Here is a 57,671-nt window from a genome sequence, read left to right on the forward strand (position 1 = left end):
ACTTCAGCCGATGGTAACCCAATCTATTAGAACTGAAAGCCTCTCCCTTAAGCCACTCTCTATCAAAAATATATACCGGTATAATTTCATTAAAATTTTCAGCGGCTTTCCTCATCGGTTCGTGATCTTCAAACCTCAAATCATTTCTGAATAGTACAATGGCTCTGCGCATATTAATTCATTTTATTCAGCCTACATTTTTGGCTACAATATTTTACGGTGTCCCAATTCTTCTCCCATTTTTTACGCCATGAAAATGGTCTCTTACAAACAGGACAAGTTTTAAGAGGCAATTCTGATTTTTTCATAAAACGAAGTCTCCTAAAAAACGCCGCACCCCAACAAGGGTGCAGCGCTTTTCTAACCACCTATTCAAACAAAAAGATTTAATTTATTTTACAACTTGTAATTTGCTTGTAGCTTGCTTATTACCTACAGTGATATTAACCATGTAAATTCCAGACTGAAGTTTGCTCACATCAAGTGTTTGCAAGCTTTGGCCAGCGCTGAGTTTTCCAAGACTTTGTGAGAAAACTACTTTACCGGTTATATCTAAAACGTCGATCGTTACATTTTCGCTTTGAGCCATGTCCAATGCTATCGAAAATTTATCTATTGCCGGATTTGGAAATATTTCAAGTGAATTTAGTGATGGGATTTCGTCCACACTCAGCGTTGTTGGAACCAAGACTGCATCTATAACATGTACAACCCCATTTATGGTAACAATATCTGCGACGGTAACAGTTGCACCGTTGATCATTACCGTAGATCCATCTATTGTAACAGTGACATCCTCACCAAATAAGGTAGGAACCATGGCGCCAGTTGAAAGATTAGATGACAAAGCAATTGACCCAACAGCGTGGTATAACAACACGTCGGTAAGTAATCCTTGTGGATCTGCCAATAATGCGCTTAAAGTAGCAGGGTCAACAGCAGCAAAGGCAGCATCTGTCGGGGCCAAGAGCGTAAAAGTACCCGCGCCTGACAATGTTCCATCAAGACCAGCTAAATCTATCGCTGTTTCAAGCGTTGTGTGGTCTGGGCTGTTTACAACAACATCATAAATCGTAGTGGTTTGCGGAACAAGTACCGCATCAATTACATGAACAATTCCGTTGTCGGCTATAATATCTGCCACAGTAACCATCGCACCATTTACCATCACATTCCCACCAGAAATGGTAACAGTGACATCCTGACCATTTGCTGTTGCCACCATCAGGCCATCTGATAAAGCCGACGACGGTGCTGCACCGGCAACCACGTGGTAGAGGAGCACATCGGTCAATACCCCGAATGGGTCTGTTAGTAATGCTTCCACCAATCCGTCCGGTAGGTTAGCAAAGGCTGCATCGGTAGGTGCAAAAAGGGTGTATTCATCTGTACCGTCAAGCACTGATGTAAGTTCTGCAGCGCCAAGTGCTGCTTCAAGTGTATTGTGGTCTGGACTATCCGCCACAATATCTGCAATTGTCTGCGCATTTACACCTAAACTTAGTGTAGTAGCTGCTAAAACTGAAAGTAGAAACTTTTTCATAATTTCCTATTCTTGGGTTAAGATTTTTGAATCAGAAAGGGAACATGATAAAACCTATTTTGTTTAATGTTTTGTCTTTTTTATTAAACATTTTGAATTGATTTACCTCTGTGTATTGAAGTACGTAGTTGATTATAATATTAATACGAATTTGTTAAAAAAAGCCAAGCGTTAGATTGAGACACTAATACTTCTAATGACGGGCATATAGAAAACAATAAATAAATGAGGCTTTAACCTATATTTTTTAGGCAGTTTGGAGATGAAATCATGCATTATTCATACGTTGCTACAATTATTAACCTATGCCGTACATCACTTCCACCCCTTCGTTTTGGCCGCACTTTCTTTTCGGCATTAAATAGGTGTCTTTATAAGTCTAGAAATGCGTAGATCTGGCAGATAAAAAATTAGATAGAGTCTGTCAATACACTCAAGTGGCTGGATCATGAAGTTCAATAGCAAGGCGCACGCAGCATTGAACACTTAGCGAAGCGGTCTCCTATGTTTGTATTCAATCAAAATATGCCTTTGCTTAGATTGATTTAGGTGAGGTATATTTGACGACAATAAAGTGAAAAAGGATGAGAGCGAAGAAGCGGCCAAACAGCTCTTGAAGTATGTTCTTTGTGAGATAATGCCTCATCCTTTTTTATCTCTTAGAGTTTGAACAGAATGTAAGGAATAATGCATGTCGTTATATCCAGAATATCCAATTAGGAGAAAAGACGTAAGGGGGATTTTTCACTTTAGAATTATTTATTATTCATCCATTAATCATTTCTAAAAGAAAACAGTACTTAGACAAGTAGTAGGTATAGACGTGGCTCAAGATGAGTTAGTTACTACCTCACAACCGCAGGGCGTAATCAAGAAGTTCCGCTGGGGCGGGATGCGATGTGCTGAGCGGTGGTTATCAAGCGTAGCCGAGATGAGTCTAAGTGACTGTCATGCCGAAATGGCTTGATCTTCGATTTTCAAGACAAGGCTTCAGACCAAGCCAACGGCATGGTGCTACGCCGGTATAGGACTTTATGGACAGATACTAGATAAACGGCTGTTGACTTAAGAGCAAAGCACGAACAGATGAATGTTTTGAATTAACTGAAATCACTTACAATAAATGATTAATCATCCAACAAAAGGCTTTTGGATTTTGCTGGCAAAATACGTGTAGAAGATTTATAGGTGATGGAAGAATCAATTAAAGAAGCTCGCGAAAAAATAGATAAAGATATATGGAAATCGTCTTTTGTATACAAACCTAAGTAATGCTCTTTTCAAGAGGAGTCGAAAATAATGAAAGAAATAGCGGCTTATAAAATGTTTGTGCCTTGCTCTTAATTCAAAGCCTTTTTATAAGTATCCAAAGCTCTTTCCCGTGCAGCTTTATGCTCAACCATCGGCTCAGGATACTTATTTGTATCAAGTTCAGGAATCCATTCTTTTATAAACTTATTATCCGGATCGAATTTTTTTGTTTGAAGGTAGGGATTGAAAATTCGGAAATAGGGCGCCGCATCTACTCCGCTTCCTGCCGCCCACTGCCAGCCGCCATTGTTTGATGCTAAATCGAAATCAAGTAATTTTTGTGCAAAGTAAGCCTCACCCCAGCGCCAGTCGATAAGGAGATGCTTGGTGAGAAAACTCGCCGTAACCATTCGCAGCCTGTTGTGCATAAAGCCGGTTGCATTGAGCTGTCGCATTCCGGCATCAACAATTGGGTAACCGGTCATTCCATCGCACCATTTCTTAAAATCTGTTTCGGCATCGCGCCAGGGAATACGATCGTACTTTTCTTTAAATGCATTTTCCACTCTGTCTGGGAAATGCCAGATTATTATCTGATAAAAATTCCGCCAAATCAATTCATTGAGCCAGGTTTTATTGTGCTTCTGCGCTATCCGCGAAAGCGCACGAATGCTTACCGTACCAAAACGCAAGTGGAGACTTAAATGAGATGTCGCATCTTTTGCCGGATAATCCCGAAGCTTGTCATATTGTTTTACTTTTTCGACATCTACCTCGCGTGAAGGATATGAAAATTCAAAACTCTTAAAACCCATTGATTTAAGCGAAGGCATCTTCTTAGCTTCAAACTTATGGAAATTTTTCTGGTGCTTTTCGGTGTCGTATGATTGTAAATCAGCGTTTTCCACCTTTTCCAGCCACTTTTTGCTGTACGGGGTATAAACCACATAAGGGTCTCCATCATCTTTTACGACTTGTGCACGATCAAAAATTACCTGATCTTTAAATGCGCGAAATGGAATCTTTTTTTCTTCGAGGAAATCGTAAATCTTTCTGTCTCGCTCACGGGCATAAGGCTCGTAGTCGCGGTTGGCAAAAACGGCCTGAACATTATAATCGCTTAGCAGTTCCTTCCATATTTTTTCCGGGCTGCCATATCGCACATCGAGATCTGAACCCAAATTTCGCAAATTGGACTTTATCTTTTCCAGTTCTTGATAAATAAACTGAACCCGCGCATCTTTTTTTTCTTCGAGTTTGTCAAGAATTTCTGAATCAAAAATAAAAACGGGAACAACCGGAAATTTTGAATTCAGTGCTTTTGAAAGTCCTGCATTATCAAATAAGCGGAGATCTCGCCTGAACCAAAAAATTGATACCGCCTTTTTCTCCATCGTTTTAAAATTCTAAATATTCTGTATCGTTCCCATTCCACCATCTACTCCTATTACCTGTCCGGTAATCCAATCAGCATCGGCCGAGAGCAAAAAAGCTCCGATAGAAGCAGCATCATTTGGTTTTCCATAACGTTTCAATGGGTGTCGGTCGTTTGACGACTCCTTTTTCTTGTCGGTACTCAAAAGATTTTGCGCAAGTGGCGTATCTGTAAGAGAGAGGGCAAGAGCGTTTACACGAATATCGGGTGCCAGCTCGGCACTAAGTGCGCGGGTAAGACCTTCTATTGCACCCTTGGCCGCAGCCACAGAGGCATGGAATGTAAGTCCTCGCTGGGCGGCCACCGAGCTAAAAAGCAAAATCGAACCGCCATTTCCCTTTTTAAGGGCAGGCAAAGCGGCCTGAATGGTATTTACAGCACCGATTAAATTTACGTCAAAATCCTTCTTAAAATCTTCGGGCTTTAACCGTTTAAAGGGTTTTAAATTAATGGTCCCAGCACAATAAGCCACACCATCCAGTTCCTCGGGCAGGAAAGACCAATCAGTATCTGAATCAACAGCATCGAGATCATTTACAACCAAATTTGAATCCTCCTCCAAATTGGCTTTCGCGTTTCTAGAGGCTACATGCACTTTGTGCCCTTTTTCTAAAAGAATCTCTGTAAGCCTTTTACCGATTCCTGTTGCACCGCCAATGACTAAATAGTTCATTTTCCTGATTTTTCAAGTTCTTCAATTTGCTTAATTACCTCTTCTGCCTCGGCACGCACCTTGTCAGACTTTGCCCGATCAATGGTAGAAAGCCGATGAGACTCCTCAAGTAATTTTTTATATTGCTTTTCAAGTTTTGCTTTGGGGTTACTTTTCCCGAATAGTCCAAACATAATTATAGGTGTTTTAAAAATTCATTTCTATCGTTCTGATTTCTAAACCGTCCGTGGTAAGAACTTGTTACAGTGCTGCTCGCTTCATCTTCTACACCGCGCAGTGATACACATTTATGGCTGGCATCAATTACTACCGCCACATCATCCGTTCTCAATACACGCTTTAATTCTTCGGCAATTTGAATGCTCAATCTCTCTTGTACTTGTGGACGCTTGCCAAAGTATTGAACGATTCGGTTCATCTTTGAGAGACCGATTACATATCCATTTGAAATATAACCAATATGCACCACCCCTTCAATAGGCACAAAATGGTGCTCGCACATAGATTTTAAGGTGATATTTTTTTGAACCAGCATTTGGTTGTAGCCAAATTTATTTTCAAAAAGTGTAGCCGCCGGTTTATTTTCAGGATTTAAACCACTAAAAATTTCCTTCACGTACATTTTTGCAACACGGGCGGGTGTACCTTTTAGCGAGTCGTCAGTTAAGTCGAGGCCAAGAGTATCCATTATTTCACGAAAGTGGTGAGAAATACGTTCCATCTTATCTTCATCGCTTAGCGCGAATGCATCTGCTCTCATTGGAGTTTCGGCATTGGTAAAGATATGTTCGTCAGTATCAGAATTCACTACTTTGAGTTCATCCTTCATATTCGACAAAGTTCCGTTCAGTTTCATATAATGTTACTTTGAGTTTAAAATCGGTATTGATGCGCTTGCGCAATAAGTCCCAGATTACAACAGCAATGTTTTCTGCAGTGGGGTTTAGGTTTTTAAATTCAGCTGTGTCCAGATTCAAATTTTTATGATCAAATCTATCTACCACTTCTTCATTAATAATATCATTTAACACCTTCATATCCATCACGTAACCTGTGTCAGGATCAATCGATCCAAGCACGGTCGATATTAAAACATAGTTGTGTCCATGATAATTTGGAAGATTACATTTCCCAAATATTTCATCGTTCTTTTCACTACTCCAATTGGGGTTATTCAGCCTGTGAGCCGCATTAAAATGCGCTCTTCTGGAAACAGAAACTTTCATAATTAATTCTTTAAACTATTTGATAGACTTAATAGCGATAGGTTACGCCGTCATCATCTTTTTATAATGTCCATGCACCTTATCCAGCACCAGTTTGAACCAGGGAGTAAAATTGCTTTCATCTTTTGCGATTTCCGCTTTAATTTTTTCATAAGAGCTGTACTTCCAAGCTTGAATTTCCTCAGGATTCGGATTTGGCTCCTCGTTATATTCACCGAAATAAACATGATCTACCTCGTTTTCAACTAAACCATTATCAAAATCTGCCCGGTATGCAAAGTCAAATACTTTCTCGACTTGGGAATAAATGCCCATTTCCTGAAAGAGTTTTCTTTGCAAGGCTTCTTCCATTTCCTCGTCGGGACGAGGGTGCGAACAGCAGGTGTTGCTCCACAATCCGGGAGTATGATATTTTTCATCGGCACGTTGCTGAATCAAAAATTCACCCTCTTTATTAAACAGGAATATTGAAAAAGCACGGTGCATCAATCCTTTTTGGTGTGCTTCAAGCTTTTCACAAGTTCCGGTTTTGCGATCGTTCTCATCTACCAGAATAACATATTCTTTCTCCATGACCATTATAATAAATTGAAGCTATGGCGTACATAACTTCCAAAAAGAAGAGCAAATTTTCTTCTATCGCTAATGCGTACTCTTCTACTCAATATATCATGGGTATGCTGATTCTTTATTTTTCTAAATAACTTGTAGTAATAAACATAAGCTACAAAAACACCAAATCGGGCATCTTTAGGCAGCTGCTTAATACCTTCATAACCCATTTGAAAATCCTTTTCAATGTCGGCCTCTATTTCTTTTTTTACGTCTTCGCTAAAAGCGTTTAAATCCACTCCGGGAAAGTAAGTCCTGCCCAAGTTTTTATAATCAGCATGGAGATCGCGTAAAAAATTAATCTTCTGAAATGCCGATCCCAGCTTCATCGCAAACGGCTTAAGTGTTTCATATTTTTCAGCATCTCCCCGCAAAAACACACGCAGGCACATAAGGCCAACTACTTCTGCAGATCCCAGGATATATTTTTCATATTCTTCGGGCGTATATTCGCTTTGGAATAAATCCATCCGCATACTTTCCAAAAATGTCTCAATACATTCACGATCGATACCGTATTTGTTTACCGCTTTTTGAAAACTCTGCAAAATGGGGTTTAAACTTATTCCATTGTCAATGGCGTGGCAGGTGTCTTCTTTGAATTTCTCCAACAAAATTCCCTTATCAAATCCATGAAAGGTGTCAACGATTTCATCTGCAAAACGCACAAACCCGTAAACGGAGTAAATAGGGTCGCGCATGTCTTTTGCCAGAAAACGAATTCCAAGTGAAAAAGACGTGCTATACGCTTTTGTGGTAAGGCGGCTACATCTAATCGAAACATTTTCGTATAAGTCCATCATAAGGCGTAATTTTTTTGCACTTCACGCGCCACAATTCTTCCGGAAATTAGTGAAGGAGGTACTCCCGGACCTGGCACCGTTAATTGACCTGTATAATACAAATTATTTACTTTTTTACTCTTTAACTTCGGTTTTAAAACAGCTGTTTGGCGTAAAGTGTTCGCAAGCCCGTATGCATTTCCTTTAAACGAATTGTACTCATTAATGAAATCACTGCAGGCAAAGTTGCGTTTATAAACGATATGTTCGCGCACATTTTGACATGTAAGCCGCTCTAAACGTTCAATTACCATATCAAAATATTCCTCTTGAATAGCTTCTGTCTCTATCAAACCTGGAGCAGTTGGGATTAGAATGAACAGATTTTCGCAACCATCTGGTGCAACGGAATTATCCGTTTTGGAAGTTGCAGAAACATAAAACAAAGGTTTCTGCGGCCACTTTGGATCGTCGTATATCTCCTCCGCATGACGATTAAAATCGGCGTCAAAAAATAAGTTGTGATGCTCAAGGCCCACAAGCTTTTTGTCGATCCCCAGAAAATAGATTAAGCTCGACGGCGCCATAGTGCGGGTATCCCAGTATGATTCAGAGTAGTTACGATATTTGGGCTTCAGCAGTTTTGAATCGGTGTGGTGATAATCTGCAGAAGAAACTACAACATCTGCTTCATGCAATATGTCATTAACAACAATTCCGAGTGCCACACCATTTTCTACGCGAATAGAAGTAACGGGGGAATTAGTGTGAAATTTTACCCCCAGTTCATTTGCCAATGACACCATTCCATCTATAATTTTTATCATCCCCCCTTTGGGATACCAGGTACCGAGCATAATGTCCGCATAGTTCATCATACTATACATGGCCGGCGTTTTGGAAGGTTTGGCACCTAAAAACAAAACTGGAAATTCGAGAAGTTCTAATAAATATTTATTGGAAAAGTATTTTCTAACATGCTTTGAAAGGGGGGTAAGCAATTGAAGACGCATAGCTCCTGAAATAACGCGCCAATCCATAAATTCAGTTATGCTTTGACCCGGTTTGTAAACCATGTCGCGCATACCAACTTCGTACTTGTACTTGGCTTCGTTGAGAAATTTTTTTAATCCGGAGCTACTTCCTTCTTCATATTTGTCAAAGAGATTACAAAGTTCATCAAAAGAGGCTGGGATATCCATTCGGTGATTTTCATCAAAGAACACTGAATAGGAAGGATCTAAGCGAATAAGATCGTAATAATCGGAAACCTGCTTTCCGAAATGGGCGAAATAAGATTCAAAAACATCGGGCATCCAGTACCAACTGGGACCCATATCGAACGTAAACCCATTTGAAGAAAAACTTCTGGCTCGTCCACCTAGCGTGTCGTTTTTTTCAAATACTGAAACGTCATATCCTTCCTTAGCAAGATTTGAGGCAACAGAAAGTCCGGAAAATCCGGACCCTATGACTACAACACTTTTATTCTTCATGTAGGTTTTAACACATCACGCACTATACTCTGTAATCAGAGAGTGATGACATTAGTTTTTTTCTGGCAAGAAAGATGCGACTTTTTATGGTACCAATCGGCAAATCCAGTTTCGCAGCTATTTCTTTATATTTAAATCCATTGTTATACATTTCAAACGGCACTCTGTAGTCTTCTTCCAATCTGTCAACAACTTTAACAATTTGGGCATGAGAGAAAACGCTATCCGGATCAGCAAAACCTTTACCCGTGGAAGCCGAATTTATGAAATACTGTTCATCTGTTCTGTCGATGATCGTATTCGCACGCATGGCTTTTCGGTAATTATTGATAAAGGTGTTTCTCATTATCGTATAAAGCCAACCTTTCAAATTAGTTTGCGCTTTAAACTTACTGCGATAAGTCAGGGCTTTTAGAAACGTTTCCTGCAATAGGTCGTTTGCCTCTTCTTCATTATTCGTAAAACCATAAGCAAATGATTTAAGGGGTCTCTCGAATGCGATCAATTCTTCGTTAAAGTTGTAAGTGCTCATCTTAAAGTGGCTTTAGTTTTGTTCAACAAATGTATGTATTAGTTAAACAAAGATTGATAAAATTATTGTTAAATCTTCCAATCGATCTTATCCGGGCACCCTTAACACGTCATTATCAACATAATATAAATCGTTGCGTTTTCTTCATTCGAACAAAACGCATTTCATTTCGTTGTTTTATCAGTATTCAGCATTTCGTTAAATGCTTCGGGGCTAAGATTAACATATAGTTGATCGATAGTCGAGCTACTAATATCAAATTCTATGCGGTTTGTAAGAATAACCGGAATATGAGGTAATTCCTCTCCAATACTATTGAGCCTTTTCATAAAATCTTCTTGTAAAAAAGAGCTATGGATTGATGTAACAAGGTAGCTGACAGTAAATTGGCTGGCAGTTGTAACAACGTTTTCTAAGGGCACACTTTGCCCGAGGTACATCACCTTGTGCCCGGCCTTTAGAATAAGATAGTTGTAGAACAATAACCCCAATTCGTGCAATTCCCCTTCTTGTAAGAAGAGTAAAAAGGTTTTGGCACCAGATTTTGCATTGCCACTCAACCCATCAATAGCCACGATAATTTTCTGGCGTATGATGTTTGAGATATAATGTTCCTGAGCGGGATTGATAGAATCTAACTGCCAAAGAAGACCCACCTTTTTGAAAAACGGATATATCACTTTTATAACTGTATCTTCAAATCCCATTCGAATGGTACAATTTGTCAATACAGATTCAAAACGTTTATCGTCAAATTCAATCATCGAAATTAAAAGTGATTCTATTTGAGCTTCTTCACTGGAGTCAGTGGTGCCTACTTCAAGAACCTTTTCAGTTAACTCGTCGCTGCTCAACTTTGCAATTTTGGAAATTTTGATTCCACTTCGGTTTAAAATTGCAATATTTAAAACTTGTTTCAAGTCTTCGCCATCGTAATAACGAATGTTTGTGGCAGTGCGCTTCGGAAATATCAATTCATACCGTTTCTCCCAAATTCGGATAGTATGCGCCTTGATTCCGGATAAACGCTCCAGATCTTTAATCGAATATGTTATCATGCAAATTAAATTATTGAAAGAACGCCACAAACTTACTATTGTTTAGTTTTGATTCCAAACACTTAGACATTCCATTATTTATATTCTTCACTCAAAAAGCCTTTGTAAATTTGTACCATGGACTTATCAGAAAAGATAAAATTACTCCCATCAAATCCGGGTGTTTACCAGTTCAGAGACGAGAATAACAAAATAATCTATATTGGAAAAGCCAAGAGTCTGCGCAACCGCGTACGATCTTATTTTCTCAAAAACGGAGGTCATTCAGGGCGCACACGTGTAATGGTAAAGCGCATTAAGGATTTTAGTTTTATCGTTGTAGAATCTGAACTTGATGCATTGCTGCTTGAAAATAATCTTATCAAGCAGTACCAGCCCCGCTATAATGTAATGCTCAAAGATGATAAGACCTATCCATGGATTTGCATTAAACATGAGCGTTTCCCCCGCATATTCGCCACGCGTACCAAGATAAATGACGGATCTGAATACTTTGGGCCTTATGCGTCTGTGGGAATGATGAAAACTCTGTTGAATCTCATTAGGCAACTCTACAAGATTCGCACATGCAAGTACGATCTAAGTGAAAAAAACATTGCACTTGGAAAATTTAAGGTGTGTCTGGAATACCATATTGGAAACTGTAAGGGGCCATGCGAAGGTTTGCAAAGCCTCGAAGATTATATGCTGCAGATTGCCGACATTAAGGAAATCATTAAAGGAAATATTGGCTCGGTAATCACCATTCTGGAAAACAGAATGAATGCATATTCCGAAAAAATGGAATACGAATCGGCTTTCGAAATCAAGGAGAACATAGATATTCTACACCGATATAAAAGTAAGAGCACTATCGTGAACCCCGCTATTGGCGACGTAGATGTACTCTCAGTAATTTCAGATTTACACAATGGCTACGTAAATTATTTAAAAGTAGTAGATGGTGCTGTAATTCAAAGCCATACCATGGCATATAAGAAAAAGCTCGAAGAATCTGATGCTGATTTACTTCAGCTTGGTATCGCCGAAGTACGTGTGCAGTTTAACGCTCTGGCAAAGGAAATTTTGATTCCTGAGGCGATTGATATGGAGATGGAAAACCACCATTTTACTATTCCCCAGCGTGGCGATAAGAAGAAGCTGCTTGAGCTTTCAACTCGAAATGCGAAGTACTTTATGCTCGATAAGCAAAAGCAGACCCGCTTTGCAGATCCTGAAAAGCATACCGAAAGGATTATGGTACAAATGCAAAAAGACTTGCGCCTATCTGAAAAACCGGCTCATATTGAGTGTTTTGACAACTCAAACTTTCAGGGAACAAATGCCGTAGCGGCATGTGTGGTTTTTCGGGATGGAAAACCAAGCAAAAAAGAATACCGACATTTTAATATCAAAACGGTAGTGGGGCCCGACGATTTTGCCAGTATGAAAGAAGTGGTATTTCGGCGGTATAGAAGAATGATTGACGAAGGGGAATCGCTACCCCAGCTTATAGTTGTTGATGGTGGAAAAGGGCAATTGAGCTCTGCCCTGGAAAGTCTTGATGAACTGGGTATCCGCGGAAAAGTTGCCATAATTGGAATAGCCAAACGGCTTGAAGAGATTTTCTACCCCGGTGATTCTGCTCCTCTCTACATCGACAAAAAGTCGGAAACGCTGAAAATATTGCAAAATGCACGCAACGAAGCACACCGTTTTGGGATAACCCATCACAGAAACAAGCGAAGTAAAAACACTTTTAAAACCGAGCTTACTGACATTCCCGGTATTGGAAAAGGTACGGCAGAAGACTTGCTCAAAAAATTTCAGTCGGTTACGCGCGTGAAAAAAGCAACCCTCGCCGAAATAAGCGAAGCCATTGGCCCGTCAAAAGCACAAGCTGTGCGTACTTGGTTTAATTTGGATAGTAAGTGAGGGGTGAGCTTTTAGCTTCAGGCTTCAAGAGAGCTACAAGCCTTTAGCGGAAAGCTTCAAGATGAGCAATAAGCTTCAGGCTTTGAGAGAGCTACAAGCTTTTAGCTGCAAGCTTCAAGATGAGCAATAAGCTGCAAGCTTCAAGAGAGCGACAAATTGGAAACGGCTGCAGGCTTCAAGCTCTTTGATCAATCCTACCAAAGGAAGTTGTGCGCATGTCACGCTTCGCTTTGGCACATCTTGCAGTCATGCCTGCCGCTTGATTTATGGGCTTGTGGCTTGTAGCTTATAGCTACCAAAAACTTCCAAAACCAAAAGCGCACCGGAAACTCCCGATGCGCTTTTGTAATTTAAGATTGAGTCCACTCCGATAAGTAAGTTGTCTTAGAATTCACTATTTGGAGTGTTTAGGAATTCACTGATTTTCAACAGGTTCCCCTTTAGGGGTTAGGGGCGAAAAAGGTGAAAATCATGGAATTCTGGGTTGTCGGAGTGGACTCAAGATTGGTAAACTAACTTATTGAGTTTATTTCATACTGATTATTTTACCGGTTTCAACTTCTGTATTATTCATGTAGAGTTTATAGATGACAATACCCGTGGGTAAATCTGCGCTTTGTACAGTGAGGTTAATCTGTTTTTCAGCAATTTGTGTTTCAAACACTTTTTTACCTAGAAGATCGTAAAACACGATACGGTTATCATTCCCTTCAAATTGATAAGCAGATAAATCGAATGTGGTGTATGTTTTAAACGGATTTGGGTGTACCACAAGTTTATTTTTTGTGTTGTCGTCAACCAATTCTTTATCCGTTTTATTGCTTTTACCTTCTTCTGAACTGCTTAATTCAGGTAATGGGAAATAGGGATTGTAGATTGCTTCATTTTCAATATACAAACTATTCAGTGCAGCAATATTTGAGGCTGACGCGAAGAATTCGCCGGCAAACCATTCCGGAATATCGCTTGGTAATTCTTCTCCAACCATCGACGGCAGCGCCGCTTCAGCCATATCTGTAACGCCATAAGCATTGCTCTGACCAATCCATTCCTGGTTTCCGGATGCAAGAAGCGCAGAAGCAAAACGCTGAATATTTCTAGGCTCATAGGTAGAAAGCAAAAGCTCCATTTCTTCTTTTGAAATGGCTCCTGTAGTATCAGCCATATAAAAACTGGAAATCTCATGCCAGAATTCATCGTTCTCTCTACGAATCTGTTTGAATTCTGCTCCATTATCTGAATCTTCAGTGGTTTCTGAACTGCTAGAATTGAGCGCCGCCATTTGTTCTGCATATTCTGTTGCTTGTGCAGATACAGATGCGTAAGAAGGCATAGTGCTCTGAATACCCGGTGGCAGATCAATTCCGGGTGGTAAACCTGATTTTTCCACAGGGCAAGAATTTGATGAATAGGTTTGATTTAAACATTCAGATATTTGATAATGAGAGGTATTCCACACCAGAGGCTCTAATTTAGGAGGAGCTCCAGCTAATTTATGGTGAGAGTAAACAATATTGTCGGTAGAACCGATTGTGGCCTGAAGGTCTTTGTGATTGCTGTACGAACCACCTAACTGACTACTCCAGCTAAATAAATTACCGGCAGCAGTGCCACCATTGCACAATCCTTGATTATCACTCATCCCGCCATCGAGATAAATATCTGCTGCCGTGATGGGTTTTTTGAATTCATTACACACCCAGTGCAAGCCGATATCGTGATCATTGGGATCTACATTGGTATTGGCAGCATAGCCTGCGAGATACAGTTTAGAAAAAGTGTTTTTGTAAATTTCATTTTCCTCCTCACCTGAATCTGACACAGTTACTCCAATATTGAAATACATTTGAGAACCGGGCGTGGTAAAGTTATTATTTTGAACATAGTAACCTGTAGAACCAATTAAATAGAGCCCACCTGCAAAATGTGCTCTTTCTACATTAAATTCGTTATCAAGCACCAACGCATTTGTAAAACCGCTTAACTGAGCCCCATAATAGGTATCGTTAAATATATTATAGTTGCAATAGAGTGTACGCGTCGTGGTTCCATCGTTAAGTCCGTAAATGCCATATTGCAGCCCATTAAATTCTGACCTCGTTAAGGCGCTGCCAGAACACGGGAAACCGGTACAGTTATACCCGATGTCCACCCGCGAATTTGATATTTTTACGCCTATCCCACGTTTCGTTGGGTTTGATCCAAGCGTAGTATTTTCGTTGGCATATACATTACCCAATAGATAAATACCACTAGACTCGTTAATTACCACATGAGCATTTGGAAAATAATCTTCAAGCCAATCTTCAGTTGTAGCAAAAGAAGTTCGCTCAACACGACTTAAATTATAGATTTCCGTACTTCCGCTAGTGCGGTAATAGGGATCAAACTTAACTCCGGTTATATTGTCTTTCAGAAAACTGTCTTTAATGGTTATTTTACCACCCCCATAATCAGCAAAATCTTTATGCCCAACATGAATTCCTGTCAATGCATACTCTATCATTGAGCCGGTGGACATTGTAAAAGTAGCCTGATTGGCCGTTGATTGTGAATGATCTGATGCCAGACCCTCCACACGCACTCCCTGCCAAACTTTCAGTGTATCGCATCCTTTATCTGGATCATAGCAGCCATATTTATTGCGCGAACATCTAAAATCGGCAGTAAAAACAGCTCTATTTTTCATGTGAAGCCGTGCGCCCGGACTTCCACCACTGCCGCGCTCAACAATAACGCGGGCATCAGGGCCAAACTTAAAAATCATATTATCAATTGTTACACTTACACCTGGTTTAATTTTGAGATAATCGCGAATAAAAATGGTATCGCCAGATTCGGCTTGCCAAGGGTTGTTCGCTAAGCCATAAGACCATGTTTCTGAAGTGAAAGCATTATAAATAGTGTCTTTTCCTTCTCCCGCATACGCATACTTTTCACAGCAATCGCAGGAGGCTTTGATCATTGTTTCAGCATAATCTTCATAATCTATCTGGTCAGGAACCAATCGCTTTCGGTCTCCAATAGAAAAGTTACTTATTCCACCATTATTAATAGGGTAGATATTTAGTGAAATAGCCGTGGCGTTCCAATTTCCATCATCTGGGATATTCGGATCCCAAAGTGAACCGATATAATTTTCACTAGCCAAGTTTAGTGTGTAGTTTGCACTATCTCCCGACACCTGTAATTGAGAATATTTAAAATTGGTAATACCCGGATAGTCTATTGGGCTTAGATTTGTAAGCGTTTGTGTTGCAATATCATAAAAGCTAAGTGGGCTCGCGAAGTTGATATTTATCTCATGACTAATATAAAGCCCCCTCCCATCAGGTGTAAACTCCAACCCATGGACCCAAGTAGGCAACTGGCCACCCGTTGAATTATCATTAGGTAGTTCTATAGTTTTACGACTACCGGGAACAAAATTTCCTGTTATAGAATCTAAATCAAAAATCGCAACTTTAATATAACCGTTAATTGTGTTTTCTTGATAAGGTACCGCAATCCGAATTACATTGTTTGCAGTATCTTCGTAGAGTTCTAGTTCGCTTCTGTTGCCCTCATCCAATTCGCTAAATCCAAATTGATATGACCAAGAGCTACCGTATAAGCTATCGCAGGTGAGATGCATGCGATATAAAGACTGGTTACTATTCGTAAAAATTAACCGAGTATTATCCGGTCTTTCTTTAGTCGCTGCAAAGTGGATATTTTTTATTCTAAAATTAGAAACATAGTACCAAGGATCAGTATATACTCCATCTATTCGATGCGCAGTTGTGTATCCGGTTCCAATTGTTTCAAGCTGGTGCATATCATGATTATAGACAGAATAAAAAGGTACACGATCGTTACTCGTCGGTCCAACTAGACCGGCTTGGAAAATGTAATAACGTTCGCAACTACCAGGTTGTGGAACAATCAGCGATTCACTATAGCCTCCTATAGGATTATAAATATCTTGGAAAACTCCATTTTCCAAACCAAACTTGTCATATACGCGATCATCGAGTACATAGAACTTAATTTCTCCATAAGGATCCTGAATACCCGCGTGTACGTAATCAGAAGGCGACGAGTTTGGGAGGTTTTGTGGAAAACTGAATCCTGGATTCCAATACTGATCAGGGAACGTCCAAAAATTGTTTTGTGCCTCCAGTTTCATAAAACCGAAAACAATCAATAATACTGTTAAAAATAAGTAAATCTTCTTCATAATGTAAAGTTTTAAAGGATTTACTTGCGATGCTAAAAAAAAAAAACCAATTTAGCAAGCATTATGTAAATTATTTTTATGAAATGGATTCTTTTTTTAGGCGCAACATTTTTTATTCAAATACAAGTTTCGAGTCAAAATCTTTTTCTTGAAGAATGTTTTGTTGGCGGCGTCACAGCTTCGGGAAGAACATCCTTATCCATTACCGATGGTTTCTTTAAATTCAAATGGGAAACGCAGTACACTCTAAAAGATGCCTACGTATTAACCTATCGATACGGTAGACCCTCGCAAATACCTTTTGCTATTGACGGTAATGAATTTCAGTGGGACGAAACTAGTATTATAGGCGAAGAACTCTATGATACTGAATTAATTAAGTTTTTTGCCGTACATGGAAAAAGAGTAACCGACATGGTGAACATTCAGAAGGATTCAGTTTATGTCTATATGGATGGACATGCTCCATTAGGACAACAATTCACTGGATGGTACAGTCTACAATTTCTATTTCTTTACACATCTTCTTCTATAACTGACACGACATGCATTAACATATACACAGCATCTCAAAAGCAAACAGCTATGCAGAAGTATAAATTTGAAAAACCCAATTATCGAGCGAATACTGATGTAGGATTCTCTATTTATTCAGACCGTTTAAACATATATTATGAAGACCGAACGCAAATAGGAATAAATAATGACATTTTGGGAGAAATATGGGGATTTGATGAAACCAATCCTGGAGCCGGAGGTGTAAGAGGTCATTTTTATTATGAAAATGGAGAGTTATTCGGTTTAGATGATGATACAGCCAATACTCAAGTTTACCGCAGTGATGGAATTGCAGTTATCAATGATTATCTAAACGATCAAGAAGAACAAAGCCTTTACTTAAATCCTGTGAATGTTGATAATCCTATATGGGGTGCCAATCCCCACCCAGCCTTTTTCATCGTCTACACTCCAAATTGCAGTCTTCCGCAGGGAGATATGCCCCGCTCTCAATCAACCTGCCGCCGCCAGTCCAGTACTACCGGCCAACCTGATTACACAGAACCCATAGAATTCAGCGCCATACCCGGCTACGACCACTACGCCTGGACACCTGCCGCAGGGCTTAGCGATTCTACAATTGCAAATCCCATTTGCAATGCAGATAGCAGCGGTTGGTACCGAGTCAGGATGTGGAATGATGATGAGAATGGAGCTTGCGCTCAAACAATCCCTGTTTTTCTAACGGTTGGCAAAGTGCCGCGCCCAAGAGGTCTCCAGATAATAGCCAGCACCTGCCCGGCCAACACAGGCAAGATTGTTTTTGGAGGAATGGATGGAAAGGCACCTTTTCAGTACTCTGTCAATAGTGAAACTAAAAACAGTTCCACTTTTGAGAATCTTTCGCCCGGATCATACAACGTTTCTGTGCAAGATGCTTTGGGGTGTAGGTGGGACAGTACGGTAGTGCTTGATGTAAATCCGTTTCAAACAGCGGCTTTTACTGCAAATCCAGATTCAGGTTACTCGCCTCTTAAAGTCGTTTTTCACAACCAAAGTACCAATGCCACAAGCTTTGTCTGGCTTATGGATGGCGAGTCTTTTAGCACTTCACCTAATTATGCCGGCTATACCTTTTCCGATACGGGCACCTTTACCGTCGCACTTATTGCGTATCGCATAGACGCCACATGTACTGATACTGCCTTTGCCACCATTCGGGTAGCAGAAGGACTGAAAATGATTATTCCCAATATCATTACACCCAATAACGATGGCCGCAACGATGCCCTCGTGGTACAAACCGGAGGCGTAGCCATTATGCGCTGGGAAGTGCGCAACCGCTGGGGAAACCTTCTTCAAAGTGGCGAAGCAACTAACCCGCCACCGGCGCTGACTCTCTGGAGCCCTGAAGATAACCAATACCCCGATGGAGTTTATACTGTAATTATTACTGCCAGAGGAAATAGTGGGGAGGTTAAGGATTTTGGGGTGCAGGTTGTTTTGAAATAGTCTCGAGTCGCTAGTCTCTAGTCGTGAGGGAGAATTTTGGGGAGAGAATTGTCTCGAGGGACATTTGTCTTTAGCTCTAAGCCGCAAGCGGTAAGCCACAAGCTTCAAGATGAGCGACATCCTTGAATGAGGCCGCACGAATAGTTTTATGCTAAAGGCTGAATTTGAGCCGAAAGCTATAAGCAGTAAGCCACAAGCTTCAAGATTTGGTTGTAATTCATATCTAAAGTTCAATAACGGAGACCTCTTCCAGCTTCAGGCTTGCAGCTATTCAAACAGCTTCAGGCTTTAAGGGAACAACAAATGGGAAACAACTGCACGGCTTCAGAATTCAAGCTCGTAGATCAATCCTACCACAGGAAGTAATGCGCATGTTACTCTTTGGCACATCTTACAGTCTTGCCTGGGGCTTATGGACTTAAAGCTTGCAGCTAAAAGCTTATAGCTTATAGCTTGCGGCTAGATTTCCTGTCTTCATTCAATTTTTTACAAGTCTTCGCGCCAAACCCTTATATTCGCAGCAAAGGAATAGAATGAAAAAAATTCTCTTGACCGGCGGTGCCGGTTACATTGGGTCTCATATTGCCGTAGCGCTTGTAGATGCAGGGTTTGAACCGATTATCGTCGATAATTTTTCGAATTCTGATCGCTCTGTTATTACTGCAATTGAATCTATTGTAAACAGGAAAATCACCTTTCACGAAGCAGATTGCTGCAAATTTGACTCGATCTTAAAGATTATTAAAGAAGAAAAAACGATAGTCGGAACTATTCATTTAGCGGCATATAAAGCCGTTGGCGAATCTGTAGAACAGCCGCTGAAGTATTACGAAAACAATATTGGCGCAATGACTTCTGTTATTCGCGCTGCCAGCGAATCAGGATTGTCAAATTTTGTTTTCTCTTCCTCTTGCACCGTATATGGCACGCCCGAAATACAGCCGGTTACAGAAGAATCACCCTGGCAGGCCGCTTACAGCCCATATGGATACACCAAGCAGGTTTGTGAGCGCATTATGCATGATTTTCAAATTAGTAAGCCAAATACAAAACAAGTAAGCCTGCGTTATTTCAATCCTATTGGTGCACACCCTTCCGGTAAAATTGGCGAACTACCCCTTGGTAAACCCAATAACCTTGTGCCTTATTTGACGCAAGTTGCCGCTGGAATTCGCGAAAAGCTAACCATTTATGGCGATGACTATAACACCGCCGATGGTACTTGCGTAAGAGACTATATACACGTAGTTGATTTGGCGGCAGCCCACGTAAGCGCTTTAAGGTTTATGATGGAAAACAATACTTCACAACTATCTGTTTTCAATATCGGAACAGGATATGGTGTAAGTGTGAAAGAAATAATTGACCTATTTCAGGAAGTAAATAATATGAAGGTTAATGTTGCATACGGAGCAAGAAGAAAAGGAGATGTAGAGGCAATTTATGCCAATAGTGAGAAAGCCAATAGAGAGCTGGGCTGGAAAGCGGAATATTCTACGAAAGACGCACTGAAACACGCCTGGAACTGGCAACAAAATTTACAGGAGAAATGAAAAAATTTACTCTTTTAGTAGCAATCTTTTTACTCTTTACACCAACGCTATTGGCGCAAGACCAAGAAAAAAAAGAAACCGTAATTGTACGAATTCTCGACCGCCACGACGACAAGCTTGTTTTTGAAATAACCAATGATATGTGGCTCGATTTACCGGCGGGTGTTGAGTTGCGTGGTTTTTCTCCGGGCTTTAAGGGATATTTCTATTCGGATTATACTTTTGGTGCAAATTCGAATGTGAGTTTTGCCTGGGGTTTTGGAATCAGTGCAGACAATGTTCACAGCAATGCCATATTGGTGCAAGAAGAATTTCCAAATGGTGATTTAGGCGAGCAGGAGCTAGTAGCATACCCTGATGATTACGACTATGAGAAAAATAAATTTGTAACCACTTATTTGGAGCTTCCGGTTGAGCTCAGATATATCGCCAAAGGAAGAAGCCCATTTAAAATTGCTGCGGGTTTCAGGCTTGGATACCTTTTATCTGACCACCAAAAAATTATAGATACAGACGGAAAGCGTAAGATTTACGACTTTAATGATGTAACAACCTGGAGATATGGTGTTTCGGCGCGAATAGGTGTCGGAAAAATTCAGGTTACAGGATTTTATTCGCTCGTATCGCTTATTGAAGGGAGCGACTCTGTTATTCCCTTTTCGGTGGGTATTGCACTAACGCCTATCAGATAAAAATCCCGAAATAAACGCAAAAATACATCGTTAGAAATCCCACAGCTGCTCCGCTATAAGATTCTGAAGGTGTGTGAGCTGCGAGTATAAGTCGCGAAGTAATAACCAGCCCTCCGAGCAAAAGCAAAATAGAAAGCAAAACAATATTGCCAAAGCTATGCACCTGAAAAAGTGCAACCACAGCACCTATTAATCCAAAAATACCGGCAGCATGAGCACTTATTTTCCATCTGAAATTGATTATGATAATCAGGAGTAAAACGGCAATATACCCCACGAGAATTGAAAAAAGAGACTCGGGCAGGGCTCCCTTTCGCAGCATATAGTAGCCCAGACCATAAAAGAAAACAGTAGAAATAAAAGGTGCATTTCGCTCTGCCCTGCTTTCCATTTTAAGAGTTCTCACCACTCCATACCATTTAAGGAGTAAGATATTTACCGCAGGAAAAACAATTGTGCTAAAGGCTACAATCAAATAAATAATCTGCATTTGATCGGCCGAAAGGCTGCCATTAATATACCAATCAAACGTATAAGCTACAAATACACAGGCAAGCGGCATAAAAAGCGGGTGCAGAATAGCCGAAATTAGGTGCGCAATTTTCCGCATACGCTTAGAGTTGCTTTCTAAGTCGGGCTACAGAGATATTGAGCTGTTCGCGATATTTGGCAACTGTTCTACGCGCTATTTGATAGCCTTTATCTTTGAGTAGATTTGCGAGTTTTTCATCGGTAAGCGGTTTCTTTTTGCTCTCGCCATCAACGGCATCCTGCAGAATTTTTTTCACCTCACGGGTTGAAACCTCTTCGCCGGTATCTGTTGTGAGCGACTCACTAAAAAAGGTTTTGAGAAGAAAAGTACCATAAGGCGTTTGCACATATTTACTATTTGCCACGCGCGAAATGGTAGAAATATCTAAATGCACAATTTCGGCTATATCTTTCAAGATCATTGGCCTCAGCTTGGTTTCATCGCCCGTAATGAAATACTCTTTCTGAAACTCCATAATAGCATTCATGGTGAGCAAAAGGGTTTGCTGTCGCTGCTTAATAGCATCAATAAACCAACGAGCAGAGTCAATTTTCTGCTTTACAAACATCACTGCTTCCTTCTGCTTCTTATCTTTTGAAGGAGCCTGCTCATAGCCTTTAATCATATGCTTGTACGAGTCGCTTATACGCAAATCAGGTGCATTTCTTCCATTAATGCTAAGCAAAAGATCCTCATCATCGGTAGTAATCACAAAATCTGGTACAACGTGCTGAATAGTTTTTGAAGAATCGCGCATGCTATTCCCGGGTTTCGGGTTTAGCTTTACTATTTCAGAAATAGCAACTTTCAAATCTTCATTATCTACTTCCATCCGTTTGGTAATGCGGTCGTAGTGCTTTTTAGTGAAAGCTTCAAAATATTTATCCAGTATTTCAGTAGCAATTCTGACTGAAGGGTAGGTATTGTCTTTTCGCGCAAGCTGTAGCATAAGGCATTCGCGCAAGTCTCTTGCCCCTACTCCGGCAGGATCAAGGTGTTGCACAATACGAAGCGCCTCTTCGAGTTCTTCCGTAGTTGCCATAATATTTTGAGAAAACGCCAGATCATCAGAGATATTCTCGACTTCGCGACGTAAGTAGCCGTCATCATCCAGATTGCCAATAATGGTTTTGGCGAGCATTTCTTGCTGATCGGTAATATTTCGCCAGGAGAGCTGCTCTTTCAAATGATCTCGAAAAGAAGTGCCGGAAGCAAAAGGAATAGACTTTTCGTCAGTGTCAGATCCCTTGTTGTTAATATTGAGCTTATACGCAGGAGTCTCATCGTCATCTATATAGTCAGAAAAGTCAAATTCTTCCTTTTCATCCGATTTTTCAGATTCTTCTTGGTCATCATTTTGCTCGGTCTCGTCATCCGGATCTTTCTCTGCGCCTTCATCAAGGGCGGGATTCGCCTCAAGCTCTTCCTTGATACGTTGCTCTAGCTCAATAGTAGGCACCTGAAGCAATTTCATCAACTGAATTTGCTGCGGGGATAATTTTTGAAGTAATTTTTGCTGTAAACTCTGCTTTAGCATGGTGATAAAGGTACTGAAAGATGTGAATTATGTACAACTGATAACGAGAGTGAAAGTTCGGAATTATTTTTGAGTTATAGCCGAACCATTATTATTCGCCAGCGATTTTTTAGCCGGTAGCGCCTGCCCTTATACAAAAAGCCTGCCCCACTAATACCGAGAAAAACCGCCGAGAGTGGATAAACTTCTTTGTTTACAATAGGCGTATCTCCCGTATTAAACAGATTGTTGGCAGCCGAAAACAGAAAAAACACCGGAATAACAAAAAGAGTATTCTTTGACAGCGCGTGTATTCCTTCCACTTTTGATCTGTCGGCCAGCGCCCCAACTGTGCGCAAAGGCACTTCAGCGTAGCCATTTACATAAAAAGAAGTATCCGAAAATTGTACAATTGTTCCTTTGTGAAAATCCTTTTCGTCTTTGAGTTTAAACTCTATTTCATCACCAATATAGTATCTAATCCGCTTTTTCGTGCCCGGCTTTTCAAGAAGCAAAAACGGCTCCAAGTTGGTTTCAGCCTGACTATAGCTGTTTGTTGTCGCCAACAGAAATACCAGAATTATTCCAGAGAGTAAAAGGGCGTATGATGTTGCATTTCGCCTACTATGGCATGCGTTTGTACGGCGAATGAAAAGGCTATTCATACTTAATACAAACGTTTTTAGGTTCCGTAAAAAACTTCATTGCTTCAAAACCTCCTTCGCGACCCACTCCTGAATTTTTCACGCCTCCGAAGGGCGTTCTTAAATCTCGCTCGAGCCAGCAGTTTACCCAGACAATTCCCGCATGAATTTCACCCGCAAGTTTATGTGCGCGCTTCAAGTCGCTGGTCCAAATGGTCGATGCCAAACCGTAAACTGTGGCATTCGCTTTTTTAAGGGCGTCTTCATCATTTTTAAACGGCTCTATGGTTACAACAGGGCCAAAAATCTCTTCCTGATTTGTGCGGCAGTTCTGGCTTAGGTTTTCAATTACAGTGGGTTCAATATAATAGCCGCCGCTTAATTCGCCGTCCATAGTTATGCTCTTTCCACCGCAAAGAATCGTTCCACCTTCTTCTTTCGCCAAAGCGATATAGCCCAATATTTTTTCTTTGTGGCCGGCACTTACCACCGCCCCCATTTTCGTTTTATCGAGGCTGGGATCACCCACTTTCATGGCTTTTACTTTTTCTACAAAGGCCGACTTAAATTTATCATAAATAGATTCTTCAATCAAAATACGCGACCCGCAGAGGCAAATCTGGCCTTGATTTGAAAAGGAGCTACGCAAAGTGGTGCGAAGCATATCGTCAAAATCGCAATCGGCGAAAATGAGATTTGGATTTTTCCCGCCCAGCTCAAGTGAAAGCTTTTTAAATCGGGTTCCGGCCACTTCTACAATTTTCTTTCCTGTTTCTGTTCCACCGGTAAACGATATGGCCTTAATGCCTTCTGTTCTGCACATGGCATCGCCTGCTTTTGCGCCAAGACCGTGTACAATATTCAGCACTCCCGCAGGCAAGCCTGCCTCATGAACGGTTTTAGAAAGCAGGTATGCCGTCATTGGGGTAATTTCAGATGGCTTTGCTACGACGGTATTTCCCGCAGCGAGTGCCGGGGCTATTTTCCAGCTAAAAAGGTAGAGCGGCAAGTTCCAGGGCGATATACATCCTACAACTCCAAGCGGCCTTCGCAGCGTATAGTTTATTCCCAGTCCTTCGGTGTAATGGCTTTCGCTGGCAAATTGTGTAGCCGCTGCCGCGAAAAACTCAAAATTGCTTACCGCCCGCGGAATATCGACAGCGCGCGCAAGAGATATAGGTTTTCCATTGTCTTTCGATTCAGCGGCAGCGTAGGCTTCCAGATTATCTGAAATGCCTTTGGCGATTTTCATCAAATAATGAAAACGATCAGAAGCAGACATGCCTGCCCAGGCGGGGAAAGCGGATTCAGCTGCTTGGTATGCCGCTTCTATATCGCTGGCATCACTGTCAGGTATATGGCTGTAAACCTCGCCATTAGAAGGATTATAATTGTCTATCCAGCCTTTTGATTGAGCCGGAAGGAATGTACCATTTATGTAATTTAAGATTTGTTCCATTTGCGGTAAATTTCGGCAATATTGCCAATATAGCAACTTTGATTTCAGATTTATGATTTATGATTTATGATTTCAGATTTACTATTGGGACGCACCAAGTTCATTCTTTGGAACCTGATGATACGTTTAACTGGTTTAGAAATTCGCGAATTAGCTCACAAACGTTAAGGATAACGGGCTTTTGTTAAATTAGGTTAAGCACTCTATGCAAGCCAGTTTAGCGGACTTAACTTTGTTTCAACTTGAAGAAATCATTTATTACAGGACTTATATTTCTCATCACGTTTTCACTGGTGGGGCTTTTTGCCATCCAGATATTTTGGATCAAAAATTCTGTTGCCTTGCGTGATGCCCAGTTTAGACGAAATGTAAAGGTTTCACTCGCAGAATTAAACAGGTTGCTCGAATACGAAGAGCAGTTAAGTCGCCTGCAAAAACACGAGTTTGGTCGAAAAATATACTTTCAGTATGACAGTTTGAGGTCAGTTCCTGCATTACGAAATTCTCAAGATGACAAAAATTCTATTTCTGATGATATTTACGATTCTGCCTCATCGCAACAGAACGCAGACCTTTCAAGAACTCAAAAAAGTGTTTTAGACTCACAGAGAATTGACAATTTTTTCAAAGAAGAGCAAGAAGCTGTTGAAGACGCCCTTCGAAAGGATAATAGACTGGCTCCCTACGAAATAAAAGAAATTGCCCAGCTCATTTTGGATTTATCATCTGTAGAAGCCGGATCTGATTTTTTGAGTGCTTACGGGGTAAATGATATTGATTCGCTACTTGCATTTACGCTAAAAGAAGTGGGCGGCATCACTACCGATTTTGAATTTGGGATTTTCGACGTGTATAATATGCCCCAGCTCATTCCCGAAAGGAGTGAATCCCACATTAACAAGCTACTTGATGAAGGATATAAAGCACGATTATTGCCCGCCGACTATATTACACCCACCACCTATTTACATCTTTGGTTTCCCAATCAAGAAAGCTATTTATTAAAAACGCTGTGGCCACTTTTGCTCTCTTCGGGGCTGTTCATGGTTACTATCGTTCTGGCTTTCGGTTACACTATACGTACTATTTTACGTCAGAAAAAAGTATCTGATATTAAAAATGACTTTATAAATAATATAACGCACGAATTAAAAACCCCAATATCCACAATATCTTTAGCCTGTGAGGCGTTAGCAGATCCTACCATGTCGGCATCGCCTGTGAAGGTGAGCAAATTTGTGAAAATGATAAAAGATGAGAACAAACGCCTTGGAGTATTGGTAGAAAGCGTGTTACGCAGCGCTGTACTAGACAGAAGTGAGGTTGAAATGTCTCGCGATTCTATTAACCTCCACGAAATAATAGAAATGGCCATCCAAAATATTGAATTACAGGCCAAAAGCAGAGGGGGCAGGATTGAGAAATCTTTAAAAGCAGATATTGCTGATATTGTCGGTGACAAAATTCATTTAACAAACGTGGTATTCAATTTGCTTGATAATGCCGTAAAATATAGTGGCGAGACACCAAGAATAATAGTTTCTACGCACAATTCCGATGCTTCCATTGTTATAGAAGTATCAGACAGTGGAATTGGCATAAAAAAAGAAGACCAAAAACGCATATTTGATAAACTGTTTCGGGTACCTACCGGAAACGTTCACAATATTAAAGGATTCGGGTTGGGCCTTAGCTACGTGAAAGCGATTGTAGAAAAGCATCACGGAACGGTTACGGTTCAGAGCGAATTTGGAAAAGGAAGCACATTCACCATACAACTACCATTTAATTATGAACTCTAAAGTACGCATATTACTCGCCGAAGATGACCCAAATTTGGGTACACTTCTACAAGAATATCTTGAAGCCAAAGAATTTGAAACGGTGCTTTGCACTGATGGCGACAAAGCATTCAAAACATTTTCGAAGCAACAATTCGACTTTGTGATTTTGGATGTGATGATGCCCGTAAAGGATGGATTTACAGTGGCCAAAGAGATAAGAACGATAAACAAGAAAATTCCTATTGTTTTTCTTACGGCCAAATCGATGAAGGAAGATACCCTGAAAGGTTTTAACATCGGTGCCGACGATTACATTACCAAACCATTCTCTATGGAAGAGCTACTGGTAAGGGTAAATGCCATTTTGCGCCGCACAGATCAAGCGCAGATGGAAAGTGAAGAAAAGCACGTTTTTGAAATTGGTGATTTTGCATTTGATTACGATCGCCAAATTCTGAAGCATGGTAAAAATGAAACCAAGCTTACAACGAAAGAAAACGAGCTGCTATACCTTCTTACCCTCAATAAAAACGGAGTGCTGGAACGAAACTATGCGCTGAACGCCATTTGGGGTGATGACAATTACTTCAATGGACGCAGCATGGATGTTTATATCGCCAAATTGCGAAAGCACTTAAGACCCGATTCCACTATTGAGATTATCAATATCCATGGGAAAGGTTTCAAATTGCTCGTAGATTAAACAGCATTTGTCTATCCCATACGGGCTTCAAATGTCAAAAGTCTGCTGACTGCTGATTTGATGCAGCGTCTATAAACTTTTTGTTCTGCCTCCATCTACCGGAAGGTTAATTCCGCTGATGTAAGAGGCCGCAGGACTTGCCAGAAAACAAATACCATTAGCTACTTCAGTGGGTTGCCCTACTCGCTGAAGTGGCGCGGCATTACCCATATCGCTTAAAACTTCATCTACAGATTTTCCTGTTTCTGAAGATTTCTTTTCTGCAATGGAGTCTAGCCTGGCTGTGGCAGTAGCCCCCGGAAGCACATTGTTAACCGTTATTCCAAAAGGCCCTAACTCCATAGAAAGAGTTTTGCTCCAATTGGCAACGGCTCCTCGAATGGTATTAGATACGCCAAGATTTGGAAGGGGCTGCTTTACCGAAGTAGAAATAACATTGATTATTCGCCCATATCCCGATTTTTTCATCCCATCAACCAAAAGACTAGTAATGATGTGATTGCAAATCAAGTGCATATCAAAAGCCTTTTTGAATTCATCAACCCCGGCATCAATTGCTTTTCCGGCAGGCGGTCCTCCCGTATTGTTTACCAAAATATTTATTTGCGGATGCCTTACAAGCATTTTCTCAACCGCGCTTTTTACTTCTTCCGGGTTAGAAAAATCAGCTACAATATAGTCATGACCCGCATCTGCGATTGCTTTTAAGTCGTTAACTGCACTTTTTAGTTTCTCTTCATTTCGCGCAAGCAGAATTACTTTTGCACCCATTTTGGCAAGTTCTTCCGCAGTAGCTTTCCCTATGCCTTGCGTACTTCCAGATACAAGAGCCACTTTTCCTTTTAATGATATGTTCATATTATTTTTGTTTTTTAAAAATTCTATTCTAAATCCCCCTGTTTAACCTATCCATTTTCAGCAATAACCCGGTAGTGTTTGCAAAGAAGCAAAAATAAAGATCGCGATAGTCCGAATGCAAATATAAGAGTAGTCTACAACGAAATTTCCAGTCAAGCCAAAAATGCTCGCTTTACCAAATCCTTTTTCACTTTCGCGAATTTATCCGGCAATCCATTCCGGGTCATGTGGTTTCAGTCTTTTTTTCCAATAACCCATTTTGTAATAGGCAAAACCTGTAGCTGCAGCAATTAAGTTTGAAATGGGAAAAGACCAATAAATTCCAGCAGGGCCTAACCCGGTTTTATGTGAAAGCATAAAGGCAAGAGGAAAGCGGATAATCCAAAGGCTAAAAACCGAGAGCATCATAGAGGCCTTGGTAAATCCGGCGCCATTAAAAACACCATTCATAACCTGTTGTACGCCGAGAAGGCCAAAACTCGGTGCCATTATTTTAATAAACAGCGCCCCGCCTTTTATTACTTCAGGATCATCCGGGACGAAAAAAGCGATTATTCCTTCAGCGAAAATGAAGAAAATAATACCAACGGCCGTAAGTCCGAAGAAGGCAATTCCTGAGCTTAAATTTCCAATTTTTTCGGCGCGCTTTAATTGCTTCGCGCCAATATTTTGTCCCACGAGACTGGTTGTGGCTATCGAAAATCCCAATGCCGGAATAATCACAAGGCTCAAAATGCGCGCTCCCACTCCATACGCCGCCACCATTTCGCTACCAAAACCGGTTACAAGCATTACCATAACGGTCATTGCACCTGCGCGCGTCGACTGATCGAGCCCGGCGGGCAGCCCAAGTTCGAAGAGCCTCTTGGTCCATTTGAAATCAAATTTCATTTGCGAAAAGTGAATGCGGATGCCTTTTTTTCCGCGAAACAATACAAGTATACCTACAAGGGCAGAAAGTGCCTGGGTAAAAATGCTCGCCACTGCTGCCCCAGCTACGCCATAACCGGGAATAGGCCCATATCCAAAAATAAAAAGCGGGTCGAGCAGGAGATTTAAAAACACCGTTCCCAAAACAATGAACATCGGGAAAATGACATTCCCTATGCCGCGCATAAGCGACTGAAAGACAAAGAATAAAAACAGAAAAACAAATCCCAGAGAGGATACCTGAAAGTATGTAACCGAATCAGCATAAATCTCTGGCCCGGCGCCAACGAGAGTCATCATTGGGCCGGCGGCAAAAAACCCAAGTGCAGCAAGAAAAATGGAAATGAAAAAAACAACGAAAACCGTTTGCGACGAGCTGTAATCAACCATTTTTTGATTTCCGGCTCCCTTATATTGCGACACAAGCACCGTTCCCGCAAGGGTAAGCCCACCACCGAGGGCGAGGATTAAAAACAAAATTGGAAAGCTAAGACTCACCGCAGCCACCGCATTGGCTCCAAGCCGACCCAGCCAAAATGTATCAATAAGCTGATACATGGTTTGCAAAATATTGGCCATAATGATTGGAAAAGCCAGGCTTGTAAGCGATCGCAGAATTTTGCCTTCAGTATATTTATTGGTTTTTATCTGATTGGAATGTCCTGGTTTAACCGACTTTTTAGCCATCTCTGATTTGACAATTAAAAGCTGCAAAGGTACAGGTTTGAAATTTTAAAATGTTCGCAATTGGCAAAGCTTAGAACCAGTTGTAATAAAATGATACAGCCCTTCAGCCTCGCGCTTTCATTTTGCGAGGTGGGATCTACCGTTGCAGATCTGGGCATTAAATCTGAAATCAACATTCTAAAATCTGAAATCAAAAGGTTTCCAAAAAAACACGACCTTCAAGCCCTTAAACAGCCATTTTTAATTTGGCTCGTTTTCTGATAGGTTTTTGCGATTTATGAAGTTTTCTCTTAGGCGTAGCATCTTTATTTTCATAGCCGGAATCTTACTGATTCTCAGCGCCCGATTTGCCGCCGACTTGTTTAATCAGCGCATTGATAAAATAGGTCAGAGCAAAGTTTTTGCTAAAGAGCTTGACAGAAAAGCAAGACTCGCCATAGATGTAATAGAAGACTTGCGGCATCAAATTCGCAAAAAAGGAGCAAAGAGAACTCAGCTAAATAACGATCCCTTTTTTCTGGAACTCTATGAAAAAGAGGGGATTGTAATTGCTGTTTATCGCAACGATGAGCTGGCGCTGTGGTCGTATAATTCCATATCGCCGGTAAGCCTTTTGCGTGCTGCATCAAATGGTACAGAGATTTACAAATTTGACAATGGCTGGTACCGCATTTTATACCTCACAAATGGTGTGGACGAATACTGCGCGGCCATTTTACTCAAAAATGCCTTTCCTTACGAGAATAGCTATTTGGATAATAGCTTTCAAAAAGATTTTAAACAGACCTCTCTTGTCGATATCAGTAATAGATCGAAGCCCGGCAGTGTTAAGCTCAAAGCCGATCATCAATCTTTTTACCTCATTTTTGACGAGTCGGCAGATATGGGCGCTGTCCGGCAGCTAATCTATATTTTATTCAGCATTTTGGGCGGGTTGGCTTTATTGGTTGCGCTTTCTTCTCTGGTCTTACGCTTCGTAAAACGGATACCTCCGTGGCCTCTATTTGCTGCTTATGCTCTGGTTGTCTTCGGGTTGCGCTACATAAGCCTTTTGGCAGGCTGGCCCTCTTACATTACAGCACTAAATCTTTTTAGCCCAACGGTATATGCTTCGTCAGCGATATTCCCGTCCCTTATCGACTTTTGCATCAATATTGTTTTGCTCTTAATTGTAGCATCAATAGGCCGGTACGCTATTATCCCAAACACCAGAAAAAGAAGTCTTCCGGCATCAATAGCCATTTTTAGTCTTCTTATTTCCTTGCTTTTGCTTTACAGCGGATGGATAAATTATATTGAAAAAGGGCTCGTCTTAAACTCAAATATCCCCTTCGATATCAACAATATTGTAGGTTTAAATCTATTTAGCTTTCTCAGCATTTTCGGTTCGGCCATACTCTATTCCTCCCTTTATCTATTGGCTGATGGTGCCATGAAGTTTTCAAACCGATCGGGAATTAAAAAGGAGTATTCCATTTTGATTATTGTCACGGTTACCCTGGTTTCAATTCTGATTCAGCATTTTATGGGTATTCGCGACTTAATTTTTGTGCTTTGGCCGCCTGCATTGTTACTTGTGCTTTCCTACTATCGTTTTAACAGATTACAATCGCGCACAAATCTTTTAAAACTCATTTTTACTGTGGTGTTCTTTGCGGGAATTGCTTCTCACAATTTCATTAAGTACGCGCACTCGCGGGAGCACGCCCAAAGACAAATTTTGGCCGATAAGCTTTCTGTTGATGATGACCCTGTAGCAGAATTGCTTTATTCTGATCTGGCCGTTCACCTTGTAAAAGACAAGGGTGTAAGAAGAGTTTTTGAAGAAAACGAACTTCACACCCGCGAAACCCTCGAAGATTACGTTTTATCACGCTATTTCACTGGATACTGGGGCAAGTACAATATTAAGATGTACGCTTTTCTGGGCGACAGTACAACGTGGGGAAAAATTCCGGCTGTACGCCCTTTTACCTTTCGGGAAATAGAGCAGCGCATAGAGAAGTACGGTGAGCCATCGCCAATGAACCCACAGTTGTATTACATGTATAACTCAGACGATTATACAACATATATGGCCGTATTGCCACTTCACTATAGCCTTTCAACAAAGCCCGATGGTTTCTTTGTTTTTGAAATGTCGTCAAAGCTTTTTCCTCAGCAACTTGGGTTTCCTTCCTTGCTTATCGACCAAAGTTCAAGAGCCAATACAGAAGCCATTCCATATGCCAGCTCGCGCTATGTGGGCAAGCGATTGATTAGCAGTCGTGGAGACTATCCATTTCAATCTCATCCCGGCTCTTTTGGCAATGTAAAAGAGGGCAAGGAATATGTTGTAAAACGGGGCTATGAACATTTAGTTACCCGCGTGGATCACAGCACTATTGTGGTTCTTTCAAAACCACTGCTCAGTCCGCTTGATAAGGCTACCACATTTAGCTACTTATGTGTGATTTTCGGTATCGTCCTTTCTTTGGGCCTCGTTATTCGGGCTATGATTTTAAAGCGCCAGCCGCTAAATCTCAACCTCAACCAAAAAATACAGGCCCTTCTTATTATCCTTACACTCACCAGTTTATTCTTATTTGCATTTGCCACCAAATACTATATCGAGCAAAAATACAGCGAGAAAAACCGTAGACAGATCAGTGAAAAAATGCAATCTATCTTGCTTGAAGTGAAGAGCAAAATGGGAGAAGAAGAGAGCCTCAATTACGATATGTCTGACTTGTTAAACAGGATGCTCTCACAGTTTTCGTATATCTTCTTTACTGATATAAACATTTATTCGCCCGAAGGTAACCTTTTGGCATCAAGTCAAATGCGGATGTTTAACGAGGGTCTGCTTTCGCGAAAAATTAATCCCGAAGCTTATGCGCATATTAGCTATCTCGACGAAGTAGAATATGTGCACGAAGAGAAAATCGGCGATCTGACTTATATTTCGGGTTATACGCCATTTTACAACGATCGAGGAGTATTACTGGCTTATATTAACCTGCCCTACTTTGCCAAACAAACTGAACTCGAAAACGAGATTTCAAACTTCCTGGTTTCGGTTATCAATATTTTCGTCTTGCTCTTCCTGCTCTCCATACTTCTAGGGCTTTTTATTTCACAATGGATTACAGCTCCTCTCCGCGCCATTCGCGAAAGCCTTGCAGGAATAGAATTGGGAAAAACCAACAGGCTTATTGGTTATAAAGGCTCTGACGAGATAGGCCGCCTGGTGCAGGAGTACAACATAAAAGTAGCTGAATTGGAGCACAATGCCGAAAAGCTGGCGCAGAGCGAGCGTGAAAGTGCCTGGCGCGAGATGGCCAAACAAGTAGCCCACGAAATTAAAAATCCGCTTACGCCAATGAAGCTGAATATACAGCATTTGGAGCGGTCAATTGAACGAACAGGTACCGTAGATGTGGAGCAGATAAAGCGCCTGGCAGCAAACCTTATTGAGCAGATTGACGCCCTCAGTACAATTGCAAACGCCTTCTCAAATTTTGCCCGAATGCCACAGGCCACAATGGAAGAAATAGAGCTCGCACAACTGCTGAACAACGCCGCCAATCTTTACGACAACTTTGACAATGTGCATTTTATAAATCATATTCCAAAGGATGCCGACACGAGAATTATGGCCGATAGAAAGCAATTGCTACGGGTATTTAACAACCTGATTAAAAACGCAATACAAGCTGTTGACAGTATTGAAAAAGGATTTGTAGAAATCACCCTCAAACGAGATAGCGGAGGATTTTTGACTGAGATTAAAGATAACGGGAGCGGCATTAAAAAAGAAGATTTTAGCAAGATTTTTGTTCCAAACTTTACTACTAAATCACGCGGTATGGGACTGGGGTTGGCTATGTCAAAAAACATTGTGGAGTATTCGAGTGGCAAAATAGGATTTGAAAGTGCAGAAGGCGTGGGCAGCATTTTTTACGTGTGGCTGCCTGAGGGTAGTGACGAAAGAGATTCCCGAAATGTAGATAGCTAACTTTTGTTCGAAATTCTCAACCTATTCGCACCACACCGGTTCTATCGGTTTTCACTTTTCCCTTACCTCGTTTTATTGCTCCGTTTTTTAGAATTAGCTCGGAACCATTCTCCACATAAATTCTTGCTTTTTTGTTGATTGTAAGCGTTCCCCCGGACTCAATTATGAGTTTACTATTTGCCTTGAGCGTAATGCGACCTTCTACCACCAGCTCTGCTCCCGACTTTACGATCATCGTAGTAGGATCGGTAAAATAGGTTTTACCGTTTACGGTATCCGGATTGTCAAAACGGGTCATTGTTTCGCCAATATCGAATGTTAAATGTTCCTTCACAATCAGGTCAGGCCCTTCTACAATGTGGTTATTGAGCACTATTTCGGGAGCACACCAACGGCGATTTTGGTCGACAATATTGTCGTCAAAGCGTACCTCTACTATCAGGCTGGCATCGGGCAGCGTCTGCAATATCTCTACGCTCAATCCATTTATATAAATCTTGCGATTGTTTTGCTCATCCTCTTTTGCCGGTCTTCGCGTATTTACTAGCGTCAGCATATTTGCCGATGATGGATTTGTGCCCACTCCCAGGCGTTTATTTCCGCTTTCGCGAAAGCCGTGACGTGGGTTTCCATTCATTGAAATTCTCTCATACACATCGCCCATGCGACGGTGAGCAGCTATGCGCATAGTTTCTGAGTTTAGAATCGTATCAGCATTGGTGTAATATTGGGGAAATTCCTGGGCGTGATTTCCCGTAAAGGGATTTTCAAAATCGGGATCGTAATAATAAGGAATGTATGCCACGTGATTTATACACGGCTCGAGTAGCAAAGGGTCGGCTTCCCATTTAAAATCATAATTCCCATCAGCTATTACCGATCTCAGGTAATCGGCATTTACATTTCTGTAGATGTTTTTGCCTTCACGCGTGTTTGCATCTGCCTGCACGTGCATGTATAGGCCTGGGCGCGCCGGAGTAATACATTCATGATCTTGATACTGAAAAACGTCAAAGTCTGATCCGTTTAATCCGATCGTTTTGTGATTTTCTATCCAGAGCCACTGCTGAAATTCTGAGTCTGGAATAAAGGGAAGCTTGATGCGCAATACATCGCCATCGGTTTCAAAATCGCGGAGCAAAAAAATGCCTCCTCCTGTTTCGCGACCTATATCGCCGTTTACTTCCAGGTTGTTTTCATCTCTTGCGCTGATTAAAAAATCGTTGCCCGGCTTTTGCCAGCCCAGCCAATATCGATCCCATCCCGAGCAGGTTAGCAGGCTGCTATGCGAAGCCCCCATCATGCTCCAGCCGCCTTGTAGAAAAGTGAAATAACTTTTAAACCCGGCGGAATTTCCACCACCCGCATGAAAATTATTTCCGCCAATAAGCAAATGATTGAGCTCGTGACGCAAAATGCCAAATGGAAAACCATGCCCCCCGGCAAAAATAGAGTAAGTATCTGTGCGCTTCCCATTTATAAATCCCATGCTGCTGCCCGAGGCCATGCCATTGTCTTTTGGAATCTTATGAAAGTTTCTGGTAAAAATCATAACATGGTCAAGTCCTTCAAATGCTTCTCCCGATTTTTCCTTCACACTTCCAAGTTTTGACGAATCCTTCCAGAGGTCAAATTGCTTTAAGTCAAGTCCGCTGTTTGAGCGGAGATTTGTATCGGCGGCTATAATTTTCGCCAATTCCTTAACGAGTGTATAGTTGTTTGCCTTGCCCATTTCCGACATTTTAACGCGGTATAGTTTAGGGAGATAGTCTCCGAGCACAATTAAATTCCCAAGAGATGATTCATTGTAATACCGAGTCATTATTCCAACCGGTTTTTCTTGCCAATCGGTATCGAAAATACTATCGGCATAAGCAGGCAGGCCGCCATCTGGCCATTTTTCTGTGCCTTCTGGTAAATCTTCGAGCTTTGAATCTGTATCGTAATCAACCTCTACGAATACAACGAGGATTCTAAGGGTATCTTTAGTAGTCAGATACCAACCATTTGTACTGTTTTGTTGTGCTGCAGCAAAAAACGATTGGATGAGTAGCACTGCGAAAAGGATTTTTTGAATCATGTTTTAAAGGTAGGGATTTGCTATTAGAAAGAGAATGAAATAGCTTTTAGCCAAAGATTGTGCCGAATCGATTTGAGGTGACTGAAGACGAAATGAATGAGGTGTCCGAAATTTTCTATTTTTACTGATTCGAATCAATTGCGAACCTTTAAAAATTTTCAAATGCAAGATTCACTTCCTCTTCCCGGCAGTGGTTCCAGTCCCTTTCAAGGACTTCACTCTGTTGTAATCTGGTTTGACTATGGACTTGATGACGACGCTAGTTTTTATTCGCTATCGCTTGAATTAGCCACCCTTCTGGAAAATAGCAAAATTGGAATTTACGACGGCCACGAAATGGCAATGGACAATAGTGATGGCTCCTATTATATGTATGGTCCAAATGCTGAAATGCTTTTTAAAGCGGTATTGCCTACGCTGAAAAAATATAATTTTATGGAAGGTGCGAGGGCTGTGCTGCGATTTGGTGATGGAGAGGAAAGTGGTAGGATTGAGGTTGAAGTTTGAGACAAAATGTGAAATAATTCTAACCGCTCAAAAGCAAGAAAAACCATTGTATTAGGTATACTTTAAGTAGGATGATTCACAGTCTATCCAAAAAAATTAGACACACCCTTCATTTTAATAGATTGACCGTTGTTAATCACTCGACGGAAATTAAAACTAACCGCGGATTGTGAACGTAAATATATTGTAAATAAGTGTATTATAAATGTGAACTATGATATCTCCATCTACGCCGTTAAATGAAGAAGCCCGGCTGAAAGAACTTTCTTTATTAGAAATTCTAGATACAATTCCTGAGGAAGAATATGACCAAATTACAGAATTGGCATCCCAGATCTGCGAAGTACCCGTTTCTTTAGTTTCATTAATCGATACAGACCGGCAGTGGTTTAAATCAGCACTTGGTATAGATGCCAAAGAAACACCGCGTGATTATGCTTTTTGTGCCCATGCAATTAATACGCCTAATGAGATCTTTGAAATTCCTGATGCACGAGCTGATCCTCGATTTCGGGATAATCCGCTGGTTACTAGCGGCCCAAATATTGTTTTTTATACTGGTGTGCCATTGGTTACGTCTCATGGTAATGCCCTGGGAACTCTATGTGTAATTGATACAAAGCCAAAAAAGCTCACCACTTTTCAAAAAAAGGCACTTACCACCCTTTCTAACCAAGTAATAAAAAGTTTGGAGCTACGTAAGAGAAATCTGGATATCAAAATTCAGAATGACGAGCTCAAAGAAAAAAACGCTATCTTGAGAGATCTTGCTCATGTTGTATCTCATGATTTAAAATCTCCACTAAATAATATTATTGGTCTATCAAACATTCTTTCAGATCCCGATAAACCGTCGATAGAAATGGTAACAAAGTTCAGCATGCTTATTAAGCAGACGGCCAATGATCTCAAAATTCTTATCGATGATGTCATGAAATATTCCACATCAGAAGATGTTTTAAAATATAAACAAGAATCCGTTTCTCTCAACAAAATTGTGGATGAGTGCAAATCACACTACAATCATTTGCAAGATATTGAGTTTGACATCGATTTAAATTATCACACAGTTACAGGAAATCCGGTTGCCTGGAAGCAGATTATTTTCAATCTGGTTTCAAATGCGGTTAAATACAATGATAAGCCATTGACCTCTATCAGCATTTCGTCCACTTTAAGTGATGACAATTTTATTCATTTTACTGTAAAAGATAATGGAATTGGAATACCGGAGCATTTACATACAGAGGTTTTTAAACCCTTTAGAACGCTAGATTCAAAAACCCGCAACGGTGAAAATTCATCAGGTCTCGGTCTGGCCACTGTAAATAAACTCGTAAAAAGCTTAAAAGGCACAATTGAAATTCAAGCTAATAAACCCCACGGAGCTGTTTTTAGTATCATTGTTCCGGTGAGCCTCAATTAGAGTCTGTCCATAATGTCCGCTTTCATGCCTGTGGCTTGGTCTAAAGCCTTGTCTTGAAAATCGAAGATCAAGCCATTTCGGCATGACAGTCCTTTCGACTTCGCATTTCGACTGGCTCAATAACCACTCAAGACATCGCATCCCGCCCCAGCGGGACTTCTAGATTACGCCCTGCGGTTGTGAGTTGAAAGTACGCATGTTTCCAAAAGTCAATTCCGGGATGACTAGGTAAGGTCTCTTTTTTTTGACCTTGCCTCCAATACGATGATTAAAACCCCGTACTGCTCAAAAAATTCCCATGATTTCATTGGCTATTTTCGGCATTAGCAGAATGACTCTTATGATCATAAAGCGGTTTTTCAAAGCAAAAATCCTAAGATTATTATTCAACGAAATTTTGCGATAGCTGATTAATAAGCAGCCTAATTACACTTTCATTTTAAAAAATAGACGGAATAGCCATTTCTACTGGTTTAGGGCTAATAATCACTCGACGCAATAACGAACTGATGGCAACTCTGCGACGTAGGATTAGAATAAAATTTAATTTATGATATGTCCTTCGATCCCTTCGAATGAAAATAGCCGGCTAAGAGAACTCTTATCGTTGGAAATTCTGAATACAAATCCGGAAGATGAATATGACAAGATTACAGAACTTGCATCGCATATTTGTGGGGTTCCTATATCGCTCATTTCACTAATTGGCAAAGACAGACAGTTTTTTAAATCGACTTATGGAATAAATGCAAAAGAGACTCCCAGAGATCTTGCCTTTTGCGCCCATACAATTAACTATCCAACTGAAATTTTTGAAGTGCCTAATGCAAGTATAGACTACCGATTTCACGACCATCCGATGGTTACTGGGAAGCCAAATTTCATTTTTTACGCCGGTATTCCTTTGGTCTCTTTGCAAGGTCATGCTCTGGGCTCCCTTTGCGTGATTGATCACAAACCCAATAAGCTTGATGAATTTCAGAAAAAAGCACTGAAAACCCTTTCTTTTCAGGTGAGTAAAAGCCTTGAGCTCCGGAAGAACAAATTGGAACTGGAAATCCGGAAGGAGAAACTTAAGGAGAGAAAATTCACATTGACCGAACTCGCCCACCTCATATCCCATGATCTGAAATCGCCAATAAATAACATCATCGGATTATCAGAAGTCCTTTACGACTCTGATCCTCCCTCGCCTGAACTATCAAGAAAACTCAGCAAACTCATTTCTCTGTCTGCCTATAAACTAAAAGATTTAATAGACGCAGTATTAACCTATGCCGCATCAGAAAACTTACCAGAGGAAATACACATCGGCACTTTTTACCAAAACACTAAAAGACCGCAAAGCAAATTATAGGCCTTATCGTTTCTTCTGAATGTGATTTCTCAAAGTTTGATGGAAAGAGATCCAAAGTTTGCATTAATAGCTGAACCAAACTCAAAAGCAATCTCCTTATATGCGAAGGTTTCTGCATAACGTCCCGACCTGGTAAAAATACCAATGGCATTGGTTCTTCCAACCCATAGACCATAACTCAACACAAAAGAGTGAAGACCAACCTAACTTTTAAAGTAGTCGAATTCTACCACTTTAAGATTTCGGTCATACGTCTGTTTCCGAAAAGACAATCGTACATTCTTTTTTTTCGAAAACCCCAAAATAACCCCAAATACCCAAAAATCACCTCAAGACCACTACATTTGCCTCAAACTCGACCAAAATGAATTTCGATAATCTGATCATTTCCAACGAAGGCGCCCTTCGCACCATTACCATAAATCGTCCTGAAAAGCTCAATGCACTAAACAGAGCTGTTATAAAAGAACTCTCAGACGCGCTTTCTCAAGCAGAAAATGACAAGGGAGTTAGAGCCGTGATTCTTACCGGAGCAGGTGAAAAAGCTTTTGTAGCCGGAGCTGATATCAGCGAATTCGCACATTTTAGCAATGAAGAAGGTCAGAAGCTTAGCGCCGAAGGCCACAAGTTACTTTTTAATGCGGTGGAGAAAATGGGAACACCTGTAATTGCCGCCGTAAACGGATTTGCACTGGGCGGCGGACTTGAGCTCGCTATGAGCTGCCACATTCGCGTAGCATCAGACAATGCCCGCGTGGGGTTGCCGGAAGTATCGCTTGGCGTTATTCCCGGATACGGTGGTACACAAAGACTTGCCCAATTTATTGGCAAAGGCCGAGCCCTCGAAATGATTACAACCGCTCAAATGATTACCGCAGCCGAAGCGCACAATATGGGGCTGATGAATCACGTTGTTCCTCAAGTTGAACTGATGGAAAAATGCGTGGAAATAGCAAAGAAAATTATTCGCAATTCTCCCGTGGCTATCAAAGCAGCAATCCGCGCCGTAAATGCGCAATACACCGAAAATGTGGATGGCTACTCAGTTGAAATTGACGCCTTTGGAAGCTGCTTTGGATCAGACGATTTTAAAGAAGGAACTACAGCATTTCTGGAAAAGCGAAAACCAAATTTTAGTGGAAACTAAACCGACTATTTGCCTATGAGCGCACTGCGAAAGCTCGCCGGGCAAACAGCCATTTACGGTGTAAGCAGTATTATAGGAAGGGTGATGACTTTTTTGCTCACGCCCCTATATACCCGTGTGTTTGCGCAAGGTGAGTACGGTGTGGTTACCGAACTTTACGCCCTTGTCGCATTTCTCATCGTGTTCTTGACTTACGGAATGGAAACCGCTTTTTTCAGATTTGGCTCAAAGGCAAAATCTGAGGAAGAAAGAAACCGGATTTTTAGCACATCATTTATTGCCATTCTCGTTACTTCTTGTCTCTTTATTGTGGTTATCCTCCTCAACTTAAATGGGATTTCCAATACGCTGGGATACAGTGACCACCCTGAATACATCGCTTATTTTACCTGGATTGTCGCATTGGATACAATGGCTACAATTCCATTTGCACGCCTGCGATTGCGGAATAAGCCCATCGTTTTTGCCGGAGTGAATTTAATCAGTATTGGTGTCAATATCGGTCTCAATCTCTTCCTGATTTTATACTGCCCTAAGGCATTGGTCGATCCCGATGCTTTTGGCCACAGCTTTATCTCTTCATGGTACAATCCTGCATTCGGTATAGGTTATATTTTCGTAGCCAATCTTGTGAGCAGCGCCGTAAAATTCTTGCTTCTTACCCCATGGATGCGCGGAATTGTGCACGGATTCCACATGCGCATCATTCGCCAGCTTCTCCCCTACGCCCTGCCACTGCTATTGCTCGGGCTGGCGGGAATAGTTAACGAAACATTCGATAGACTTTTCTTTACCAAATTATCCGGACTGCCCGATGATTTGGCAGATGAACAACTGGGAATTTACGGTGCATGTTATAAAGTAGCTATGCTGCTAAGCATTGGAATTCAAGCATATAGATTTGCGGCAGAGCCCTTTATCTTTTCCCTCACCAACAAAGACCGCGATAAAACACAGAGCGATATTATGAAGTATTACTTTATAATTGCTTCTTTTATCACGCTTACTTTACTCTGCTTTTTAGATGTTGCAGTGCGGCTTATCGGCGAAGACTTTAGAGAGGGTATGGACGTAATTCCGATTCTTCTCGTGGCTTACCTTTGCTTTGGGGCAGTTTTTAACCTCTCATTTTGGTACAAGCTAAACGATAAAACGGTTTATGGGATGCTCATAGCGATCGTGGGCGCCGTTGTAACAGTTGTAATGAATATAATCCTCGTGCCAAAAATAGGTTATTATGGATCGGCATGGGCTACACTTGGCGCTTATGTGGCTATGCTCGCCTTATCATACTACCTGGGAAACAAAAAGTATCCGGTAAAATACAACTTAAAGGAAATAGGATTTTATGTATTCTTTGCCGCAGGACTTTATAGCATTCATTACATTCTTAATTTTGACGGATTTATAAAGTATATTTCCGGAGCGGCGGCGGTAATTATTTATGCCGCTGTTGTTTTTAACAAGGAAAAGAAAATTTTAAAAGCGCTTTAAATGGCTATCGTAGAAATAATTAACAAATCTAAACACCCCCTTCCCGCCTATGCAACAGCGCAGAGTGCGGGGGTAGATTTACATGCAAATCTCAGCGAGTCAATAACGCTCGAGCCCTTACATAGAAAGCTCATCCCCACCGGTTTGCACATCGCGCTACCTGTTGGGACAGAAGCTCAAATAAGACCCCGCAGCGGTCTTGCATACAAGGAAGGAATCACGGTTTTAAACGCTCCCGGCACCATCGATGCTGATTATCGCGGAGAGATCGGCGTTTTATTGGTAAATTTGTCAGATAAAAACGTGAAAATTCACGACGGTGAACGCATTGCCCAAATGGTTATTGCCAAATATGAATCGGTTGATTTTAAAGAAGTAGGCACCCTAACCGAAACTGTTCGGGGCGAAGGCGGATTTGGCAGTACCGGAAAAAGATCTTAGAGAAATATGAATATTATTATCCCAATGGCGGGCATGGGAAAACGCCTGCGCCCACACACGCTTACCATTCCCAAACCACTTATTCCCGTGGCCGGAAAACCTATAGTACAGCACCTTGTAGAAGATATTGCCGCGCTGGTGCCAGACAAGCTTAACGAAATTGTATTTGTTACTGGTCGCTTTGGCAAAGATGCTGAAGATCACCTGCTTGAAGTGGCAAAATCATTGGGCGCCATAGGCACGATAGCTTACCAGGACGAAGCGCTGGGAACAGCTCACGCAATATGGTGTGCCAAAGAAGCGCTTCATGGCAAAACCATTGTGGCTTTCGCCGATACGCTTTTCCGAGCCGATTTTAAGCTCGACGAAACGAAGGACGGCGTACTTTGGGTAAAACAAATTGAAGATCCCTCGTCATTTGGTGTTGTAAAACTCGATGATGACGGAGTGATAACAGATTTTGTTGAAAAACCGCAAACATTTGTTAGCGACCTTGCCATGATTGGAATTTACTATTTCAAAAAAGGAGAAGATCTGGCAGAAGAGATAAAATATCTCATCGAAAACGATATTAAAAAAGGTGGCGAGTACCAGCTACCCGATGCTTTGAGACGAATGACTGAAAAGGGTTTTAAATTTGGTCCCGGAAAAGTAGATGAATGGATGGATTGTGGAAATCCAGCCGCCACTATTGATACGAATGAACGCATTCTCCATTGGAAATACCCAAATTCGCAAGTTTCAGCGTCTGCATCAGTAGAGCACAGCGTTATAATTGATCCCTGCTTTATTGGCGAAAACGTTGAAATCAGCAATTCAGTAGTTGGCCCATACGTTTCAATCGGTGCAGGCACAAAGGTAGATTCTTCGCGAATAAAGCGATCTATCGTTCAGCAGCATTCAAAAGTGACTAACTTTATACTAGAAAATTCCATGGTTGGAAATTTCGCTAAAATTGAAAACAAGGCTCAGGTGCTTAGCGTGGGCGACTACAATATCATTGAATGAAAAACGTATTTCGTTTACATATAATTCTTGGATTAATATTGGGACTTGTGGGGTTTTCGGCTTGCAAAACAGAGAAATCTGCAACAGCATCTACCCAAAAACCCGGGCAGCGAAAAGAACTCTCATCTAAGGAGTTACGCGATTTTACCGTGGCTTATATGGATGCCAACAAGGCCAAAATTCTCGGCAATTTCAGCGAAGCCATAAAATTGTTTCGCGAGTCGCTTCAAATTGATCCCACCAGTGCTGCCGCCCGGTATGAAATAGCCCGAATTTATGCCGAGGACAGCAATTTTCCTTCAGCACTTAGCTATGCCAAAGAAGCTTATGACCTGGAACCTGAAAACATTTGGTATGCCCAATTCCTCGGACAGCTGTATTCAGAAATGGGAAAAATGGAAGAAAGTATTGCCATTTTTAGAGAAATCGTAAAATCCCATCCCAACGACTACGGTTTTTATTTTAATCTCGGCGCTTTACTTTCCGCTCAAGGCAAATACGACGAAGCGCTACAACTCTACAACGATCTCGAAAAAAGAATAGGAACATCTCAGGAGCTTTCGTTGCAGCGCCAAATGATTTACATTGATAAAGGAGATTTTGATAATGCGCTAAAGGAAATTGATAAGCTAATTGCGACAAATCCTGAAGAATTGAGACTCTATGGAATGAAGGCAGAGATTTTTCAGCAAGTCGGCCGTGAAGACGATGCGCGCAAACTCTACGAGGAAATGCTTGATATGGAACCCGACAATGGATTGGTTTTGCTTTCGCTCCACGATATTGCCAAGAAAAATGGAAAGCAATCAGAAGCCAACGAATATCTCAAACGCGCTTTTGGTTCTTCAGAGCTTTCGATAGATGTAAAGGTTAATATCCTTCTGAATTATTTGAACTCCAACGATTTTAATAAGAACCGCGATTTCATTCTTTCGCTCACGCGTGAAATGGAGAAGGCACACCCCGACGAGGCCAAATCGTATGCTGTACAGGGCGATATTTACTACAATTTGAGTCAGCTCGACTCGGCGAGAGTAAAGTTTCGCAAAGCCGTGGCTATTGATCCCAACAGGCCTCCAATTTGGCAACAGATTCTGACCATTGACTCACAGCTCAACGATTTTGAAGCACTTAAAAGCGAAAGCGAAAAAGCACTGGAATATTTTCCGCAGCAACCCATATTTTATCTTTTCAATGGCATTGCGCTTCTGCAAAATAAAGAAGCAGAAAAAGCTGTAGAATCTCTTAATACAGGAAAAAACCTGGTTGTAGACAACAACAAACTTCTGGCGCAGTTTTACGCTTCTCTTGGCGACGCTTATCACGAGCAGAAAGATCACGAAAGCAGCGATCAGTCTTATGATATGGCACTGAAGTATGATCCGCAAAACACTATTGTGCTCAACAACTATGCATATTACCTTTCTTTGCGAGAAATAAATCTTGAAAAAGCAGAGTCGATGGCTAAAAAGGCCAATGATTTAAATCCGGATGTTGCTTCATTTCAAGATACGTATGGATGGGTTCTCTATATCCGCCAAAACTATCAAAACGCACTTTTCTGGATTGAAGAATCCCTAAAAAATGGGGGCGGTACAGACCCAACAGTTCTGGAACATCACGGCGATGTATTATTAAAATTAAACCGCACAAAAGATGCTGTAAAGGCGTGGCAAAAAGCATTGGATGCCGGCGGCGAAACGGACGATCTTGGCCCTAAAATTGAGCAATACCAAGCCGCAGAATAGATGAGAAAAACCACCATTTTAGTATTTGTTGCCGCTACCCTCTCTGTAATGAGCTGTAAAACGAGGCGTGCTGTAGAAAAAAGCCCCCTTTTTCCGCTAAGTGAAAACGCGCTCTTAGACCTGGTAGAGCAAAACTCATTTGAGTATAAGTCTTTCAGCAGCAAACTCTTGGTATCAGCCGATATGCCCGAACAAAAGGGATCGTTTAAGGTAAATATGCGTATGCAGAAAGATACCGTAATCTGGATGAGCGTAACACCGGCACTGGGCATTGAAGCGGTACGTGTACTGATAGAGCCAGATACCCTAATGTTTATCAATAAGATGAAAGATCAATACTTTGCCGGCGGGTATAGCTCCATAGACAGCCTGCTTCAGTACGCCACAAAATTTGAATTTCTGGAGAATTTACTTGTGGGAAATGCTGTAGAAATTGAGTCAAATGAAAAATACAATTCCGTAGTAGATGAACTCTATTATGTGCTTCAAACGAAGGTAAAGCGAAAGGTTAAAAAAGCGGTAGAAACAAGTATTAAACCCAGTAAACGCGACTCGGTTTACGGCGAGATTTTAAAGCCCAAAAAGTTTGATAAAGCGACTGAAAAACTCGATGATCAAGATTTGATTGTGAAAAGATATTACATCCGCGCAAGCGATTTTAAAATTTCTCGCGTTAATATTGACGATTTACAATACGGCAGGTTTGTAGAAATATCATATAGTAATTTTGAAACCTTCGATGGACAAGTTTTGCCTTTGAAAATTTTTATAGATATACGCACACCAACTGAAACATCAAATATAGTAATTGAGCATTCGCGAATAAAAGTAAATGAATCCCAAAGCTATCCGTTTAAAATACCGAGCAGCTATGAACCAATGGATTAGATTAGGTTTATTCATGTTTCTATTCTGTGGTATGGCTTTAAATAGTTATGCTCAGGATAAGGACAAACAAGAGCTTCAAAAAGAGCGTGATCGCATTTCGCAAGAGATTTCGCTTACCAATAAGCTTTTGCTGGAAACCCGAAATAACCGAAATAAGGTAGAGGGTGAACTCTCGCTAATCAACAAAAAAATCAATCTTCGTGAAGACTTGATCAGAAGTTTGCGCGGAGAAATATCCCTTTATAACCGAAGAATTGCTGCAAATCGAGAAAAAATCGATAATCTGGAAAAGGAGCTCACGGCGCTAAAAGATAACTATGCCGAAATGGTTCGTTTTGCCCAGCGTACACATAGAAGCGAAGACAGGCTGATGTATATTTTTGCTTCCGCAGATTTTTTTCAGGCGGTGAAGCGTATCAGATATTTAAAACAATATACCCATTACCGTCAGGATCAGGCAAACGAGATAGTAGCGACACAAGATAAATTGAATAAGCTAAATGCCGGTTTGCTCGACGTTATTGCCGAAAAAGACAAGCTTATCTCTTCCGAAGAAAGCAATAAAAAAGAACTCACTTCAGATCTAGCTGAACAAAAAAGTACCGTTTCAAATCTCCAGCAGGAAGAGAAAACATTAATCAAGAAACTCAAAAAGCAGGAAAAACAACGCGAGGAGCTCAACAAAGAAATTCAACGAATTATTGAAGCAGAAATTCGCGCTTCGAAAAAAGACAATGCCGGTGTATTTGCTCTAACACCCGAGGCGGCCGCACTTTCGGCGAGTTTTGAGAAAAACAAAGGAAAATTGCCGTGGCCTGTGGAGCGAGGTGTTATTACATCGCGATTCGGAAATAATCCTCACCCCGTGCTGGCGGGAATTACCGTGCCAAACAATGGTGTAAACATCGCTACAAATGCCAATGCCACCGTAAGAGCGGTTTTTGAAGGTACCGTTTCGGCGGTTTTCAGCATTCCTGGAGCGGGGCAAAATATTATTATCAACCACGGAGGGTATAGAAGTGTGTATTCAAATCTAAAAGATGTGTATGTCACCAAAGGTCAAAAGGTTGAAAATAAGCAATCTATAGGCACAGTTTTGACTGACGATGGCTCGGGAAAAACAGAATCTCACCTGGAAATATGGAAGGTTGACCAGTCTGGAACGACCAAACAGGATCCTGCTTTGTGGATTTACAAGCAATAACCTTGCACCACATCCTTTTTTTGTACTTTTGTAAAAAATAAAAGCTATGCTGCTTTCAATAATATTAGGAATGATTGGATGGCCACAGGTTGTCCTGATTGCTGTAATTGTTTTACTGCTTTTTGGCGGTAAAAAAATTCCCGAAATGATGCGTGGGCTTGGCAAGGGTATGAAAGAATTTAAAGATGCCACCAACGAAGACACCACTAAGGGAAAAAACAATACATCAACCGAAGAAAAGTAAGATTTATTTGTGAATTCCTACCGCTCCTTAGAAGCTATCCAAAGTGATTTGTCTGCCGAAATAATTGATATGCCCTCATTGGTAAATCACTACTTGCAGCGCATTGAAGAAACTGTAGATTTAAACATATTCCTTGAGGTTTTCAAGTCTGAAATCCTGGATAAGGCTGCAGCTGTTCAATCAAAAATCAAAGCTGGAAATGCGGGTAAACTGGCAGGAATGGTTATTGCCATCAAAGACAATATCTGCTATAAAGATCACAAAATTAGCGCTTCATCTAAGATTCTCAAAGACTTTGAATCGCTTTACAGCGCTACAGCCATTAATCGATTGCTTGCAGAAGATGCATTGATTATTGGACGTGTAAACTGTGACGAGTTTGCAATGGGTGGATCGAATGAAAATTCCGCATACGGCCCGGTTAAAAACCCAGTCAATAAAGATTACGTACCGGGAGGCTCTTCAGGTGGCTCGGCCGCCGCAGTTGCAGCAGACTGTTGCCTTGTAGCTCTAGGAAGCGATACGGGAGGTTCTATTCGTCAGCCGGCTTCTTTTTGCGGAGTAGTTGGTATTAAGCCCACTTACGGCCGAATTAGCCGTCACGGTCTTATAGCATTTGCATCTTCTTTTGATCAAATCGGGCCGCTTTCACAAAGTGTTTCAGATGCTGCACTTGTTCTGGAAATTATGGCGGGCAAGGATTCGATGGATACCACAAGCAGCTCTCAAAAAGTAGATGCTTACAGCGATTTTTCCGAAAATCCCAAACCACTTAAAATCGGTTTTATCCAGGAGTGCCTTGACAGCAAATCGCTTGACCCTGAAGTAAAGGAGAGTCAGCTGAAGCTAATTGAACAGCTGCGCGCAGAAGGTCATACAGTTGACCCTGTAAGGCTTGAAGAATTAGACTATTTAGTGCCCACTTATTACGTTTTAACCACCGCCGAGGCTTCGTCTAATTTATCGCGATACGACGGTATTCACTATGGTTACCGCAGCAGTGCAGCTACAGATATTGAATCAACGTATTTAAAAAGCCGCACCGAAGGATTTGGAAAAGAAGTAAAGCGCCGCATTATGCTGGGCTCTTTTGTACTTAGTGCCGGATACTACGATGCATATTATGGGAAAGCACAAAAAGTACGTCGCCTGATAAAAGAAAAAACCGAATCTCTTTTTGAAGATTACGATCTATTGCTCTCTCCTACTACGCCGGCTACCGCGTTTAAATTTGGAGCAAATATGGACGATCCGATAAAAATGTATCTCGAAGATATTTTTACTGTTCATGCGAATTTAGTAGGCACCCCGGCCATATCGCTACCGCTTTTTAAGCACAGCAAGTCAGGATTGCCTTTTGGAGCCCAATTTATGAGCGCCGCATTTAACGAAAAGTTGCTTTTAGACTTTTCGCACAACTTAATGAACATCGTCGCGTTAAAAGCATAATAAATTCTTTCCTTTTTTCTTCTTATTTTTAGGCTCATTTGTCAAACCTTCGTACGCGAGATGCGTATAGATTGGCAACCCTTAAATAAAAAAATAATGCCACTCGGAATCCACATTAAGCAACTATCTGTGCTACTTGGCTTTATCGCCTTTTCGGCAAATGCCTCCCATGCCATTAGCCTCACAGATTCTACGAAAGTCACTGAAGGTGACACTTTAGTTGCGGAAATTTTTCCGGACGATCCTGTGCTTATCGCAATGGATAGCTTATGGGCTGACGAACGCCTGCACTGGCAAAACTTTGACGGTGACACAATCTGTCAGAATATTTACAACTATCCCTGTGGCTTTATTCCAGAATATAACGACTCTATTCTTATGAGCCGTCTGGAAGTATTAAATCAAGCTACTCCACTCGACCTGGAATACAACCGATACGTAAAAGCTTTTATTGCCCTTTATGTAGATCGCAAGCGCGAACTCACATCACGGGTTTTAGGTCTTTCCGAACTTTATTATCCATTGTTTGAAGAGAAATTAGATCAATTCGACATTCCAATCGAGCTAAAACACCTCGCGGTGGTTGAATCTGCATTAAATGCATCTGCCCGCTCAAGGGTTGGCGCATCAGGTCTATGGCAATTTATGTACAATACAGGCCGTATTTACGGTTTGGAGGTAGATTCTTATGTTGACGATCGCAGTGATGCCTATAAAAGTACCATTGCGGCTTGTCGCTATATGCGCTATTTGTATGGCATATACGGCGACTGGAATATGGTTTTGGCAGCTTATAATTCCGGCCCGGGAAATGTCAATAAAGCTATACGCCGCTCTGGCGGCAAACGCGACTATTGGGGAATAAGAGATTACTTGCCACGCGAAACGCGTAGCTACGTACCTGCTTTTATCGCTGTAAATTATGTAATGAATTATGCCGCCGAGCACAATATCTACCCTGCAAAACCAGAATTTCTGTATGCCCAGGTCGATACTATTCAAGTTTGTAGGAAAGCAACTTTTGATCAAATAGCACATTTTACGGGTATGACCGTTGCTCAACTCGAGCTCCTAAACCCAAGTTTAAAACGCAATGTTATTCCCGAGAGTCCGAGATGCAGATCCCTTTACCTTCCGGTAGAAGCTATAGGTATGTATTTGGCTAATGAAGACAGCCTCTATCACTATAATGAAGACGCTCCGCAGCCAGTAGATGGTATTGTGGTAGAAGATGTGGTAAATTATTATACCGTGAAGCGTGGCGATGTACTTGGTGTTATTGCGCAGCGAAACGGAGTGGGTCTTTCTGATCTTCGCGCATGGAACAACATTCGTGGAAACACGATACATCCTGGACAAAAACTGGAAATAAGAAAAACAGTAGAAACAAAAGCTGGCGAAGAAACACTGGCAGAAAAGCCAAAACCCGCCTCAACTAAAACTGTTACAGCATCCACAAGTGGCACGAAATCTGTTGGGAATAGCCCTGTTGATCAGAAGTTTCACACGGTTCAATCTGGCGATACGCTTTGGGATATTGCAAAAATGTATCCCGGAATCTCGGTCAATGACATTAAATCTGCAAATTCTGATTTAAATTACAACCGCTTAAAACCCGGACAAAAAATTAAAATTCCGCCTACCTCATGATTCTAAGATTTCGTTTGCTCATTGCTCTGCTTATAGCCTTAATTACTTTTTCAAATTGTACAGACCAAGCTAGCCAACGAAGTCTTCCGCGCCACTCGGGTATGCCAGGCGAGGTTCTAATTATTATGCCCGATAATACTTATGATGCCGCTCCCGGAGATAGCCTGCGCGCGCGATTGGAAACGCTATACCCACAGTTACCACAAGGCGAACCTTCATTTTCTGTACTTCATTTTACTCCCGCGCAAATGAGTAAAATGCTCCAAAACCATCGAAATATTATTGAAGTAGTAATAGGCCCAAACGCTGAAGGTGAGAATAAAATCTCGTTTCAAAAGGAAAAATGGAGTAGCGATCAGCTTTTTATTAAGATAACGGCAACAGACGAAGAAGCTTTTTATAAACTCCTTGATTCAGAGTTTGATAAAGTGACATCTCTCCTCAATAAAACCGAGATAAATCGAATTCAGTCGCGCTACCGAGATCATGGAAACACTGCTTTGCAAGAAAAAATCGAAAACGAATATGGTGTATCTATCTATCTTCCAGATGATTTTAAAGTTGCTAAAGAAAGTAACAATTTTTTGTGGATTCGCCGTGAGCGCGTTAAATACATGGGCAATACGCCTCACGATATTACGCAGGGAATTTTCATTTTTAAATATCCTTATACTTCTGATTCTGCGCTTACGCAATCGGCAGCGCTGTCTGTTCGCGATTCGCTTTTAAAAGAAAACGTCCCTGGACCAAAAGAGGGAACTTATATGACCACCGAATATAAATATCCTCCCACATCTGAAGTTATAAACCTCAACGACCGGTACAACCTCCTTACGCGAGGCTTATGGAAAACTGAGAATTACTTTATGGGCGGATCATTTATGGCATTAACAACCACTTCTAATGACAACAGAAATGTGGTTTCTATTTCGGGTTTTGTCTTCGCCCCTAAATTTGATAAACGGGAGTACACACGCGAAATCGAAGCCATTTTACGATCAGCAACCTTTCCTGAAATCCCCTAAATTTAGGAGTTTTCGGAAATTGTGTATAAAAGCCTCAATTTTTTGTATGATTTATGATGTAGATGTTGCACCTTTAGTGTTGCAATATTTGTTATGAATTATACTGAGCTACAATCGTTTTTCCATCACCACTGCAAGATTAAATTGCGGTCGGGTAAAGAAGTGTTTGGTGTAGTTTGGAAAGACCTTCCCGAAACAGATAAAGCAATATACTTCGCGAGTTATATTGAGCACAAAAAATTAATGTCGCAACAAATAGCCACCAATTCTGACCCTGCCAAGCTCCTAAAGCTCGAAATAGACGATATTCTGGGAATTGAGCCTATTGTTTCTTAATGGGTTTTTTGTCTTTGGTTTTTAGTTCTTGGACACGTCAATTGCACTTCCCCTCTTCACACCTCCCTCAATGCCCAACTTAAATAGCTGGTTCATAACACTGATAAAGAACACATTATACCCGTAAAAGCTTACTTATTTTTTGCTTATTGAATATTGCCTATTGCTCATTGCAAATTGCCTATTGCTCATTGCCTATTGCTCAATCCCTTCAAGTCGCAATAAAAACGCATATTCAAGTGCCACTTCTTTAAAGCGTTCAAACCTGCCAGATGATCCTCCGTGGCCGGTATCCATGTTTGTAACCAGAAATAAGTCGTTTGTATCGGTTTTCAATTCACGCAGCTTCGCAGTCCATTTAGCCGGCTCCCAGTACTGCACTTGAGAGTCGTGTAAACCTGTGGCTATCAAGAGTGAGGGATAGTTTTGCTTTTTAATATTGTCGTAAGGCGAATAGCTCATTATATATTCAAAATACTCCTTATCATTTGGATTTCCCCACTCGTCGTACTCACCTGTAGTAAGCGGAATAGTTTCATCGAGCATGGTATTAATTACATCCACAAAGGGAACTTGTGCCACTATCCCATTCCACATTTCGGGCTCCATATTTATTACGGCACCCATTAGCAAACCACCGGCACTACCGCCCATAGCATACAGATGACTTGAAGATGTGTAATTCTTTTCAATTAAGAATTTACCACAATCGATAAAATCGTAAAATGTGTTTTTCTTCTTGAGCAATTTTCCATCTTCATACCAATCGCGACCCATTTCCTGCCCGCCGCGTATATGTGCTATGGCAAAAGCAAACCCTCTATCAAACAAGCTAAGGCGTTGCGAACTAAAATACGCATCCATTGAAATACCATAAGACCCGTACCCATAAAGCAGTAGCGGCTGTTTACCATCCTTTTTAAATCCCTTTCGGTAAACGATAGAAATTGGTACAAGTGTGCCATCGCGTGACTCTGCAAAAATGCGCTCTGAAGTATAATTTTCCGGATCGAAATCACCAATTACCTCCTGTTGCTTAATTAACTCCGATTCCTTGGTATTCATGTTATAATCAAAAACAGAATTAGGCGTGGTGAGCGAGGTGTATCCATATCGTAACACTTCCGAATCTATTTCTTCATTTGTTGAAATATACGCCATGTAGGCAGGATCTTTAAATGAAATATAATGATCGCTTTTCATATTCTTCCATGGCAATACATGAAGCTTTGTAAGCGCGTTATTGCGCTCTTCGAGCACGAGGAAATCCTTAAAAACCTCAAATCCATCAATATAAGTATCTGCACGATGTGGAATTACTTCAGTCCAATTATCTTCTCCAGGGTTTGATATCGGGGCTTTCGAAATTTTAAAATTCTTGGCGCCATTCGCGTTATTTCTGATATAAAAATTTCCTCCAAGGTGCTCTACATCATATTCAAGACCTCGCTTTCGCGGATTTACAACCTTGAAGTCACCGGTGGGATTATCGGCTGCGAGATATTTAAATTCGCTTGTGAGCGTACTACCCGAGTTAATAAAAATGTAATCGCCTGATTTTGAAAGATAAGCGTGGGTATAAAAAGTGTCATCCTTTTCATCAAACACCATTTTATCGTCAGATTGCGGTGTCCCGAGAATATGTCTAAATATTTGAAATTCGCGAAGCGTACCAGGATCTTTTTTGGTATAAAAAACCGTTTTATTATCCTTTGCCCATGCCGTACTTCCCGTAGTGCCTTCAAGAACATCTACCAGATATTCGCCTGTAGTCAGATTTTTGAAACGAATGCTGTAGATTCTTCGGCTAAGGGTATCTTCTCCATAAGCAATCATCTTATTGTTGGGACTTACATTCGTGCTGCCAATAGCAAAATAAGCTAAATCTTTACTCAATATATTGGCGTTGAGCATAATCTCCTCTTCCTTAGAGTCCTGTACTTTCCTACAGTAAAAAGGTTGTTCATTGCCCTCTTCATATCTTGTATAATACATGTAACCATTAGAAAGATACGGCGCAGAAACATCTGTTTGGGCTATGCGACTTTTTATTTCTTCAAAAAGGCTTTCACGCAATGCTTTTACATCGGCAAGCTCTTTCTCAGCATAGGCATTCTCAGCGTTTAGGTAATCAGTTACATCTTGATTTTCGCGTTCGCGCAACCAGAAATAATTATCACTTCGCTCAATGCCGTGCTCATTCGAAGTTACGGCAAGCTTTTTTGCAATGGGAAAGTCGGGTTTCGTTTTTTCTTTGGTAATGTTCATTTCACAGGAACTTATTAATAGACAGAATATAATGATATGTGCGATCAGGTTTTGGTTGGTTGTTTTCATGATCGAAAATTTTTGTTGTTAGCGACAAATCTCACGAAAAAATCTCAATCAAAACAGGTAATGATTTTATTTCACCAAGTCCTTCGAGATGAATTTGGTAATATTCTACAAGAGCGTGCAGCAGTTTTCGTCTATCGGTATTTGTCAATTCACCTATTTTTTGATCAAATCCTGCGAGCGACATTTCGTAAAGAAACCAAGACAAACGAGGTTCAAGCATGTGGAGAGAGCTATTTCTATCGGTAGTATATAAGCCATTCAATAGGTCAAACCAGTTGCTTTTTTCGCTCCATTTCCCGGAAGGGTGAAAACCAAAAAAACGGGTAAGCTTAATGAGTAGAATCAGGTGAAAGTTGGTAGAATTCTCATCGTCGGCAAAATATTCGAGTGCCGAATCTAAAAAATCGTAAAGTTCTTCATCGGCAGATTCTACACGAAGGGCTTTGTATAAAAATTCGGCCAGAAACATAGAAGTCGCTGCCTTAACAGGGTGACCTGAAAAGCCGGAGCCAGGTTTGACGGTAAGTCCCGTAAGACTTTGCACTTGGTTTTTTTCGCGGAAGCGGCATACAATTTCGACTCTTGTAAGTGGTTGTAGGGCTGCAGATTTACCTCCTTTTTTGCCAATGCCGCGAACCATAAAAGGTGTTTGCCCAAATTTTCGGGTGTAGATGGTTGCAATTGCCGATGAGCTGGAATAACTCACTTTTTTGAGGACAATCCCTTCTGTGGTACCAGGCATTACTTCACAACCAATATCTTACTCACACAGGTTGATTCGCCCTCGCTATCGCTTGAAAGCGCAAAATAAACTCCTGTTGCAACCCGCTGTCCATCAGTGTTTTTTCCATCCCAAATAGCAGTTCCACCATTAGACACTGTCTTAAAAATGAGATTCCCGCGAGTGTCTGTAATTCTAATCTGACTATCGCGTAAAAGGCCGGTAATAGAAATTGGTCCGGTATAATTTTCGCGAACCGGATTTGGAAATACCGAAGTACAATTGTTTTCTCTCTGGCCAAGCGTGGCATCCGAAATATACGAAACAAGACCCTCTTGAGTGGCGATAAACACCTCGCCGGTTTTATTATCAATTACAATATCATTTATTTGATTGCTTATGAGCGGACTATTTTCGGAGGTGAATCGCTGTATCTCCTCTGTGCCATCTTCTGACATTAAAAACACCCCTGCTCCAAAGGTTCCTATCCATTTTCTATTGGCTCCATCTATGGCAATTGTGCTTACTGCCTGACCTTCTAGAAGATATTGAAAAATTCCATTTTGCTGAACCAGAATACGACGTGCATCCGAAAAGTTATTTGTAAGCGCATCAAAAGGCGAGTAAAATACTGCGACACCATCGGTTGTACCTACCCATATTTCGCCGTCAAGGTCTTCGGTAATACATTGCACTTCATTTGTGGGCAATCCGCCACCGCCAACCTCGGCTGTCAATACTCTCAATTTATCATCAGATTCGTCAGTTAGCGAATTTCCGGTATCAAAAACAACAATTCCGCCTCTGTTCAATATCATCCATAACTGATCTTGCTGATCAATAAGAATATCAGTTAAAACTTTGTTTGTGGAAATCCCTTGAGGACCAAGCAAGTCAAAGCTTTTCCACGCCCCTTCGGGTGTTCTTACTGATAAAGGTCTATCTGTTCGTGCGTTTGTAACCCATAAATTTTTGGACTGATCTTTTACAATTCCTGCTACGCCCACCCATTCTAAACCATCATTTCGCGGACCTCCTATCCAAGATCCCAGCGAAGAATTCGTTTCGTTATATAGCGTATCAATCTCCTGATTCTCAACCGAAAGCAAGCCGCTGTAAAAAGATCCGATATACACCTGATTTTCATCATCCGGGTCAATATAAATCTTTGGAATATCAAAAAACAGTCCGTCCAGTAACATGGGGTCTGTGGTAGCCGTATAGTTGTTCCATGATCCATCTATATAACTGTAAAATCCATCAAGTCTGTAATTATTATTCCAAGTGCCCGGGCGTTGTGGTTCGCCTGTGCCAACCCAAAGCTGCTCAAATTTAAAATCCAGGTCAAAACTACTGTTATTGGCGGGTCCGTCGGGGTAAATGAATTCAAAAGTATTATCTACATTTCTTTTTACAAGCCCTATATTCCTATCGGCAATCCACATTACTCCTTCGGCAGTTGCGGTAACCGCATTGGCTGACATAGATTGCTCACCATAATCTGTAATCTGAATTGCTGGACCAAGTCCGTCGGGACGTTTAAGTTCTGTATAATAACCAGCTGTGAGCGCCAGCCCGCCGGGAGTAGACTTAACCTTAGATATATCAGCAGAGCCGTTCACCCCTATCCAGGAATAATCAGTATTTCGGATATATAATGCTGGGAAAGAGGCTGTTGGTAAATTAATATAGAGCTTCCCGTCTTGTGCCGCACAATTTTTTACATTGTCGAAAGGGGCCGGGGTTGAAAGGTCGAGGGTCCAATTGGAAAAAATGGTCAAATCATTCGCAAGCGATCCATAATACAACCCTTCATTTGTCGCCGCAAAAAGAGTGTCATTAAGCACGGCGGTTTCGTTTATAGATACATTCCCAACAGCGGTTATACCGTAAGTATCACTTACCTCAATCTTTTCCGTATCAAACTCCAAAATACCTACACCGGTAGAAATAAAAGCCGTGTTTCCATTGTATGAAATATGCCTGATAGCCTTATCGCCTACAACAGAACTATTCTTAATATCTGCGAAGTTTCTGATATTATTGCCTGAAATAATATCTATATTCCCATTGGCGTAACCAATAAACACGTTGTTTTCAAGTGTCGAGGCACTAATAGAAACGATATTTATATCAGAGAGCCCATTGACTTTATTCAATCTTGTCAGACTATTATCTTCAGTATCGTAAATGAAAATAGAGTTCCGGTTTGCCACATATACCTTCCCATTTAGGATGTCCAAATCAATGGTTCGTGAATAATTGAGGTAATCTTTCCAGGTGCCAATGGCACTTTGGGCGCTGCTATTCAGGCTGGTAATCGCCACGATAAGCATTAGCAAAACGTTGTAAATATATTTCATCTTAGATTGACTTAACGCAAAATAAACGTTTTTGATATGAGAAACTGTAAATTTCTGAAAAGACATTTAAATATTCTTGGAAACCTGTACCTTTGCGGCAGTATTGGCTCGGTAGTTCAACTGGATAGAATATCAGATTT

At 41.1% G+C, this 57,671-nt stretch carries 46 protein-coding genes and 1 tRNA gene (2 of these 47 only partly in view); 23 read left to right on the forward strand and 24 right to left on the reverse strand.

What is annotated here, in order from left to right; translation table 11 throughout:
* From G3O08_RS00975 to G3O08_RS01035, 13 genes are all read right to left on the reverse strand, one after another.
* A protein-coding gene (locus G3O08_RS00975) for a DASH family cryptochrome (protein ID WP_163282790.1) crosses the window boundary here: on the reverse strand, nt 1-172 show its start. It extends 1,235 nt beyond the left edge of the window; only the first 172 of its 1,407 coding nucleotides appear in the window; its start codon is at nt 170-172; its stop codon lies off the left edge, out of view.
* Between the two features lies 1 nt (nt 173).
* On the reverse strand, nt 174-308 hold the full coding sequence (locus G3O08_RS00980) for a DUF2256 domain-containing protein (protein ID WP_163282791.1): 135 nt from the start codon (nt 306-308) through the stop codon (nt 174-176).
* 83 nt (nt 309-391) lie between these two features.
* Entirely contained in the window at nt 392-1,543 is a 1,152-nt protein-coding gene (locus G3O08_RS00985) for a fasciclin domain-containing protein (protein ID WP_163282792.1), read from the reverse strand.
* 1,340 nt (nt 1,544-2,883) lie between these two features.
* Nucleotides 2,884-4,188, reverse strand: coding sequence for a cryptochrome/photolyase family protein (locus tag G3O08_RS00990; RefSeq protein WP_163282793.1), 1,305 nt, complete (start codon nt 4,186-4,188; stop codon nt 2,884-2,886).
* 12 nt (nt 4,189-4,200) lie between these two features.
* Entirely contained in the window at nt 4,201-4,902 is a 702-nt protein-coding gene (locus tag G3O08_RS00995) for an SDR family NAD(P)-dependent oxidoreductase (protein WP_163282794.1), read from the reverse strand.
* The gene (locus tag G3O08_RS01000; protein ID WP_163282795.1) at nt 4,899-5,075 is read right to left on the reverse strand and encodes a Lacal_2735 family protein; all 177 of its coding nucleotides are present in this window, start codon (nt 5,073-5,075) and stop codon (nt 4,899-4,901) included. Before G3O08_RS01000 ends, G3O08_RS00995 begins: the two co-directional genes overlap by 4 nt.
* 2 nt (nt 5,076-5,077) lie before the next feature.
* Nucleotides 5,078-5,758 carry a GTP cyclohydrolase I FolE gene (gene folE, locus G3O08_RS01005; RefSeq protein ID WP_163282796.1) on the reverse strand — a complete coding sequence of 227 codons (681 nt, stop codon included), beginning with the start codon at nt 5,756-5,758 and terminating at the stop codon, nt 5,078-5,080.
* Entirely contained in the window at nt 5,721-6,128 is a 408-nt protein-coding gene (locus G3O08_RS01010) for a 6-pyruvoyl trahydropterin synthase family protein (RefSeq protein WP_163282797.1), read from the reverse strand. The genes folE and G3O08_RS01010 overlap by 38 nt, the downstream gene beginning before the upstream one ends.
* A gap of 42 nt (nt 6,129-6,170) precedes the next feature.
* Nucleotides 6,171-6,701, reverse strand: coding sequence for an isopentenyl-diphosphate Delta-isomerase (gene idi, locus G3O08_RS01015; RefSeq protein ID WP_163282798.1), 531 nt, complete (start codon nt 6,699-6,701; stop codon nt 6,171-6,173).
* A gap of 5 nt (nt 6,702-6,706) precedes the next feature.
* Nucleotides 6,707-7,543 carry a phytoene/squalene synthase family protein gene (locus G3O08_RS01020; RefSeq protein ID WP_163282799.1) on the reverse strand — a complete coding sequence of 279 codons (837 nt, stop codon included), beginning with the start codon at nt 7,541-7,543 and terminating at the stop codon, nt 6,707-6,709.
* On the reverse strand, nt 7,540-9,018 hold the full coding sequence (locus tag G3O08_RS01025; protein WP_163282800.1) for a phytoene desaturase family protein: 1,479 nt from the start codon (nt 9,016-9,018) through the stop codon (nt 7,540-7,542). Before G3O08_RS01025 ends, G3O08_RS01020 begins: the two co-directional genes overlap by 4 nt.
* Nucleotides 9,019-9,040: 22 nt before the next feature.
* Entirely contained in the window at nt 9,041-9,550 is a 510-nt protein-coding gene (locus G3O08_RS01030) for a sigma-70 family RNA polymerase sigma factor (RefSeq protein WP_163282801.1), read from the reverse strand.
* 164 nt (nt 9,551-9,714) lie between these two features.
* The gene (locus G3O08_RS01035) at nt 9,715-10,608 is read right to left on the reverse strand and encodes a MerR family transcriptional regulator (protein WP_163282802.1); all 894 of its coding nucleotides are present in this window, start codon (nt 10,606-10,608) and stop codon (nt 9,715-9,717) included.
* 117 nt (nt 10,609-10,725) lie between these two features.
* Here G3O08_RS01035 and uvrC point away from each other — a divergent pair, with 117 nt between their 5' ends.
* A complete protein-coding gene (gene uvrC, locus G3O08_RS01040) occupies nt 10,726-12,522 on the forward strand; it encodes an excinuclease ABC subunit UvrC (protein WP_163282803.1) in 1,797 nt (598 codons plus the stop codon).
* A gap of 526 nt (nt 12,523-13,048) precedes the next feature.
* On the opposite strand, the gene G3O08_RS01045 is transcribed toward uvrC, so the two are convergent.
* Nucleotides 13,049-16,741, reverse strand: a complete 3,693-nt coding sequence (locus G3O08_RS01045; RefSeq protein WP_163282804.1) for a T9SS type A sorting domain-containing protein — start codon at nt 16,739-16,741, stop codon at nt 13,049-13,051.
* 78 nt (nt 16,742-16,819) lie between these two features.
* On the opposite strand from G3O08_RS01045, the gene G3O08_RS01050 reads away from it, so the two are divergent.
* The 3 genes from G3O08_RS01050 to G3O08_RS01060 all read left to right on the forward strand — a co-directional run bounded on the left by G3O08_RS01050 (nt 16,820) and on the right by G3O08_RS01060 (nt 20,996).
* On the forward strand, nt 16,820-18,751 hold the full coding sequence (locus G3O08_RS01050; RefSeq protein ID WP_163282805.1) for a T9SS type B sorting domain-containing protein: 1,932 nt from the start codon (nt 16,820-16,822) through the stop codon (nt 18,749-18,751).
* 533 nt (nt 18,752-19,284) lie between these two features.
* On the forward strand, nt 19,285-20,304 hold the full coding sequence (galE, locus tag G3O08_RS01055; protein WP_163282806.1) for a UDP-glucose 4-epimerase GalE: 1,020 nt from the start codon (nt 19,285-19,287) through the stop codon (nt 20,302-20,304).
* A complete protein-coding gene (locus G3O08_RS01060; RefSeq protein WP_163282807.1) occupies nt 20,301-20,996 on the forward strand; it encodes an outer membrane beta-barrel protein in 696 nt (231 codons plus the stop codon). The genes galE and G3O08_RS01060 overlap by 4 nt, the downstream gene beginning before the upstream one ends.
* Here G3O08_RS01060 and G3O08_RS01065 read toward each other — a convergent pair.
* The 4 genes from G3O08_RS01065 to G3O08_RS01080 all read right to left on the reverse strand — a co-directional run bounded on the left by G3O08_RS01065 (nt 20,989) and on the right by G3O08_RS01080 (nt 25,147).
* Entirely contained in the window at nt 20,989-21,606 is a 618-nt protein-coding gene (locus G3O08_RS01065; RefSeq protein WP_163282808.1) for a hypothetical protein, read from the reverse strand. The genes G3O08_RS01060 and G3O08_RS01065 overlap by 8 nt on opposite strands.
* Nucleotides 21,607-21,610: 4 nt before the next feature.
* Complete coding sequence (gene rpoN / locus G3O08_RS01070) at nt 21,611-23,065, reverse strand: RNA polymerase factor sigma-54 (RefSeq protein ID WP_163282809.1); 1,455 nt, start codon at nt 23,063-23,065, stop codon at nt 21,611-21,613.
* A gap of 74 nt (nt 23,066-23,139) precedes the next feature.
* The gene (locus G3O08_RS01075; RefSeq protein WP_163282810.1) at nt 23,140-23,709 is read right to left on the reverse strand and encodes a hypothetical protein; all 570 of its coding nucleotides are present in this window, start codon (nt 23,707-23,709) and stop codon (nt 23,140-23,142) included.
* A complete protein-coding gene (locus tag G3O08_RS01080) occupies nt 23,702-25,147 on the reverse strand; it encodes an aldehyde dehydrogenase (RefSeq protein ID WP_163282811.1) in 1,446 nt (481 codons plus the stop codon). The genes G3O08_RS01075 and G3O08_RS01080 overlap by 8 nt, the downstream gene beginning before the upstream one ends.
* 242 nt (nt 25,148-25,389) lie before the next feature.
* Between G3O08_RS01080 and G3O08_RS01085 the strand changes: the two genes are divergently transcribed.
* Both G3O08_RS01085 and G3O08_RS01090 read left to right on the forward strand, forming a co-directional pair.
* The gene (locus G3O08_RS01085) at nt 25,390-26,949 is read left to right on the forward strand and encodes a sensor histidine kinase (protein ID WP_163282812.1); all 1,560 of its coding nucleotides are present in this window, start codon (nt 25,390-25,392) and stop codon (nt 26,947-26,949) included.
* The gene (locus G3O08_RS01090) at nt 26,939-27,634 is read left to right on the forward strand and encodes a response regulator transcription factor (protein ID WP_163282813.1); all 696 of its coding nucleotides are present in this window, start codon (nt 26,939-26,941) and stop codon (nt 27,632-27,634) included. The genes G3O08_RS01085 and G3O08_RS01090 overlap by 11 nt, the downstream gene beginning before the upstream one ends.
* 69 nt (nt 27,635-27,703) lie before the next feature.
* On the opposite strand, the gene G3O08_RS01095 is transcribed toward G3O08_RS01090, so the two are convergent.
* Together G3O08_RS01095 and G3O08_RS01100 are read right to left on the reverse strand one after the other, a co-directional pair.
* On the reverse strand, nt 27,704-28,492 hold the full coding sequence (locus G3O08_RS01095) for an SDR family oxidoreductase (protein ID WP_163282814.1): 789 nt from the start codon (nt 28,490-28,492) through the stop codon (nt 27,704-27,706).
* 201 nt (nt 28,493-28,693) lie between these two features.
* The gene (locus G3O08_RS01100; protein WP_204336728.1) at nt 28,694-30,109 is read right to left on the reverse strand and encodes an MATE family efflux transporter; all 1,416 of its coding nucleotides are present in this window, start codon (nt 30,107-30,109) and stop codon (nt 28,694-28,696) included.
* A gap of 277 nt (nt 30,110-30,386) precedes the next feature.
* Here G3O08_RS01100 and G3O08_RS01105 point away from each other — a divergent pair, with 277 nt between their 5' ends.
* Entirely contained in the window at nt 30,387-34,106 is a 3,720-nt protein-coding gene (locus G3O08_RS01105) for an ATP-binding protein (RefSeq protein ID WP_163282815.1), read from the forward strand.
* Nucleotides 34,107-34,122: 16 nt separating this feature from the next.
* On the opposite strand, the gene G3O08_RS01110 is transcribed toward G3O08_RS01105, so the two are convergent.
* On the reverse strand, nt 34,123-36,186 hold the full coding sequence (locus tag G3O08_RS01110) for a hypothetical protein (RefSeq protein WP_163282816.1): 2,064 nt from the start codon (nt 36,184-36,186) through the stop codon (nt 34,123-34,125).
* Nucleotides 36,187-36,348: 162 nt separating this feature from the next.
* Between G3O08_RS01110 and G3O08_RS01115 the strand changes: the two genes are divergently transcribed.
* The 15 genes from G3O08_RS01115 to G3O08_RS01185 all read left to right on the forward strand — a co-directional run bounded on the left by G3O08_RS01115 (nt 36,349) and on the right by G3O08_RS01185 (nt 52,110).
* Nucleotides 36,349-36,693: a hypothetical protein gene (locus G3O08_RS01115; protein ID WP_163282817.1), complete on the forward strand. Its 345-nt coding sequence runs from the start codon at nt 36,349-36,351 to the stop codon at nt 36,691-36,693.
* Nucleotides 36,694-36,907: 214 nt separating this feature from the next.
* Nucleotides 36,908-38,119, forward strand: coding sequence for a sensor histidine kinase (locus G3O08_RS01120; protein ID WP_163282818.1), 1,212 nt, complete (start codon nt 36,908-36,910; stop codon nt 38,117-38,119).
* 550 nt (nt 38,120-38,669) lie between these two features.
* Complete coding sequence (locus G3O08_RS01125) at nt 38,670-39,476, forward strand: sensor histidine kinase (protein WP_163282819.1); 807 nt, start codon at nt 38,670-38,672, stop codon at nt 39,474-39,476.
* Nucleotides 39,477-39,840: 364 nt separating this feature from the next.
* Nucleotides 39,841-40,623, forward strand: coding sequence for an enoyl-CoA hydratase/isomerase family protein (locus tag G3O08_RS01130; protein WP_163282820.1), 783 nt, complete (start codon nt 39,841-39,843; stop codon nt 40,621-40,623).
* Nucleotides 40,624-40,638: 15 nt separating this feature from the next.
* Complete coding sequence (locus G3O08_RS01135) at nt 40,639-42,117, forward strand: lipopolysaccharide biosynthesis protein (protein ID WP_163282821.1); 1,479 nt, start codon at nt 40,639-40,641, stop codon at nt 42,115-42,117.
* Nucleotides 42,118-42,558 carry a dUTP diphosphatase gene (gene dut / locus G3O08_RS01140; RefSeq protein ID WP_163282822.1) on the forward strand — a complete coding sequence of 147 codons (441 nt, stop codon included), beginning with the start codon at nt 42,118-42,120 and terminating at the stop codon, nt 42,556-42,558.
* A 6-nt stretch (nt 42,559-42,564) separates the two neighbouring features.
* Nucleotides 42,565-43,566, forward strand: coding sequence for a sugar phosphate nucleotidyltransferase (locus tag G3O08_RS01145; RefSeq protein ID WP_163282823.1), 1,002 nt, complete (start codon nt 42,565-42,567; stop codon nt 43,564-43,566).
* Nucleotides 43,563-45,314 carry a tetratricopeptide repeat protein gene (locus G3O08_RS01150; RefSeq protein ID WP_163282824.1) on the forward strand — a complete coding sequence of 584 codons (1,752 nt, stop codon included), beginning with the start codon at nt 43,563-43,565 and terminating at the stop codon, nt 45,312-45,314. Before G3O08_RS01145 ends, G3O08_RS01150 begins: the two co-directional genes overlap by 4 nt.
* Nucleotides 45,315-46,202 carry a DUF4292 domain-containing protein gene (locus G3O08_RS01155; RefSeq protein ID WP_163282825.1) on the forward strand — a complete coding sequence of 296 codons (888 nt, stop codon included), beginning with the start codon at nt 45,315-45,317 and terminating at the stop codon, nt 46,200-46,202.
* The gene (locus G3O08_RS01160) at nt 46,147-47,406 is read left to right on the forward strand and encodes a murein hydrolase activator EnvC family protein (protein WP_163282826.1); all 1,260 of its coding nucleotides are present in this window, start codon (nt 46,147-46,149) and stop codon (nt 47,404-47,406) included. Before G3O08_RS01155 ends, G3O08_RS01160 begins: the two co-directional genes overlap by 56 nt.
* Nucleotides 47,407-47,455: 49 nt before the next feature.
* Nucleotides 47,456-47,650 (forward strand): Sec-independent protein translocase subunit TatA/TatB, encoded by a 195-nt coding sequence (locus tag G3O08_RS01165; protein WP_204336732.1) that lies wholly within the window; start codon nt 47,456-47,458, stop codon nt 47,648-47,650.
* A 9-nt stretch (nt 47,651-47,659) separates the two neighbouring features.
* On the forward strand, nt 47,660-49,099 hold the full coding sequence (gene gatA, locus G3O08_RS01170; protein ID WP_163282828.1) for an Asp-tRNA(Asn)/Glu-tRNA(Gln) amidotransferase subunit GatA: 1,440 nt from the start codon (nt 47,660-47,662) through the stop codon (nt 49,097-49,099).
* A gap of 96 nt (nt 49,100-49,195) precedes the next feature.
* Nucleotides 49,196-50,749: a lytic transglycosylase domain-containing protein gene (locus G3O08_RS01175; RefSeq protein WP_163282829.1), complete on the forward strand. Its 1,554-nt coding sequence runs from the start codon at nt 49,196-49,198 to the stop codon at nt 50,747-50,749.
* Complete coding sequence (locus tag G3O08_RS01180) at nt 50,746-51,774, forward strand: DUF4837 family protein (protein WP_163282830.1); 1,029 nt, start codon at nt 50,746-50,748, stop codon at nt 51,772-51,774. The genes G3O08_RS01175 and G3O08_RS01180 overlap by 4 nt, the downstream gene beginning before the upstream one ends.
* Nucleotides 51,775-51,867: 93 nt before the next feature.
* A complete protein-coding gene (locus G3O08_RS01185) occupies nt 51,868-52,110 on the forward strand; it encodes a hypothetical protein (protein WP_163282831.1) in 243 nt (80 codons plus the stop codon).
* Between the two features lie 195 nt (nt 52,111-52,305).
* On the opposite strand, the gene G3O08_RS01190 is transcribed toward G3O08_RS01185, so the two are convergent.
* From G3O08_RS01190 to porZ, 3 genes are read right to left on the reverse strand one after another with little or no spacing between them, the layout of a single operon-like run.
* Entirely contained in the window at nt 52,306-54,447 is a 2,142-nt protein-coding gene (locus G3O08_RS01190) for a S9 family peptidase (RefSeq protein ID WP_163282832.1), read from the reverse strand.
* A 31-nt stretch (nt 54,448-54,478) separates the two neighbouring features.
* A complete protein-coding gene (gene recO / locus G3O08_RS01195; RefSeq protein ID WP_163282833.1) occupies nt 54,479-55,189 on the reverse strand; it encodes a DNA repair protein RecO in 711 nt (236 codons plus the stop codon).
* On the reverse strand, nt 55,189-57,531 hold the full coding sequence (gene porZ / locus G3O08_RS01200; protein WP_163282834.1) for a type IX secretion system anionic LPS delivery protein PorZ: 2,343 nt from the start codon (nt 57,529-57,531) through the stop codon (nt 55,189-55,191). The genes recO and porZ overlap by 1 nt, the downstream gene beginning before the upstream one ends.
* Nucleotides 57,532-57,636: 105 nt before the next feature.
* Between porZ and G3O08_RS01205 the strand changes: the two genes are divergently transcribed.
* Nucleotides 57,637-57,671 (forward strand) — tRNA-Arg (locus G3O08_RS01205); it runs 39 nt beyond the window's last position.

It is taken from the genome of Cryomorpha ignava (assembly GCF_010686655.1).
Taxonomy (GTDB): domain Bacteria; phylum Bacteroidota; class Bacteroidia; order Flavobacteriales_D; family Cryomorphaceae; genus Cryomorpha; species Cryomorpha ignava.

What these genes read in the sequence shown, in the direction of transcription:
- G3O08_RS01080 (WP_163282811.1), bottom strand. Translation starts at nt 25,147, where the DNA reads ATGGAACAAATCTTAAATTACATAAATGGTACATTCCTTCCGGCTCAA.
- G3O08_RS01035 (WP_163282802.1), bottom strand. Translation starts at nt 10,608, where the DNA reads ATGATAACATATTCGATTAAAGATCTGGAGCGTTTATCCGGAATCAAG.
- G3O08_RS01120 (WP_163282818.1), top strand. Translation starts at nt 36,908, where the DNA reads ATGATATCTCCATCTACGCCGTTAAATGAAGAAGCCCGGCTGAAAGAA.
- G3O08_RS01060 (WP_163282807.1), top strand. Translation starts at nt 20,301, where the DNA reads ATGAAAAAATTTACTCTTTTAGTAGCAATCTTTTTACTCTTTACACCA.
- G3O08_RS01110 (WP_163282816.1), bottom strand. Translation starts at nt 36,186, where the DNA reads ATGATTCAAAAAATCCTTTTCGCAGTGCTACTCATCCAATCGTTTTTT.
- G3O08_RS01095 (WP_163282814.1), bottom strand. Translation starts at nt 28,492, where the DNA reads ATGAACATATCATTAAAAGGAAAAGTGGCTCTTGTATCTGGAAGTACG.
- G3O08_RS01100 (WP_204336728.1), bottom strand. Translation starts at nt 30,109, where the DNA reads ATGGCTAAAAAGTCGGTTAAACCAGGACATTCCAATCAGATAAAAACC.
- galE (WP_163282806.1), top strand. Translation starts at nt 19,285, where the DNA reads ATGAAAAAAATTCTCTTGACCGGCGGTGCCGGTTACATTGGGTCTCAT.
- uvrC (WP_163282803.1), top strand. Translation starts at nt 10,726, where the DNA reads ATGGACTTATCAGAAAAGATAAAATTACTCCCATCAAATCCGGGTGTT.
- G3O08_RS01155 (WP_163282825.1), top strand. Translation starts at nt 45,315, where the DNA reads ATGAGAAAAACCACCATTTTAGTATTTGTTGCCGCTACCCTCTCTGTA.
- G3O08_RS01145 (WP_163282823.1), top strand. Translation starts at nt 42,565, where the DNA reads ATGAATATTATTATCCCAATGGCGGGCATGGGAAAACGCCTGCGCCCA.
- G3O08_RS01030 (WP_163282801.1), bottom strand. Translation starts at nt 9,550, where the DNA reads ATGAGCACTTACAACTTTAACGAAGAATTGATCGCATTCGAGAGACCC.
- rpoN (WP_163282809.1), bottom strand. Translation starts at nt 23,065, where the DNA reads ATGCTAAAGCAGAGTTTACAGCAAAAATTACTTCAAAAATTATCCCCG.
- G3O08_RS01190 (WP_163282832.1), bottom strand. Translation starts at nt 54,447, where the DNA reads ATGAAAACAACCAACCAAAACCTGATCGCACATATCATTATATTCTGT.
- G3O08_RS00985 (WP_163282792.1), bottom strand. Translation starts at nt 1,543, where the DNA reads ATGAAAAAGTTTCTACTTTCAGTTTTAGCAGCTACTACACTAAGTTTA.
- G3O08_RS01065 (WP_163282808.1), bottom strand. Translation starts at nt 21,606, where the DNA reads ATGCGGAAAATTGCGCACCTAATTTCGGCTATTCTGCACCCGCTTTTT.
- G3O08_RS01175 (WP_163282829.1), top strand. Translation starts at nt 49,196, where the DNA reads ATGCCACTCGGAATCCACATTAAGCAACTATCTGTGCTACTTGGCTTT.
- G3O08_RS00995 (WP_163282794.1), bottom strand. Translation starts at nt 4,902, where the DNA reads ATGAACTATTTAGTCATTGGCGGTGCAACAGGAATCGGTAAAAGGCTT.
- G3O08_RS01125 (WP_163282819.1), top strand. Translation starts at nt 38,670, where the DNA reads ATGATATGTCCTTCGATCCCTTCGAATGAAAATAGCCGGCTAAGAGAA.
- G3O08_RS01130 (WP_163282820.1), top strand. Translation starts at nt 39,841, where the DNA reads ATGAATTTCGATAATCTGATCATTTCCAACGAAGGCGCCCTTCGCACC.
- dut (WP_163282822.1), top strand. Translation starts at nt 42,118, where the DNA reads ATGGCTATCGTAGAAATAATTAACAAATCTAAACACCCCCTTCCCGCC.
- G3O08_RS01180 (WP_163282830.1), top strand. Translation starts at nt 50,746, where the DNA reads ATGATTCTAAGATTTCGTTTGCTCATTGCTCTGCTTATAGCCTTAATT.
- G3O08_RS01185 (WP_163282831.1), top strand. Translation starts at nt 51,868, where the DNA reads ATGAATTATACTGAGCTACAATCGTTTTTCCATCACCACTGCAAGATT.
- G3O08_RS01075 (WP_163282810.1), bottom strand. Translation starts at nt 23,709, where the DNA reads ATGAATAGCCTTTTCATTCGCCGTACAAACGCATGCCATAGTAGGCGA.
- G3O08_RS01010 (WP_163282797.1), bottom strand. Translation starts at nt 6,128, where the DNA reads ATGAAAGTTTCTGTTTCCAGAAGAGCGCATTTTAATGCGGCTCACAGG.
- G3O08_RS01020 (WP_163282799.1), bottom strand. Translation starts at nt 7,543, where the DNA reads ATGATGGACTTATACGAAAATGTTTCGATTAGATGTAGCCGCCTTACC.
- G3O08_RS01045 (WP_163282804.1), bottom strand. Translation starts at nt 16,741, where the DNA reads ATGAAGAAGATTTACTTATTTTTAACAGTATTATTGATTGTTTTCGGT.
- G3O08_RS01135 (WP_163282821.1), top strand. Translation starts at nt 40,639, where the DNA reads ATGAGCGCACTGCGAAAGCTCGCCGGGCAAACAGCCATTTACGGTGTA.
- G3O08_RS01090 (WP_163282813.1), top strand. Translation starts at nt 26,939, where the DNA reads ATGAACTCTAAAGTACGCATATTACTCGCCGAAGATGACCCAAATTTG.
- G3O08_RS01050 (WP_163282805.1), top strand. Translation starts at nt 16,820, where the DNA reads ATGAAATGGATTCTTTTTTTAGGCGCAACATTTTTTATTCAAATACAA.
- G3O08_RS01160 (WP_163282826.1), top strand. Translation starts at nt 46,147, where the DNA reads ATGAATCCCAAAGCTATCCGTTTAAAATACCGAGCAGCTATGAACCAA.
- G3O08_RS01105 (WP_163282815.1), top strand. Translation starts at nt 30,387, where the DNA reads ATGAAGTTTTCTCTTAGGCGTAGCATCTTTATTTTCATAGCCGGAATC.
- G3O08_RS00990 (WP_163282793.1), bottom strand. Translation starts at nt 4,188, where the DNA reads ATGGAGAAAAAGGCGGTATCAATTTTTTGGTTCAGGCGAGATCTCCGC.
- recO (WP_163282833.1), bottom strand. Translation starts at nt 55,189, where the DNA reads ATGCCTGGTACCACAGAAGGGATTGTCCTCAAAAAAGTGAGTTATTCC.
- idi (WP_163282798.1), bottom strand. Translation starts at nt 6,701, where the DNA reads ATGGAGAAAGAATATGTTATTCTGGTAGATGAGAACGATCGCAAAACC.
- folE (WP_163282796.1), bottom strand. Translation starts at nt 5,758, where the DNA reads ATGAAACTGAACGGAACTTTGTCGAATATGAAGGATGAACTCAAAGTA.
- porZ (WP_163282834.1), bottom strand. Translation starts at nt 57,531, where the DNA reads ATGAAATATATTTACAACGTTTTGCTAATGCTTATCGTGGCGATTACC.
- G3O08_RS01000 (WP_163282795.1), bottom strand. Translation starts at nt 5,075, where the DNA reads ATGTTTGGACTATTCGGGAAAAGTAACCCCAAAGCAAAACTTGAAAAG.
- G3O08_RS01115 (WP_163282817.1), top strand. Translation starts at nt 36,349, where the DNA reads ATGCAAGATTCACTTCCTCTTCCCGGCAGTGGTTCCAGTCCCTTTCAA.
- G3O08_RS00980 (WP_163282791.1), bottom strand. Translation starts at nt 308, where the DNA reads ATGAAAAAATCAGAATTGCCTCTTAAAACTTGTCCTGTTTGTAAGAGA.
- G3O08_RS01150 (WP_163282824.1), top strand. Translation starts at nt 43,563, where the DNA reads ATGAAAAACGTATTTCGTTTACATATAATTCTTGGATTAATATTGGGA.
- G3O08_RS01025 (WP_163282800.1), bottom strand. Translation starts at nt 9,018, where the DNA reads ATGAAGAATAAAAGTGTTGTAGTCATAGGGTCCGGATTTTCCGGACTT.